A 57671-nucleotide genomic window follows, 5' to 3' on the forward strand; every position below is an offset into this window, starting at 1 on the left:
CAAGCTTTACTCAAAGAGTCTAGTAACGATGGCGAAGAGGTCACACCCGTTCCCATACCGAACACGGAAGTTAAGCTCTTCAGCGCCGATGGTAGTTGGGGGTTTCCCCCTGTGAGAGTAGGACGTTGCTAGGCTTTATTTTTATGGCTTCTTTTCAGTGGTCCCGTGGTGTAGCGGTTAACATGCCTGCCTGTCACGCAGGAGATCGCGGGTTCGATTCCCGTCGGGACCGCCATATTTTAACATTCCAAAACGATTTCACCTTAACGGGTGTGATCGTTTTTTTATTGTAAATAAACGAGGCTGTCTTCTTAGCTTTTGTTTTCTAAGGTTTTTCTGTACACTAGTACTATAATAGGAAAAGAAGGGTGAGTTAGCTGTGTGGGAGAAAGAAATCGAATCCGTTGAGGAGATGGAGAAGCTAGCTGCCCAGATTGGTGGGTATCTAAGACCTCCTGACGTGCTGACACTTGAAGGTGATCTCGGAGCTGGTAAGACAACATTCACAAAAGCGCTTGCAAAAGCAATCGGTATCACACGGACAGTCAGCAGTCCTACTTTTACGATTATCAAGCAGTATGAAGGGGATTTCCCTTTCAATCATTTGGATGTATATCGATTAGCCAATAGCGAGGAAGACTTAGGTTGGGACGAACTGTTTTATGGAGATGCGATTTCTGTGGTGGAATGGGCTCAATTTATTCATGAAGAGTTGCCTGAACATCGGTTGGAATTAGTCATCCATCATACGGGGCCTGATTCCCGCAGAGTTGAGTGTACGCCAAAAGGTGAACGATTTACACGTATTTGTGAGGAGATTTTTACATGATATGGTTAGGTATAGATACAGCAAATTCACCTTTATCTGTAGCAATTGTTAAAGATGATGGATTACTGATCGAAGAGTCAAGCATGATGAAGGTCAATCATTCGCTTCGCGCGATGCTAGCAGTAGAAGAAGCGTGTCGTAAAGCAGACATTACTCCTTCGGAAATAGATGCGATTGCTGTTTCAGAGGGACCAGGTTCCTATACTGGTGTCCGCATTGGCGTGACAATTGCAAAGACACTAGCCTGGACGCTTGATAAACCACTTTATGGTGTATCGAGTCTGAAGGCTTTAGCGGTGAATGGACAACTGTTTAACGGTCTAATCTGTTCCGTTATTGACGCGAGAAGATCTAACGTCTACGCAGGTGTCTATCGTGCGAAGGGGACTGAACTGATCAATGTTCTAGAAGATCAGCACTGTGCGCTTGCAGAGTTGCTGGAGAAGTTACAAGAGTATAACGAAGCAATCTTATTTGTTGGAGAAGATGTAAAATTGCATGAATCAACTATTCGTGAACATCTTGGAGAGCTAGCACATGTAGCTCCGTTCGCATTGAATGTGCCACGTGCATCTTCTGCTATATTACTGGCTCAAAGTGCAGATCAACCGGAAACAGTGCATACGTTTACGCCACAGTATAAGCGTATTACTGAGGCAGAAGCCAATTTGGTGAAGAAGGGGTCTTCCCATGAGTAATGAAGTGCTATTTAGAAAGATGACGCATGATGATATACCCGCAGTTGCAGGTATAGAACTCGAATCATTTGCGACGCCTTGGACAGAAGAGATTTTTGATCATGAATTAACAGGAAATGCGTATGCTCATTATATTGTAGCGGAACTTGACGGTGAAGTAATTGGGCATTGCGGTATGTGGATTGTTCTCGATGAATGTCATATTACCAATGTGGCCGTACTTTCGGCTCACCGAGGTAAAGGATACGGAGAAGATTTGATGCGTCAGGCGATGGAGCTGTGCCGCTTGAATGAAGTGAAAACCATGACACTTGAAGTACGTGTGAGCAATGAACCAGCACGGACATTGTATCGTAAGCTAGGTTTTCAAGAAGGCAGCATAAGGAAAAACTATTATACAGACGACCATGAAGATGGGCTTGTCATGTGGGTGGAATTCTAATGGATAAAAATCATTATATTTTAGGTATTGAAACGAGCTGTGATGAAACCGCAGCTTCTATAGTCAAAAATGGAACGGAGATTATCTCTTCTATAGTATCGTCACAAATCCAGCAGCAAAAGCAATTCGGCGGTGTGGTTCCCGAAATAGCTTCGCGTCTGCATGTGGAACAAATCACACTGGTGATTCAGGAAGCTTTGAATGAAGCGAAGCTTGTACCAAGTGATTTGGAAGCCGTCACTGTGACAGAAGGACCTGGGTTAGTGGGGGCACTGTTGATCGGTATCAATGCAGCGAAGGCTTTCGCCTTTGCAAATCAGTTACCGTTGATAGGTGTCCATCATATTGCAGGACATGTTTATGCCAATCAATTGATCCATGAAATGGAGTTCCCTTTGCTGGCGCTCATCGTCTCAGGTGGTCATACGGAGCTTGTCGTTATGAAGTCGCATGGGTCATTCGAATTGATTGGTGAAACGCGTGATGACGCAGCAGGCGAAGCCTATGACAAAGTAGCTCGTGTACTTGGTTTGCCTTATCCAGGAGGACCGCAAGTAGATCAGCTAGCACTGGCGAGTGATGAAAGTATTGATTTTCCGCGCGCTTGGCTCGAAAAAGATTCGTATGACTTCAGTTTTAGCGGATTGAAATCTTCGGTTATTAATTATAAGCATAATATCGAGCAAAAAGGCGGAAAGATCAATCATAATCATGTTGCGGCCGGCTTTCAGCAAAGTGTTATCGATGTACTGACTGTCAAGACAGTGAAAGCTGCAAAAGAATATGATGTGAAGCAAGTGATTGCAGCAGGCGGTGTAGCTGCCAATCAAGGACTAAGAAAATCGTTAACTACTGCGCTTGAAAAAGAGGGAGTTCCTTTTTATGTTCCACCTATTTCATTGTGTACAGATAATGCGGCTATGATTGCTGCGGCTGGCTATGAGATGTGGAAAAGCGGCGTTCGAAGTGATTTAAGTATGAATGGTCGTCCTGGTATGCCATTAAAATCATGGAATTATTGAAGATACACACAGTTTGCTAACTTTCAGCAAATTGTGTGTTTTTTTTGTTAGACGAAAATTAGATTGTCAAGAGGGAACATTCGTACTTATGCACAATTTGTGGATAGAATGTGGGTAACATTCGTAACCTGTGAATGGTAAACGGATACATTTTGGATAACTATGTGGACTAATAAACAGGTAATTGTGGATAAGGTGGATAACTATGTTCATATGTGTTCAAATGGGGATTTCCTCTGTGGAGAAGATTGTGGAGAAATAAAGTGTGTTTTAGCTTACAATTTTAAGTAAAAGTATGAAAATGACGAATGATAGGAGGAAAGGAATGATTCTTGTCGTAATTTGTCGTGAGATTGTTCGGATAATATAGTTGAAGCATCATATTTTTACACAAGCGCTCTATAGAATGTGACGACTGCTCTATGCGATGTCGTAACCGCTCATACTTTCTGCGCTACCGCTCTATGCGAAGTCGTCACCGCTCATACTTTCTGCGCTACCGCTCTATGCGAAGTCGTCACCGCTCATACTTTCTGCGCTACCGCTCTATGTGAAGTCGTAAACGCTCATACTTTCTGCGGGACCGCTCTATGCGAAGTTGTCACCGCTCATACTTCTCCCGTGACCGCTCTATGTAATGCCGTAACCGCTCATACTACCCCCGCCACCGCTCTATCCATCACCACCATCGCTCATAACCAATGCAAAATAAACAAAAAAGCATCAAGAACCAATCAGTTCTCAATGCTCATTTTGTATTACATTAATTCAAAGATCCAGACGTCTTTATAAGTTTTCTAACTCATCTTGAAGTAACAGCCACTCTTCTGATTGTTCGTCATGGACGGCTTGGATTTCATCGATTTGGCGTTGGATATTCATTAGCTCAATATGGTCGTTCGCCAGTTCGGGTTCTAGTAATTTTGCTTGCAACGTTTCAATTTCTTCGTCGAAAGCTTCGAGTTTTTTCTCTAAGTCAGCAATGGATCTCGTTAGCCGGCGTTCATGGCGTTGGTTTTCTTTATTCGCTATTTCTTTCTTGACGATGGGCTTTTTTAATTGTTGTTCAAGTCGTGTAGCAGCTAGTATTTCCTCCATCTCAGTTTTTTTCTCGATGAAGTAATCGTAGTCGCCCAGATACTCAACTGCGCCATCGTCACTCATTTCAATAACTTTGGTTGCGATTCGGTTAATAAAGTATCGGTCATGTGACACGAACAGAATCGTTCCAGGGAAATCGTCAAGTGCATTTTCTAATATTTCTTTGCTGTCGAGATCTAAATGATTCGTAGGCTCGTCCAAGATCAGTGTATTGGATTTCTCGAGCATTAGTTGTGCCAATGAAAGACGTGCTTTTTCTCCGCCTGACAAGGAAGAGACGAGTTTTCCTATGTCGTCGCCAGTGAACAAGAAGCGTCCAAGTAATGAGCGTACGTCTTTTTCATTCATTTGTGGCCAGTCATCCCATATTTCTTGCAAGACGGTACCGGAACCGATGAGTGTTGCCTGGTTTTGGTCGTAGTAACCAAATTGAACATTCGTCCCATAACGAATTTCGCCGCCCATTAGTTCATTGCGTTTAACAATGGTTTTAAGTAACGTTGATTTGCCGACACCGTTCGGACCGATAAATGCTACGCGATCACCTTTATAAATACGCAGATGAATATTCTTCGATACAGGCTCTTCGCCATAGCCAATTTTGACATCGTCTAGCGACAGTACATCGTTACCGCTCGGTCGATCAATCGAAAAGGAGAAGTTCGCGGATTTCTCGTCGCCATCAGGGGAGTCCATCCAGTCTCTACGCTCTAGTTGTTTACGTCGGCTTTTCGCCATTTTGGAAGTGGATGCACGCGCAATATTCTTCTGAATAAACTCTTCCAGTTTAGCACGTTCATCCTTTTCTTGACTGAACAACTTCTGATCACGTTCGTAGTTTTTCGCTTTCTCGTCTAAGTACGAACTGTAATTACCACTGTACCTTGAGACTTTCCGTCGAGACACTTCATAAACGGTTGTAACTACCTTATCGAGGAAGTACCGGTCATGCGAAACGATTAGAATTGCACCTTCGTAACCCGACAAATATCGTTCAAGCCAATTCAGTGTTTCGATATCCAAGTGATTTGTCGGTTCATCAAGTATCAATAAATCTGGCTTGCTCAGAAGCATCCTTGCAAGCGCTAGACGAGTTTTTTGACCGCCAGACAGTAAATGCACAGGCTTCTCGAAGTCATCTGGGTAAAACCGCATGCCATGAAGCACAGAACGGGCATCGGCTTCAAACTGATAGCCACCCGCTTCCTTAAATTCAATTTGCAGTTCATCGTATTCCGTCATGACGCGAGCATAGCGATCTGCATCTTCATATACCGCAGGATTCGACATTTCATGCTCTAGCGCGCGCAGGCGATTTTCCTTTTCACGAAGGGGTGCGAATACCGTCATCACTTCATCCCAAATCGTCAATTCCGAATCCAGTCCGCTGTGCTGCTCGAGATAGCCCATGCGTACATCTTTCGGAATGATAATATCTCCTTCGTCAGCGGATAGTTCACCTGCAATTATTTTCAATAATGTCGATTTTCCAGCACCGTTCCGTCCAACTAGTGCGACGCGATCTCGATGCTGTACTTCGAGACGGACGTTCTCTAGTAGATCCGTGCCTGAAAAAGACTTGGTCAGTCCATTCACTTGTAAAATAATCAAGCCCCACACCTCTATTCTTTATCAGTTTAATGGAATGAGGCGTCCCATGCAATAATCGGCTTTACAATGAACTCGTTGTGCTGTACGATAAAAGCGGCTATACCCTTGTTTAGGGGTTGGTCATTGAAGTGACAATGGAGGTAGGGCACAGCTGTGAGTAAACCTAGAATTCCACAGGCAACATCAAAACGGTTGCCATTATATTATAGATTTTTACGAAATTATGCAGATAAAGGCGTACAACGTATTTCATCAGGCGAATTAAGTGAAGCGATGAAAATTGATGCGGCGACCATCCGAAGAGATTTCTCACATTTCGGAGCGCTTGGACGTAAAGGATACGGCTATGACGTCGATTCCTTGTTGCAATTCTTCCGCGAAACACTCGATCAAGATGAAGAAACCAATGTGGCATTGATTGGCGTAGGTAGTCTCGGCAACGCCTTTTTAAAATACAATTTCCAAAAGATTCATAACACGAAAATTGTCGTGGCATTCGATCCAAAAGCACCGTATGAGGGTGAATTGAAGAACGATATTCTTATCTATCCACCTGATCGTATTGAAGAGAAAATTAATGAATTAGGTATTGAAATGGTCATTTTGACCGTTCCATCACGTGTGGCACAGGAATTGACCGATCGTCTCGCTACAACGTCTGTGAAAGGGATTTTGAACTTTACTCCTGAACGCTTAGCTGTACCAGATACAATCCGCATTCAGACAATCGACTTGTCTGTTGAGCTGCAAACATTGATTTATCTCATTAAAACGGACGTAAAAGATTCACAAATTACATGACACTGTAATAGTAAAATCATAGGTTTTCATGTAGAATAGACATATTATGAGGAGGTGGCCAACATGGCTCCAGGTATCGGAAGTTTACTGATTATCGCTGTGATTGCATTGCTTATATTTGGTCCTAAGAAATTACCTGAAATCGGTAAAGCGTTCGGTTCTTCATTGCGCGAGTTCAAAAACGCAACTAAAGGCCTTACAGACGACGAAGATGACGTGAAAAAGGTTGAAGACAAGAAAGAAGAAGTGCGCTGAGTTAGGGTGTTATTCTGATGGCAGATAAAGACTTAACAATCATTGAACATATAGATGAAGTTCGAAAACGGCTGATGGTAATCGTCGTTTTCTTTATTGTTGGGGCAATCGGTAGTTTCTTTTTGGCGAAGCCGCTGATTAATTTTATACAGTTCGATACACCGGCTGAACAAGTCACATTGAATGCATTTAACGTGGTAGATCCAGTCGTGATCTATTTAAAGGTCATTGTATTTCTTGCGATTGTTATTATTTCACCGGTCATCATGTATCAATTTTGGGCCTTTATTTCACCGGGACTTCGTGACTTGGAACGGCGTGTCACGCTGTCATATATCCCGTTTGCTTTTCTCCTGTTTTTAGCAGGAATCAGTTTCTCTTATTTTATATTGCTCCCGTATGTCATGAAATTCATGATTAATCTGTCGGGTCAATTAAACATTGAGCAGACAATCGGTATTAACGAATATTTCTCTTTTTTATTCTCGCTACTATTGCCGTTCGGTTTCGTCTTTCAGTTACCGATCGTCATTTTATTTTTATCACGTCTTGGTGTGTTGCAACCTAAAGTACTCGTCAAAATACGAAAAGTTGCGTATTTCGTTTTATTCGTACTGGCTGCGTTCATTACACCACCGGACATCGTATCGCATTTATTCACCACGGTTCCGCTATTCATTTTGTATGAGGTCAGTATCGTGATCTCGCGTCTAGGTTATCGGAAGTTCGAGAAAGCGGAACGTCTACGCCAGATGGAAGAAGTGAAAGCAGAGCAACAGCGTCAGATTGATGAAGTGATGAATAAAACGGACGATAACTAAACCAATTCAGATCCTCTTGCTAACGCAGGAGGATCTTTTGCGTTTATGGTACCGTGGTCGAATATGGGTTCATTTACCAATACTCCTATGGTAAACTATCTAAGAATAGAATAAGTAGGGGGAAATGAATACAAGTGAATAGTAAAAAGACTCCAACTAGATGGAGCAAGTGGTTACTAGGTGCAATGTTGATTATGGCGAGTGTTACGACTCCAGTTATAGAAGGTCAAGCAGCTGTGGCTCAGCCGTCCTATAAAGGCTTAGAAACAGGGATTAATCAAGTGATTTCAAGCCAGCGTATGCGTGGTACACGAAGCAGTGTCATCGTACGTGAAGCGGATACTCAGCGCATTGTCTATCAATATCGTGGCAATCAAGGTATCACGCCCGCTTCGAACGTAAAAGTATTGACAAGTACAGCAGCTCTTGAAGTATTAGGGAAAGATTATACATTTGATACAGATGTCTTAACGAACGGTACAGTGAAAAACGGTATCCTCGACGGTCATCTATATTTGCGTGGGACAGGCGATCCGACATTACTTGAAGCTGACTTATTGCGCATGGCTCGCCAAATGCGTGAATCAGGTATCAAGTCCGTAACAGGACATATAGTGGCGGACGATACATGGTTTGATACACAGCGTCTATCACCAGGTATTCATAAGTCAGATGAAACTTATTATTACGCAGCGCAAGTTTCGGCACTGACAATCTCGCCGAATAAAGATTACGACGCAGGTACGACAATTGTCCAAGCGAAGCCGACACGAAATGGTAGGGCGGGAGCAGTCACATTGACTCCGCACACAGACATCGTAAAAGTCGTCAATCGCACACGCACTGTACCGAAAAACCAGCGCAACACCGTCACAATGAAACGTCAGCAAGGAACAAACACGATTATCGTTTCGGGAAATATTCCTCTTAACTCAAATGGCAATCGCCAATGGGTGACGGTATCCAATCCGACAGCTTATACAGCAGACGTCTTCAAACGTGCACTAGCTAAAGAAGGGATTAAGCTTCAACCGACTGCTCGTGTAACACGCGGGAAAACTCCCGAGAATACAAAGTTACTTGCAAAGAAAGAATCGATGTCATTGTATTATTTGATGATGCCATTCATGAAGTACAGCAACAACTCTCATGCTGAGATTTTGGCAAAGTCGATGGGACGTGCAGTATACAATGAAGGAAGCTGGAATGCCGGCTTGCGTGTCGTCAGAGAAACGTTAGAAAAAGACGGCATTAGCACGAAAGGTATGTATGTAGAGGATGGTTCAGGTATGTCGCATAAAAACAAAATCCCTTCTGAGAAGATTGCAGAAGTGTTGTATGTCGCTCAATCTAAGGAATGGTATCCAGCGTTTGAGCGTTCGTTGCCAATCGCAGGCGTAAATGACCGCATGTTAGGCGGGACGTTGCGCAACCGTTTGACGAGTCCTGTTGTCAGAGGCAAGGTGCAGGCAAAGACCGGTTCGCTCAACGGCACGGATTCGTTGTCGGGCTATGTGACGACAAAGAGTGGGCAAGAGCTGATCTTTAGTATTTTGACAGAGAACGTGAGAGGAACAGCGAAGCCTGATATTGATAAGATGGTGCAGGTGATAGCAGCTCAGTAAGAAGTAGGGGCACTATAGGGCTTAGGGTTAGGGGGTTGGAGTTCCAGCAGGGGACGCTTTCCTGAGGGCGTGGCCCGAGCCTCCTCGTCACTACGTTCCTGCGGGGTCTCGAACTCACGCTAATCCTCCAGGAGTCGCCCCTGCTTCCACTCCAATCCCTACAAAGTGACTGCAAGCATTTGGTGGCATCATTGAATGTGTACGTGTGATTTTTCTACTTACTAAAATTAGAAATAGCTCAACGGTGCCTTTCCGCTCACCGAAAGCTCTACATATCCACATGAAAAAAATCTCCCCATTAACGGGGAGATTTTTTCTATTGTAGGAATGTTATGATACTCTGTTGCATATCTTGTAATTGTTGCAGTTTATCCGCATTCCATTGCACGACAGTGACGAAACTGTTCATGAGGAAATGGGCAATCATTGGGGTCAGTAGGCGCTTGGTCTTGTAGTAGACGAAGGCGAATGCGAGACCTGGCATCAAGTACATGAGCAAGTGTTGCAACTCATTATGCACTGCTGCGAAGACGATGGCGCTGACAATCGCAGCGACCCAGAAGTTCGTCTTTGTGTACAAGCCACCGAAGATAATCCGGCGGAACACGACTTCTTCGAGGAACGGTGCAAACAACACCATGGCAAAAATGATAATAGGTGCGGTTTTCGAGATGTTTGACAATAACTCCGTATTCTCGGAGCCAGCGGTCACACCGAACACTGACTCAATCGCAGCGCCTACAATTTGTCCAGCCATGGCGAGGAAGAAACCAAGTACTCCCCAAAGAAGAACGCTTCCGAATCCCGATGGCTTTCCTTTAAATACAGGTAAGAACTTTTTATTACGTAACAGGATCACAGCGATTATGAGTGCAGCGATACCTTGCGTGATGAATAATGTCCAAGCGAACCCTTGAGAAACGGCCTCTACTTTGGACAAGTCTTTGCCGGTGAAGTAAACAATTAATTCAGGGGCAAGAAAAATGCTGGTAATCTGGAGCAACACATACGACATGAAGATCATCAGAGCAACAACCCAGTTTTTCACGATGCACAACCTTTCCTCCATACATGTTGATTAGTTTAACGCGAAAAAAGGCGTTTGGCAAAAGAAGAAAATGTCGAACACTTTTACTTGCAATAATGTATGGAATTCTTTATTATTAGATTTATATTAGCACTCGATATAAGTGAGTGCTAAAAATTACACATTATCTCGAGGAGGTTGTTTCATTTGTTGAAACCACTAGGTGACCGTATCATTATCGAATTAATCGAAGCAGAAGAAAAAACATCAAGCGGTATTGTTCTACCGGACTCTGCGAAAGAGAAGCCACAAGAAGGAAAAGTGATCGCTGCTGGTACAGGCCGTGTTCTTGAGAACGGACAGCGCGTTGAACTAGAAGTATCTGAAGGCGACCGCATCATCTTCTCTAAATACGCAGGCACTGAAGTGAAGTATGAAGGTACAGAATACTTAATCCTTCGTGAAAGTGATATTCTTGCAATTATTGGATAATTAATTAAAACGTAAATATAGTAGACAAATAGAAAACTCTGGAGGGAATCATTTACAATGGCTAAAGAACTTAAATTTAACGAAGAAGCACGTTCCGCAATGCTCCGCGGTGTAGATACACTAGCAGATGCTGTAAAAGTAACACTTGGGCCAAAAGGTCGTAACGTCGTACTTGAGCGCAAATTCGGTTCACCACTCATCACGAATGATGGTGTAACCATTGCAAAAGAAATCGAGCTTGAGAATGCATTCGAAAACATGGGCGCAAAGCTTGTAGCAGAAGTTGCATCGAAGACAAATGACATCGCAGGTGACGGTACAACAACAGCAACTGTCCTTGCTCAAGCTATGATCCGTGAAGGCTTGAAGAACGTAACAGCTGGCGCAAACCCAGTCGGTATCCGTAAAGGAATCGAAAAAGCAGTAGTCGCAGCCGTGGAAGGTCTTCAAAGCGTTTCAGATGAAATCGAAAGCAGACAAGAAATTGCACAAGTTGCGGCAATCTCTTCTGGAGACGAAGAAGTCGGAGAGTTAATTTCACAAGCAATGGAGCGCGTAGGCAACGACGGTGTTATCACAATTGAAGAATCTAAAGGCTTTATTACAGAGCTCGATGTAGTAGAAGGTATGCAATTCGACCGTGGTTACGCATCTGCTTATATGGCAACAGATACAGACAAAATGGAAGCAGTGCTTGAAAATCCATATGTCTTAATTACAGATAAGAAAATCAACAATATCCAGGAAATTCTTCCAGTGCTTGAACAAGTTGTTCAGCAAGGTAAACCGTTGTTGATCATCGCAGAAGATGTTGAAGGTGAAGCTCTAGCTACACTAGTGGTCAACAAACTACGCGGTACATTCAACGCAGTGGCTGTTAAAGCACCAGGCTTCGGTGATCGCCGTAAAGCTATGCTTGAAGACATCGCAATCCTAACTGGTGGACAGGTAATCACAGAAGATCTAGGACTTGATCTGAAATCTGCTGACCTGACATCACTAGGACGCGCTGCGAAAATCGTCGTTACAAAAGACAACACAACAATCGTTGAAGGTAACGGTGACGCAGGTTCTATCGAGTCACGTGTAGGCCAAATTCGTTCACAGTTGGAAGAAACAACTTCTGAATTCGACAAAGAGAAATTGCAAGAACGTCTAGCTAAACTAGCTGGCGGTGTAGCAGTCATCAAAGTCGGAGCTGCAACTGAAACAGAGTTGAAAGAGCGAAAACTTCGTATCGAAGACGCATTGAACTCAACACGTGCGGCAGTAGAAGAAGGAATCGTATCGGGTGGGGGTACTGCACTCGTGAACGTCTATAAGCAAGTAGAAACATTACTTGAAGACACGGAAGGCGACGTAGCAACAGGTATTAAGATTGTACTTCGTGCACTCGAAGAACCAGTACGTCAAATCGCAACAAACGCGGGTCTTGAAGGTTCTATCGTAGTAGACCGCTTGAAGCGCGAAGAAGTCGGCGTCGGCTTTAACGCAGCAGAAGGCACATGGGTTAACATGGTGGAAGCTGGAATCGTGGATCCAACGAAAGTAACTCGTTATGCTCTTCAAAACGCAGCATCTGTAGCAGCTATGTTCTTAACTACTGAAGCTGTTGTTGCAGATCTACCAGAACCAGCAGGTGCAGCAGGAATGCCTGATATGGGCGGTATGGGTGGAATGGGCGGCATGATGTAAGTCAAGCTGTTCTAATTTAAAAGCGTCAACTCCTAATTATTTAGGAGTTGACGCTTTTTGTAGTTTATTTACGTAAGAAATAATGACCATCTCGATTAACGAGAATACTTAAATTTTTGGATCCGTTTTATATAATAGCTATCATGAACTAAACACTCATCTACGGATACTGACTGATCAGGTTTAGCCAAGCTCCTCACCGCAATCTTTGCTTCCTCATCCATTGCGTCGCTACAAATTTCTCTCCGATTTCCAACGGTGCACCGCCATGCAACGTCAAGTCGTTCAACAGTGGATCGTTATAGAAATACTCGAAATAGACGGCCATTCCTTTTTGGGGAGTGACAGACAGTTTTAGGTGGGGGAAGAACGTTTCACCGCCTTGTTCGACATCGTTCAAGTACATGACGAGCGTACTAATTCGGTTATTGGTAACGTTGCTCGCTGCTGAGAAGAAGTCATGATGTGCTTTATATTCCTGGCCTGGCAGATAGCGCAAAACTTGAAGTCTTTCACCGTGTTCGATTGGGATATTCATAACCGCTTCAATCCGTTTTTCAATTCTCGTGATAATCAGGTTATCAGGTTCTTCAATGAACATACCGCTGCTAGTTCTAATCTCGTTTTCTACATGTACTGTTCCGATTTTGGATCGTTTCATCTTGTCTGTCGACAGCCGGATCAGTTCGTCACATTCTTCATCGCTTAGCATATTGCCTAAGACAACGACTAATGGTTCATCGACTTTCGCAATAATTTCGATGTCACGGTCTGCTACGATTTTCTTTCCTCTATGATTAAATATGGTTTGTTCTCTATTTTCCGCTATCAACTTTGAGCACCTCTTTACTAGTTTGATTTCTATAAATCAAATACAGTGTTACGTAGTGAGTGTACAGCGAATATAGAACTTCTCTTGAGTTTCACACTTCCTCTAGTAAAATGAATTCAATATATTTTAGCATGCTAGATTACTTGTCGTAAATTCAGAATGTAGTCAAAAAGGTAGTGATATATAACTGTTTTTTACAATCAATTATCTATTGCTGAAATACCTGTACAGGGAATAGGTTTTTGATAGTTGGAAAAGCGTTCTAGCTATAGTAGTCTAAACGGATCAAAGAACTGAACTTGTTGTTATTATACGCAACATCTGGGAAAGATGAGGATTTCCCGAATGATGGGAAGGGTTAATTAAGTCATAGTGTGAAAAACAAACTTGAATGTTTAAACATTCATGAAATTTCGTGCGCAGCGTTTAATATTTGAAAGACTTTGGAGATCATTTTGTTGTGAATTCCGGGCGGCAATTAACGCCAAAGACAAATGAATCGAATAAATAGCAAAAACGTCAGAGACTTTGAAGCGCGCCATCGACCAATGGGGTATTGTTGGGACAGTATAAGAACGAAATGAGCCTCTTGGGATAGTTCATAAGAGGCTCATTTTTATACAGCAGGAATTCTGATCCGTTTCTTCAAGTTATAAACTCTCCACTTCAACACGTCCTGAGAAAAACGTTGCGCCACCTCCCATGTCAGCAATTCGGTCTGGTGTTAAAGCGTTCACAAGGTGTTTTTGACCTGAACTATCTCCCAAAATACCTTGACTGACAACAACTCCGGGAAGGACTTGCTCGCCGACAGAGACAGTGAATATACATTCCCCGCGCTCGTTCCATATTCGAACAGTCGAATTGTCTTCGATTCCTCGCCTTTCCGCATCGTGTCGATTGATGAACAATTTAGGAGCTTTTTCAAGTTGGATATGTTTTTCATTGTTCGAAAAAATCGTGTTCATAAAATTATGGTTAATTGCAGGTACATACAGTAAAGGGTAATCGGAATCTTGAACAATCGGAATATACGTAGGAAGGGCCGGTAATCCTGCTGATTTCATTTGTTCTGAATACAACTCGATTTTTCCGCTCGGCGTCTTTAATTGGTTCAATAAATCGCCTGTCCCACTCGCCTTCATATAGCGTTGCTCCTTTAATGCAGCATACGATACTTCAGATAAATGAGGATTGGACAAATCGCTTAACGCTTGATCGATCATTTCGGCGTCATTTTCTAGGAAGGGTTGCTCGTCAAAACCCATTGCTTGCGCTAACAATCTGAAAACGTCCGGGTTAGATTTACTGTCCCCGTATTTTTCGATGACAGGTTCCTGCAAATGGATGTAGTGATGCCAGAAAGATGTATAAAAGTCCGTATTTTCAAAAGCGGATGTCGCAGGCAGAACAATGTCCGCAAACAAGGCAGTATCCGTCAAAAACAAATCATGGACCACCGTAAACAAATCCTCGCGTGCTAAGCCATCCTGGACCTTATTGGCATCCGGTGCGACAACGGCGGGGTTGCTATTATAGACATACAAAGAGCGAATCGGTTGTTGTTCCTTCAGTAATGCTTGTCCCAATAAATTCATATTGAATTTCCGCGTTGGTTTTTTCTGAAGTTCAGGCCGTTCTAATGCGGCAATATTATGCGTCAAATAGTCGGAATTTGATTTGACTGCTCCTCCGCCCTTTAATTCCCATTGCCCAGTCAAAGCAGGCAAGCAAGTAATGGTCCGAACGATCATGCCGCCATTATCATGATGCTGCAATCCATTGCCAATGCGTATCATGGAAGGAGAGATGTTACCGTACATTCGTGCCAATTTATAAATATCTTCTTCCGGCACGCCCGTAATAGTGGAAACCTTTTGCGGATTGTAGTACTTTACATGTTCGCTGAGCGCTTCATGACCGATTGTGTACTGTTCCAAAAAAGCTTGATGGACTAGCTTTTCTTTATAAAGAACATGCATAATTCCGAGTGCAAGCGCTCCATCAGTTCCAGGTAGAATGGGAATGAACCAATCAGCCATGCGTCCAGTTTGGTTTTTATGGACGTCAATGACAATAGTTTTCGCGCCGTTTTTTTTCGCCTTTTGGGCAATCATGATTTGGTGCATATTGGTACTAACCGCATTGATCCCCCAAAAAATAAATAATTTCGTTTCCGTCATCTCTTCTGGATCCGTTCCATAACGCCCGCCCATTGTGTAATTGTAGCCGGCCTCGCCGGCGACTGAACAAATCGTCCGGTCCAGTTGACTGGAACCAAGGCGATTAAAGAAACGACGATCCATTCCTTTAGAACTGAGTTTTCCCATATTTGCATAAAAGCTGTAAGGAAGAATCGATTCTGGACCTTCTTCAGAAATTATTTTATTCCACTGATTTGTAATAGTTGTAATGGCCTCTTCCCAACTGATTGGAACGAATTGACCATCGCCTTTTTCCCCAATGCGTTTTAAAGGGGTTGTAATTCGATTTTGATCATAAATCCTTTCAGCCATATGCCGAACTTTGTTGCAAATACTTCCTTTTGTGACTGGATGTTCAGGATCACCTTCAATTTTAACAATTTTCCCGGCTTCTTTATGAATAAGCAATCCACATTGATCTGGACAATCAAGAGAACAAACCGAGGGAACGATACCATTTTCTACATCAATATACGATTGCATTACACAAGTCCTTTCTAACGATTTAATTTTGCAATTACAAAATTTACTATGAAATCCTAATATTATTGAAGCTTAATAATCGAATAATTATTAAAAATAGAGTACATCCATTGGGGTAGAGGAAAGCGTATGTTGAAGTGTAAATCAACCTTTTTTCTGATTTTGATGAAAAATACTCTATTAGTAAATTGACTCAAACAAATAGTTTATGTGAGTTAGTATACCATATTAGAGATAGTATATTTAGAAAGTTCCCATAATCAATTGACTTTGAATTAATTATTATGTACAGTAACTTCATTAGTTCAATTTTAATAATTTTCTACCAATTTCATATTATTTTCTATCGAGAGAAGTTGAGGGACTGGCCCAATGAAACTTCGGCAACATCATTGTGCCAAATCCAGCAAGCGTAGCTTGAGAGATAGAAAGAGGATCGCATATTTATATTGCGCTGGCGATAATTGCCAACTACTCTTTCCGTCTTTACGGGAAGGTTTTTTATTTTCTAAAGAAAATGCAAAATACATAAGCAGGAATGGAGAGTATTGATATGTTGGAGAAAATAGGGATTACAAAAAACTTAGGATGGGGCTTTTTCGGTGTTATGTTGTTCATGATGGGAGATGGAATTGAAGCGGGTTGGTTAAGTCCATTCTTAATTGAAAGTGGATTAACCATTCAACAATCAGCAGCTATATTCACAGTATACGGAGTCTCGATTGCGCTGTCTTCCTGGTTTTCAGGCGTCTGCGTAGATGTTTTTGGGCCGAAACGTACAATGGCAATTGGGTTAGCCGTCTATATTATCGGTACAGCAGGGTTTATTACATATGGTTTTTCAACGATGAATTATCCGGTTATGCTTCTGACTTATTTTATTAAAGGTTTTGGTTATCCGCTATTTGCTTATTCCTTCTTAACATGGGTCATTTATAAAACACCACAAAGTAAATTGAGTTCTGCTGTTGGTTGGTTCTGGTTTGTTTTTTGTGCGGGAATGATGGTACTTGGCGCGTGGTATTCAAGTGTTGCAATCCAACATTTCGGTTACATCAATACTATGTGGACATCTATATTCTGGGTATGTCTTGGTGCAGTTTTAGCTATAGTGGTCAATAAAGACAAGTTTGAAAAGAAAAAACTCGCAAACAAAAAAGAAGCAGTCAAAGAATTATTGAAAGGTATCACCATTTTGAAATCGAATCCGAGGGTTGCTGCAGGTGGGATTGTCCGCGTTATTAATAGCTTAAGCGTTTATGGATTCCCAGTATTCTTACCAATGCATATGGCACAGCACGGTATTGAAACAACTGCTTGGCTACAATTATGGGGTACATTTTTCTTAGGAAACATTATCTTTAATTTAGTGTTCGGCTTCATTGGAGATAAATTCGGCTGGAAAAACACAATTATTTGGTTTGGTGGTATCGGTTGTGCGATATTCACGCCACTATTATTTTATATACCAGTAATTACAAATGGCAGCATTGTTATGACGAGCATTGTCGGATTCATTTGGGGCGGTTTAGTAGCAGGCTACGTTCCGATTGGTGCACTAGTACCATCCGTGGCGGGTGAAGATAAAGGTGCGGCAATGTCCGTGTTGAATTTTTCTGCGGGTCTATCGACATTCGTAGCTCCTGCGATTGCCTTGACATTTATCGGGCTTGTTGGAGCAGAAGGGGTCGTGTGGATTTTCAGTGCTCTCTACTTAGTGAGTGCGATTATCGTTAAATTCATTCGTATACCGGAAGAAGAAGGTGGAAAGATAAAGGAGAAAACTTTGCTAGTTACCTCGTAAAATCACCTTGGGCTAGCCGGTGATTGACAAAGTCGTCGATAGATGAAATACTCACATTCAATTTGAAAAATAACATGCTATTGATCTAGATTGTAGGATATGTGGATAATTCTTTCTATCTTTTTGTTATAGATTAGAGGGACTTTTATTAATAGATGGAAAGAGATAAAAGATGATAGTATGGCGTAACAGGTGCCCAATCAAAAAGAGGTTAAAAACTATTTGGATTGTTTTCAACTTCCTTTAAAAAAGCAGATGTGTCGTTGGTTTTAGGGAAGTTGGGCACGCGCATTCATAATAAAGGAGATGTTCGCAATGGTTGAAAAGAATTTTGAAAAAGCAGCATTTGCAGGCGGATGCTTCTGGTGCATGGTGAAACCGTTTAAAGAATGGCCAGGCGTCCAAGATATCGTGTCAGGGTATATGGGCGGACATCTCGATAATCCAACGTATGAAGATGTAAAAAAAGGCACATCCGGTCATGTAGAAGTTGTTGAAATTACGTTTGATCCTGTCTTATTCCCATATGAGAAATTGCTCGAAGTATTCTGGCAACAAATCGATCCGACAGACGCAGAAGGTCAATTTCACGACCGCGGATCATCCTATACAACCGCCATTTTCCATTACACAGATGCACAACGGGAAATTGCCAAGAGGTCGAAAGCAAACCTAGCTGCAAGTGGCATTTTTACTAAGCCTATCGTCACGACAATCCGCCCCGCAGAAACTTTCTACCGAGCAGAAGAATACCATCAAGACTATTACATAAAAGAAGAGGAACATTACACAGATAACCGTGCACGTTCAGGGCGCAATGAATTCATAGCCAAGCACTGGGGATAATAATAGGAATGATAAAGTGGGCATGCGTTTTCATAAAGCGCTGCCTTTTTTGTTTGAAATGGGGGAATTAATAAAAAGTACCCGTACAACATTGAACTCTGAATTCAAAAAACAAGCAACCCTTTTTAGTAGTAAGTACTATGGAAACACTTATAAATGTTTCAAGCAGACACTTTTAAGTAATTATTTCTTATCCTTTATAAGATTGGACAGTGTAGAAAAAGAGGTTTGGCTTTCAGATTGAATGACAGAAATACTGCCATCAGTTTCTAGTATGACGGCCGACACATCATCAAGAGAGCCTAAGCCACTGGAACGTGCGGCTTGGAATATTTCCTCTTCCAAAATTCGTTCTGATTTCATTGTCTCCTTCAAAAAACTACCTTCATAAAACAATAGTTTTGGCTCTGATTTAATCAGTTTGCTAATAATTCGAAATCGAACAGATGACCAGGCAACTATATATTGCATACCTATCAGAACAATGAAAGCGGTCAAACCTTCCGAAAGAGCTACGTCTTTACTTAATAAAATGGTGGCTAAGATTGACCCGAGTGCGACTGTCACAACCAAGTCGAATGCATTCATCTTGGAAAGCGTACGTTTACCTGATATACGCAAAATGAAAATTAATCCTATATAGCTTAAAACACCGACTACAACAGTTCGTAGAAGAGTTTCCCATCCATTAAAGAACATAATACACCTCGAATATTTGACTTAGTTAATTTATCATTCCCCTACAACATTGTGATGAAACTTTCTTTCGTGGGTACTTTGCACCTGTTTGGGAGTAGGAGGTGTAATATACTTGCTCAGAAACTAAAAATCTAAACTTTTATCCTTTTGGTAACCACTTTACTGCTGAGGGAGTATTTTATGAATGCTACTTTATGCTTATACAAAATATTCCTGTTCGTTATATATTTAATATAGATGGTTCACATCTATTGAAAGGCTATTTGAATATCTTTTCGAATAATAGAGTAAGATGTTATTTCTCGATTCAGATGAGGGTATCTACTACACTATAAATAAAGAATACTTGAGCAGAGGAGGTACGAATAGTGAAGGATCAAACAAGATATCTTCGTCTAGCGAATATAACAAAGTTAATCAATTCAAAGTTAGAGTTAAGAGAAGTACTGAATCACGTAGTTACTGCTATATCAGAAGAGATTGTCCGATGTGACTCGGTTGGAATTTATTTGCCACAACAAGACGGATCATTTAGGGGGTTCGTAGGAAAGCCCGAAGTGATCAACGGCATGACACTCGATATGCATATAATTGATACCGACTTCGATTTATTGGCGAAAGAAGTAATTGAAACGAAAAGAACGATATATATACCGGATACATCCAAAGATCATCGACCCGATCCAAGAGCAGTTGAAGGATTTAAGATAAAATCTCTATTAGTTTTACCCATTACTGTAGAGACAGAATTATTTGGATTAGTGTTCTTGTTCGACTATGGAATACCAATGAATCTAACGGAGCTTGAGATTCAAACAGTTCAGTCCTATGTCAATATGGCTGCTGTTGCTATTCAGAATGCCAAGCTGCTAACGAATAAAGAAGAACTTATTCAGGAAAAGCAATTATTGTTAGATATAACTCGCGATTTATCACTCTGTTCTACCATGCAGGAAGCACTGGATATATGTTTTCTATATATAGAAAGAGTGCTTGGAAACAATAATATAGGTGTACATTTAATCGATCCATCGGTGCATATGAAGATTAAGCCTGCAACCATTAATCGTAATAGTAATTGGTCTGCAGAAGCGTGGGTAAAATCCCATGACGAGATAAAGTTTGACGATGAAAATGATAAGGTGTTCCAAGAAGTCATTGCATCTAAAAAAGCAGAACACATTCCCGATGTCTATGCAGATGATCGAGTGAACCATAAAGTATGTCGATACTTCGGTATTCAATCGATGTTTATTCTTCCTATCGTTTCCATGGGGAAAGTATTGGGTTTAATAGTTATTGCAGACCTTCAACAAAGGAGTCCGAATTACTCCCAGGCCAGTCAGCAACTGACGCAATCTATTGTAGATACAACGGCTTCCACTTTATTGAACTTATTGAATATGGAAAAGCAAGAGTTGATCATAGAACAGCGGACCGCAGAGATAACGGAAAAGAATAACGAACTTGAAACGGCCATGAAAGAATTACAGCGGATTAGCCGAGAGAAAGAACTGATTCTTCATTCGGCAGGTGAAGGGATATTCGGGCTGGATCTACATGGCGTTATTACTTTTTGTAATCCAGCCGCAGCCATGATGCTAGGGTATAAGATTAAGAACGAGCTAATAGGTAAACCTGTCAATATTATTTACAATGAAAACAATACGAACAATGATGAAGTTATATTCTTTAGGCAAGATCAATCCAGCTTCCCTGTAGAATATGTTAGATCATCCATCAAAGAAGGAGAGAGGATCGTTGGGGATGTCGTTACATTTAAAGATATCTCTGAAAGAAAGAAGATGGAGAAAGAAATTAGATACCATGCGTATTATGATAGCTTAACCAATTTACCCAACCGGGTGCTTTTAAAAGATCGCATGGAACAGGGGTTGAGTTTTGCTCATACTCTTAAAGAAAAAGCAGCTGTACTGTTCATGGACTTGGATCGTTTCAAATCAGTTAATGATTTATTAGGGCATAGCTATGGTGATATTTTATTGACACATGTAGCAAGACGTATATGTGTATGCCTCCCCGAGGGCGCTACAGCTTCTCGTCAAGGCGGGGACGAATTTATTATTTACTTGCCTTGTATTGAATCCGAAGCAGAAGTGATAGAGGTGGCGGAAAAGATTGTTGATCAATTCAACAAGCCTTTCAATCTAAAAGGCCATGAAATGCATATCCATAGCAGTATAGGGATCAGTTTATATCCGCAAGATGGGCAGACGGCGGAATTATTAATAAAAAATGCCGATATCGCGATGTATCAGTCTAAAACCGTATCTGGCAGCAGCTATCAATTTTATCATTTGGCGATGGATATTAGGACATTTGAAAATGTAAAGTTTGAAAATGCTTTATATAAAGCGCTTGATCATGGGGAGTTGGAACTTTATTTTCAACCTCAAATTGATTATAGTACACGTTCTATCATTGGAACAGAAGCGTTATTAAGATGGAATCATTCAACAGAAGGATTGATCTCGCCGGATAGGTTTATTGCGCTGGCGGAGGAGACGGGACTAATCGTTCCTATCGGAGAGTGGGTGATCAGAAGTGCGTGTAACCAAATCAAGAACTGGCAAGAAAAAGGATATCCACCAATTGTAGTATCCGTAAATTTATCGGCCCGTCAGTTTGAACAAAATAATTTATTCCAAACAGTTAAAGGAATATTAGATGAAGTAGGGGTATCACCGGAACTTTTATGTCTTGAAATTACGGAGAACCAAATCATTAAAAATACAGAACTGACTATCCAGACAATGAAAGAATTACAGGCAATCGGCATCAACATGTCCATTGACGACTTTGGTACAGGCTATTCTTCTTTAGGTTATTTGAAAAACTTACCAATAAATGCATTGAAAATAGATAAATCCTTTATTCAAGAATTGAAAAGTAATGACGACAACTCAGCCATCGCGAATACAATTATTACATTGGCAAAAAACCTGGGCCTGGATTTAGTTGCTGAAGGTGTCGAAACGCTGGAACAAGCCGAATTTTTAGCTTCGAGAGAATGTTACATTATGCAAGGTTATTTCTTTAATGTGCCGCTGAAGGTTAATGAATTCGAGAGCACATATCTGGCTACTAAAGGAGAGTTTTTATGAAAGCAATTCGAGCAGTATTGGATTATTTAAGAGCTAGTGGGGTAAAACACGTTTTTGGCATTCCGGCAGGATCAGTCAATGCATTTTTTGATGAGTTGTATGAAATACCAGAACTAACGCCAATTGTGACAAAGCATGAAGGCGCGGCTTCCTATATGGCAGTTGCATATGCCAAATATACGGCTACTATGAGCGTTTGTATAGGATGCAGTGGACCTGGTGGTACTAATCTGCTAACGGGCGCCGCAAATGCCATGCGTGAACATATCCCTGTTTTGTTTTTGACAGGCGCAGTTCCAGTTAATACTGTTGGTTTAAATGCCTCTCAAGAATTGGATGCTGAACCGCTTTTCAAATCAGTGACGAAATATAGTGTAACTGTAACGGATTCGAAGGATTTACTTGGAGAAGTGGCAAAGGCATGTGAAATAGCAATTTCTGGTGTACCAGGTCCTGTCCATATCGCCATGCCGATAGATATCCAAATCAATCAAATTGAACCTCCCGAAATACCGGCTCCGCCAAAAAGAGCGCCGATTGTTCCAGATCAAAACACCATACAGTCTGTTGCAAGAGAGCTTGCCAATAAAAAGGATGGATATATCTTTGTAGGACAAGGTATTAGGCACTCCGTGGCTCAGTTACTTGATTTAGCGGAGGTGCTTGGTTGGCCGATCATTACAACACCGCAGGCAAAAGGTTATATTACAGATGATCATCCACTCCTCGCCGGCGTATTCGGTTTTGCCGGTCATGACGCGGCTTCTTCATTGATTAATGGGAAAGATGGTGAAGCTTTGCTGGTGGTAGGCTCCAGTTTAGGCGAGACGGCTACGAATAATTGGAACGTCAATCTCACTAAAAATCGGTACACTATTCAATTGGACTACGATTCATCCGTTTTTAATCGTAAATATGAAGTGAATGCTGCTGTTTTGGGAGACATAGATTTAAGCTTGACTGCGTTACTAAATGAATTACAAAGTTTAAACTTGCCGACCAAAGATCAAGCTTTTAGTAAACAGGAAATAGGAATGGTAGATAGTGAAGAGTACAACACGAAAAATGTATTGATGCGTCTGCAAGAATGCGCTCCCCGCAATACTAGATATACCGTTGATATAGGTGAGTTCATGGCGTATATCATTCATGATATGAACGTAGTGGAGACCGATTCATTTGATATTAATGTGCATTTTGGGGCGATGGGGAGCGGTATAGGTTCTGCAATTGGCTCGAAGCTTGCTGAACCTGAACGTCCAGTAGTTTGCGTTACCGGTGATGGATGTTTCTTCATGCACGGTATGGAAATTCTGACCGCCAAAGAACATAAGTTGCCTATATTATTTGTCGTAATGAATAATGCGCGCTTAGGAATGGTCTATCATGGACATTCATTGCAATATAAACGCTCCCATCCATCATTCGAACAAGAACCGGTGAATATTGCAGCTATGGTTGCGGCCATGAACATACCGAGTAAACGAATTGAAGCGATGGAGGATCTGACTAAAGAAGTGGTAGACGAGCTCATGCACGTCGGGGGTCCATCAATCCTCGAAGTTTCCTTAATAGATAATACAATACCTCCAATGGGAGATCGTGTGAAGTTTCTATCTTCTTTTGGGAAGTGAATAACCCGGATAAGGGGGCTTGTTTGCCTCCTCTCCGGGTTATTTATCATAGTCAGATAGATCAGTAAAAGGCATTTGTTACTTCAATGATTGCATCTATTGTTTTACCTTTAAATGCATTGGACACGGAAAGTCCAGAAGGGTTTGAAAAGTAATACGCATCCAATTGTGGGTTATAACTATATCCCATGTCAGTTAAAGATCGCTGTAATTCAGTCGGTAAGTTTTTTGATCCAGTACGCTTCATAAAGTAGTTTGTGCCGTAGATTTTCACATCTACATCCTTGGTTCCGGTATGGATTACAAATAAGTCTTTTTCATCCTTCACCAACCACTGGCCTTTTGAATACAAAGAGATCTTAGTCTTTCCCAATCCGTCAATTCCAGCTAAATTCATGCCGAAATAGTGGTTAATCATTGTACGCACATTGTCACCTGTCACATGATAATGATGATGTACCAAATATAAATCTAGAATAATTTGTGAAGGAAAACTGTCGTGATTTTCCAAATTCGTTGATGGTGGTATCTCAAAAGTACCGATTTTCTCTTTAGTCAACACGGGAACTTGTTCTAAGTGGAACTTGAAAGCTTGTGCAATTGCTTCGTAAATAACTGGACTAGTTACTTTGTTTTTATATTGATCAATATACATATCCATTATATCAATCTTCGCCAACTTGCTGATGTAATGAATTACTTCCGCTTCCGAAAAGCATGTATCCAATTGATGCGAACGTTTAATCATGTCCTGAATTTCATAGGAATACGTTATCGGGGCAATTTTCATGCGAAGCCTCCTCATTGTAGAACACGCTTATATTTATAAGATAATTATACAGCAAAATATGTGTAAAGTATTAAATTATTAGAAAAAAATGACATCCGATAGTTGCTAGCCGGATTCTGACAACACGGTTGTTCCCTACTATTCTATATAACCACTATTCCGTTTCAACGAAAGCATGATAGTAACCCGTACCTGTGTGGGAATTGTATCTATTAATGTGAATAGTGGTTTTCCGCATAAGGCAACTCCAAGTTCTCCCGTAAAGTAGTCCCTTCGTAATCCGTCCGGAAAATCCCGCGCTTTTGAAGGATGGGGACAACTTGATCAACAAATAATTCTAATTCGCTTGGCAGATTAGCGATGAGCATGAAGCCGTCTGCTCCATTCTGTTCGTACCAGGCTTCGATAAGATTGGCGACTTGCTCCGGTGTACCCATAAAAGGCGTTCTCGGTGTGGCTTCTCTTAAAGCAACTTGACGCAAGGTTAAGTTTTTCTTGCGTGCTTCAGACTTAATGCGATCCGTATCGCTTCTGAAACTATTTTGACCGATGCCTCCTATATCGGGAAAAGGTTCATCCAATGGATATTGGGAAAAATCATGATGTTCAAAAAGACGACCTAAAAAAGCAAGTGCTTGCTCAATCGTCACCAAACCGGAAAGTTCTTCGTATTTCCTCTCCGCTTCCTCTATCGTATCTCCAATAATCGGACTGATACCTTGTAGAACCAAAACATCATCGGGGTTACGTTCAAGAGCGGCTGTTTGCTCTTTCACATCGATGTAATAGCGCCGCGCTTCTTCTAAAGTAGGCATAATGGCAAAAACTGCATCTGCTTCTTGTGCAGAAAATGCAATGCCTGCTTTTGATGAACCAGCTTGAAATATTACCGGCTGACCTTGTAGCGAACGACCGATATTCAGTGGTCCCTGTACAGAAAAGAATTCGCCTTCATAATTCAACGTATGTAATTTATTTGGCTCGAAAAATTGCCCCGTCTTTTTATTGCGTATAAAAGCATCATCTTCCCATGAATTCCATAAGCCTTTCATAACTTTTACGAACTCGGCAGCCATCCGGTAACGTGCGGCATGATTTGGATGATCTTTAACTTCCTTACTAAAATTTAGTGCCGCTTTTTCCAATCCGGATGTCACCGCATTCCATCCTGCCCGTCCGCCGCTTAACATATCAAGTGAAGCAAATTGCCGTGCTGCAGAAAAAGGTTCACTATAGGTAGTCGATAATGTGCCGACTAATCCGATATTCGACGTCACTACTGCCAGTGCAGAAAGTATCGTGAGTGGTTCGAATCGATTCAGGTAATGCGGATTCGATTTTTCATTGATGTACAATGCATCTGCGATGAAAACAAAATCAAATTTACCGCGTTCTGACGTTTGGGCTTGTTGTTTATAAAATTCAAAGCTTACACTTGCGTCCGATGGCATAGCAGGATGCCGCCAGTCCGAAATTTTTTCACCGACACCGTGAATCATCGTTCCTAGTTTCAACTTCTTTCTCACATGCATCGTCCTCTCTTTAGTCATGTGGATTGTTGTGTATGTATCATCCAGTGTCTTAAATTATTACGTGTGTTATGACTTGTGTCAAGACAGTTATTTATATACCTGTACGTGTTGCATGATGGCCAGGCGTTTAACTACTGAAGTCCAATAGGGGGCTTGTTGCTGATGGATAGTATGATAATTGGATGATTCCTAGAGCCACCTTAATTGTGAAATTTAGATTATTAGAGCATTGTGATTTCGTGTGTGTTTACAGAAAGGTACTTCTCGATGATGTTGAAGGGTGAGCCTTTGACGTTAACGGCAGTTTTCATACCGTTTCTTTATACTGTGCGTAAACATTCACTTCATACGAAATACTAACCAATCCAAATACATTGTCACGTTATATTTTTCAAGTTTTATGAGAATACTATAATTATTAAAGAACATAATAATAAATGATTGACTTACTTGTTCGAAAGTAACATAATAATGTTTATATAGAACATATTATTGATTCTGATGAACGTAGCATGTAGGAGGTCATTGGATTGTCTCCAAAAGAACGAAGATCGAAAATAATGGAATCGCTTGCAACTGAAGGACGAGTGGACATCATCCAACTGTCGGAAGTATTGAATGTAACGCCTATGACGATACGAAGGGATTTCGATGTTCTAGAGAAGCAGAACAAGCTGATTCGCACACATGGCGGAGCAGTTCCATCACAAGCACTGATTCACGAAAAGACGTTTGAATTAAAGTCTAATATTTCTGTCCAGGAAAAGAAGATGATTGCAAAACATGCTGTCTCTTTTGTATCGGACGGTATGACAGTGCTCATCGATTCAGGAACTACGACGCTAGAAATTGCACGGTTATTAAAAACACATGAACAGATCACAGTGATTACGAATGATATAAAAATAGCAGCTGAGCTTATGGGCAGCAAATTAGAAGTAATCATTCTTGGCGGTCGGTTACAGACAGAAACGGGAACTCTGTATGGTTCTTTGACAGAAAATATCTTGAAATCAATCCATGTCGACCTGTTCTTTTTGGGTGCAAATGCGATTCACAGTTCGTTTGGTATTACTACACCCACAATCGATAAGTCATCCTTGAAACGCGAGATGATCAGAACAGCCACAGAAACAATACTTGTAGCAGATTCAACAAAGTTTAATCAGAAAGCCTTCTCAAAGGTCTGTGATCTGGAAGACGTTTCTACGATTATTACAGATCAGCAATTATCGGAAGAACTGATGGAGAAATATAGCGAATTGGCAGAAATCATTATTGCAGAGTAGGTGAGTATATGAAGATCGGAATAATCGCAGATGATTTGACAGGTGCGAACGCAACGGGCGTACGTCTTGCGAAAGTCGGATTTAAAAGCGCCACGATAATTTTTGGTGCACAGGTACCGAAATCGGACAAGTTCACATCGATTTGTGTAGATACGGACAGTAGGTATGTAGATGCTACTGTTGCAAAAGAGAGGGTTCAAGACACATTCAAGCAGCTTCGATTGTGGGGAGCTGATGTTATCGCAAAGCGGATTGACAGTACGATTCGGGGCAATATTGGTTCCGAGATTGATGCATTGCTTACCAGTACAGGGGAAGAAAGCATCGCTATTGTCGTTGCTTCTTATCCTGACTCAGGACGGGTTACATCTGGCGGCTATCTGTTAGTGGAAGGCGTGCCAGTTCAGGAAACAGATGTGGCAAAAGATCCGATGAACCCAATATCCAAATCATTTGTGCCCGCAGTGATTGCGGAGCAAAGCCAACATGAAATCGGACATATTGGACTAGGGGATGTCTTACAAGGAAAAACTAAAATTACCGCTTCTTTGTTGGAGCAAATCAATGCAGGTAAGAGAATCATTGTGATCGATGCAGTTACGAATGAAGAAATAAGCAATATCGCGGAGTCAATGGCGATGATGGAAGAACATACGTTATTTCCGGTGGATCCAGGTCCGCTAACAGCAGCTTTTGCGCGTGTATTGACTAGGCGAAGACTGTACAGGAATAGATATATTGTCACAGTAGGTAGTGTTACCAGTCTTACCGGCCGACAATTGCGCTATTTAATGGATAAAACTAATTCCTCCCCGGTCTATGTGGATGCTTCGCAATTGGCGACGACAACAGATAGATGGGACGTTGAAGTGAAGCGTGCAACTGACGAAGGAATGAGGAAGTTGAAAGAGCAGGAAGTTTTAATTGTAACGACACTGTCTCCGACTTCAAAAATTCTGTCTCTGACAAGTATTGCAAAAGAAGAAGGTACCACCGAAGAATTGCTCGCGAAGAGGATTACTTCGGGTCTTGCGAAAGTAACGCATTCAATCATACAAAATTGTAATATGAAAATCGACGGTACATTTTCCAGTGGCGGCGATGTTACGGCAGCATTGTTTACAATCAGTGGTGCTGAAGCAATTCAACTTGATGAGGAAGTAATACCGCTTTCTGCGTATGGTAAATTCATCGGGGGGACATTTGATGGCATACCGGTTGTGACAAAAGGCGGCATGGTCGGTGAAAAGCAATCAATCTATAAATGCCTTATTTATCTTCAAACAAAAAATGATGAAGGACGTGTTTAATATGACAAACGAACGTAAAATTATAGCAATCCCAATGGGTGATGCAGCAGGAATCGGACCGGAAATTACCGTTAAGTCATTAGCGAAGCAAGAGATTTATGAAATGTGTAATCCACTCGTTGTCGGTGATGCAGACGTTATGAAAAAAGCAATCGGCGTAACAGGAACGAATTTAGAGGTGAACATTGTTTCTGATCCAAAGGAAGGAAAGTATGAATTCGGAACAGTGGACGTGTTAGATATGAACAATATTGACATCGATGCATTGCAACCTGGAAAAGTACAGGCGCAATGCGGACAAGCTGCTTTTGAATTTATCAAAAAATCAGTGGAACTCGCAATGGCAGATGAAGTAGCGGCAATAGCTACAACACCTATCAATAAAGAATCATTAAAAGCTGCAAACGTTCCGTATATTGGTCACACTGAGATGCTTGAAGATTTGGGTGGAGCACCTGATCCCTTAACCATGTTCCAAGTAAACGGAATGAGAATCTTCTTCTTGACGCGTCACGTTTCTTTAAAAGAAGCAATTTCCCAAATGACGAAAGAACGTGTTCGTGATTACTTGAGCCGTTGTGACCAAGCGTTGCAACGTCTAGGTGTAGAAGATCGTAAGTTGGCGGTCGCCGGTCTGAATCCGCATAGTGGAGAAGGCGGTCTGTTCGGCATGGAAGAAGTAAATGAAATCGCACCGGGTGTCGAAGCAGCTAAAGCGGACGGCATTGATGCATACGGTCCTGTTCCAGCAGATTCTGTATTCTTCCAGGCGTTGAATGGTAAATATGATGCGGTCCTTTCCCTTTATCATGATCAAGGGCATATTGCTGCAAAAATGACAGATTTTCACCGCACGATTTCTATCACGAATGGACTTCCGTTCTTACGTACATCAGTTGACCATGGTACAGCATTTGATATTGCTTGGAAGAACATTGCAGCAAGTGTGAGCATGGAAGAATGTATTAAGTTAGCAGCTGAGTATGCACCTAAGTTTACTAGAGAATCACTATAATATAATCCGTTGAAAGAGGGGAGACCCTCTTTCAATAACTTAATTTAATCAGAAATTGGGGGATACAGATGACACCAGAGATGCAAATGATTGTAGGCCTCGTAATAGGTGTGGCTGCACTAATTTTACTTGTATTAAAAACAAAGATTCATGCATTTCTAGCTTTGATTATTGCAGCTTCATTAACGGGTTTAATCGGTGGAATGAATCCGATTGAGGTTTCTACTACAATATCTAAAGGTTTCGGGAACACTCTTGGCTCTATCGGTATTGTTGTCGGATTTGGGGTAATGATTGGTAGAATTCTAGAAGTGTCAGGGGCAGCAGAGCGTCTGGCTTATAGTCTTATACGTTTTGTTGGCAAACGCAAAGAAGAATGGGCTATGGCGATTGCGGGATATATTGTCTCGATTCCTATATTTGTTGACTCGGCATTTGTGATTTTAAACCCATTAGTGAAAGCGCTATCAAGAAAGACAGGGAAATCTGTCATCACCCTCGGCATTGCGCTTGCTGTTGGCTTAGTTGCAACGCATCATGCAGTCCCGCCAACACCAGGCCCACTAGGCGTAGCAGGTATATTCGGCGTTGATATTGGTCTGATGATAGCATGGGGACTGTTGTTTTCAATTCCAATTATCATTTCTGGTGTGTTATACGCAAAATGGGTCGGTAAACGAATTTATCAGATTCCGACAGAAGACGGTCTTGACTTTGAAAGGCCTGATGAGCCTATGGCATATCAGGAACTTGTGAGATTGACTGATGAACGAAATAAGGAACTACCTTCTTTGTTCCGCTCAATGATTCCGATTTTATTACCTATTATTCTTATATTCTTGAATACAACACTCGTTGCTATGGAATTGACAGGTGGATGGATCGATTATCTATTATTCCTAGGTCAGCCGATTATTGCTGTTGGTTTATCTTTAATTGCTGCGATATATTTGTTGGCAGGTCACTTAAAGAGAGAGGAAGCACTTGATCGTATGGAGGAAGGAATGGTTACAGCGGGTATTATCCTACTCGTAACAGGAGCTGGTGGTGCGCTAGGACAAGTCCTTCGTGACAGTGGAGCAGGAGACTACATTGCACAGCAAGTAGCATTACTTCCTTTACCAGCAGTACTTGTACCATTCTTCATCGCTACACTTGTCCGCTTAATCCAAGGAAGTGGAACAGTAGCAATGATTACAGCAGCATCCATTTCTGCACCGATTGTCGTTAATCTGGATGTTAATATGGCCCTTGCTGCGCAAGCCGCTGCATTAGGTGCAATGATTTTCTCTTACTTCAATGACAGCATGTTTTGGGTTGTCAACCGTATGCTTGGTGTGAAGGAAGTGAAGGAGCAAGTCATGGTTTGGTCGGTTCCAACGACCATTGCATGGGCCGTGTCGTTAGTGTGTATTTTGATTGCTAATTTGTTTGTAGGATGAGTAAAGTTCTAAACAGCCAACTTTTTGTCGGCTAGACGTTTTCGATTTTATAATAGTACCTGTGTGAAAAGCAAACGTAGATCTTTAAACTATGATAAAAGTTCTTTCATAGATACTACTTAGATTTAAAGCGTTAACCTAAAGTTTTTAGGTTGACGCTTTTTTGACTAAAGATAATTAGCTTATTGTGAATATAAGCTTGTTAATACATTAGTATAAAAGTGATTTTATGAAACGCTAAAAGAATTTCATATACTAGACGGCAGTGCATTATTGCTGCAACTGACTTGCGATTGGACGTATATGCTGCTGTGTTTGAATGGTAGCGAACTTTTTCATAGAACAAAATAATTACCGTAAGAACTCCATATACTTTACCACTCAGACCTTAGTCTGATGTAAACTTCAGTCATCTGATGGACTCAACTTTATTGAGTTTCGCTTATGATAGAGTAAAGGGGTGTGAATATGCGGAAAATACTGATAGTTTTTGCGGGCGCAGTACTGTTAGGTATAGTGAGCTTTTGGGCATATGACTGGATGAAATCGGACCGGGTCTCTGGTGCATTATCAATTGAAAAGGACGACGCGAAATCACTGGATGTCGCAATCCGTTTTGGTGCAGGTAATCTTCTGGTTGAGGGCGGTGCAACACAATGGGTGGATGGAGACATTGATACGAATGTGAAAAAATGGTATCCATCCGTTACGTATAAGAATAAAAGAGATATCGGATATGTAGAGATTCAGCAGAAAATGAAAGGACTTTCAGCTTTGCGGAAGCATCGAAACGATTGGAATCTTCAACTGACAAATGAAATACCTGTGAATCTCGATGTCGAAATGGGTGTATCCGATTCAGAACTACTATTGGCAGGAATCCATCTCAATCATGTATCCATTGATGCTGGTGTTGGTGATACGACGATCAATCTTGGCGGGGAATGGAAGGAAAGCTTCGACGGGGACATCAACCTTGGAGTAGGCGATGCGAAAATTCATTTACCTAAAGAGACTGGAGTTAAATTATCTGTTTCAAAGGGGATAGGTAGCGTGGGAACGAAACGTTTCATATCTAAGGGCAAAGGCATCTATGTAAATGAAGCATACAATCATTCGGATACTAACATTCATTTGAAAGTTGATGTTGGTGTAGGTAGTGTGGATTTTTTGATTGTTGAGTAGCGGATATATTACAAATATCCGATGTGAGTGCAACAGAATGTATTTGCGAAGTAATAAGTTCTAATAAGGAATTCTAGCTATGAAACAATATTATATTATTCCATAGCTATATACCTCACATACACTTATTCATGTTTATTCTCTAATGAGGTAGCAAAAGAAGACAGTTTCTAGATAAGAGGGATAGATAAATTCGAGTAATGCAATTTTACTATAGGTCAGGACGATTGCTTATGAGGATATCTGTACCAATTGAGTAGAAGTCTATTAAACACTAAACATTTTTGAGATAAAGGGTTGCGGAGATATAGAGCGCAGTGGAATAACGAAGAGTAATGTAATAAACCGTTAATCATTGGATTAGCGGTCTTTGCTTGCTTTAAGAAATTTTCTAAACATCATGAAAAGGCCACGATGATCATCAGCTCAAACAAATTGCAGATAGTGTGAGGAAAATACCCAATAATGATTTATTGGGGCGGCTATATAAAAGTGCTCTTTACATATTTAGTAACCCAAGAAATCATAGGAGATGCATATCGTATGAGAGAGAAGAAGGACGAGACATTACCTATTTCTTCAGTAATAAAATCACTAGAATGAGGAACTGAAGTCTTGATTTTGGGGGGATATTATTAACCAAGCATTGACAAAGCTGATGGAAAGTGTGAATAATAGCAAGTAAGTCCGTATAGGTGCTCAAATGTAGTTAGAAAAATGCAAGTTTTGGTGATGAATCAGTAGACAAAGAATATAGAAAATCACTAAACTTCATTATGCTTTACTAAAGTTAATAATTTGAAACAGAATAAATGTAACATTTAGTACAACTTTTTGTGTTTTTGTAAGCGTATTCATTATGTTTTTTATTATTCTGTTTCATGGAAAAATGCAAATTGTTGCGAATGATATTGGTGTGTAAAAATATTTCGGATAAAGAATGTTATAAGAAGAAGTCAATAATTAAGGAAAACTTCTCGAAAAAAATATTAAGTTGCAATTACAGGGAGGAGCTGGCTAGGATGCTTTTATCGGTCAAAGAAATTTTAGATTCTCGCTTACTTCAGTCCGCCATACTAAAAACGGGTAAAGAGTTGATAGCTGACAGATCGGTTGAATGGGTCTCGGTTATTGAAAGTCCTGTTGAAAATTTCGTTAGGAAGAATGAATTTGTACTTAGTACAGGAATTGGTTGTCATGAAAAGACAGAGGAGTTTATGTCATTTGTTAAGGATGTATATGACTCGGGAGCGTCGGCTTTCGTAATTGCTACAGGTAGATATGTTTTTGAAATACCAGATGAAGTTATTCGATTTGCTGAAGATAGAGAGTTTGTTATTATTGAACTCCCTTGGGAAATCCGTTTTTCGGATGTTGTCCACGAAGTCATGTCCAGGTTGAATGAACTGCAACGTCAGGAAAGAAGGCGTTCCAAAGATATACAGCAATATTTGATTCAAAAGATTCTTGTAGGGAAAACGTTAGAACATATTACGAAATATATTGAACAAGAATTGGGTCATCCTATACTGATTTGTAATGAGAAAAAAGAAGTGATTGCAGGCGGCGCAAATGCAAATGTTGTGTTCGCATTGTGGAAGCAAATGAAGAACAAGACATCTTTTCATGAATCACATCATCCTGTGTTCTCAGAGATTAAAAGATTCGAACAGAGTGGTAGGCAGCTCATTCATCTTGATATCCATTGTGATGCTGACCATAAAGGCGACTTTTTCGTATTGTCTGAAGTAGGTGAAAGATTGAATGATGATCAAGAGTCAATTGCTGAGAAAGCTGTAGTTGCGGCTGCCTTGTGGTTCTCGCGTAGCAGTGCGGTGATTAAAGCGGAAAGCCGCATGCAGAATGAATTTTTATTGAACTTGGCTAGGGGAGAAAAGATGTCAGAAGAACATATTTCTTCTCATGCTGAATTTTTTAGATATAATCTTCATCTTCCTTATATATGTATTGTCGGATATCCAGCACATCAAAATGAATTGATTAATCGAGATGAAGTGCTCTCCCAGTCTAGAAAAGTTAACTTGGAACGGATGAGTATTTATATTAGAGAAGGAATGCTATATGCCGCCGAGAATATTCAGCGTCAATTACTTTTTGCATCTGAAAATGATGAAGTAATTGTATTTTTAGAGACCTCGAACAGTGTAACATCTGATACGGTTCATCAGTTCCTGGACTTAGTGGAAAGAAGATTTCATCACTTATTGCCGGGTGTTACGTTTACTTGGGGTATAGGAAAAGAAAAAGATGGGGTTTGGAGCTTTTCGGATAGTTTTCAAAAAGCACAAGCCGCACTGGAAATGGGAAGAAATCAAAGAGGTACAGGGAAAAGACTCGACTTTGATGAAACACAGATTAGTCGCTTGCTTTTGAGTTTAGCAATCAATGAAGAGGTCCAAGACATTACTATATCTACCATATCATCTTTAGTTAATTATGATGAAAAAAGAGATATGGATCTAATCAATACGTTTATTTCATATAACTATAACAACGGTAACGTGAGCCAAACAGCCCGGGAGATGAATCTTCATCGTCAATCTCTATTATACCGGTTACGAAAAATAGAGTTGTTGACGAACTTATCTCTGGAAGATCCTGACGATTTATTCTTACTCACCTTCAGTATTAGAGTATGGTCGACAGGTGTTATCAAAATTGAAGGCACTCCTCTATAACCAAATAAAATATGACGGAATTGAAAATAATTAATTTTCAATTCCTCTTTTTTTTAGTTTATTAAAAGTGTATGAAGATATATCTGAAAGTTCATACAAAAGTGAAGATGTATTTCAAGTATTAAGAATCTATAATAAAAGTCAACAACAGATACTAACAATAAATGAATATTTCATGTTGAAACTTAAAAGTGATTCATAGTACACAAGAATACATTACTGAAGTTGAATAGGAGGAAATCAAATGTTGCCATTTAGTTTGAAAGAGTATAAGGAGCGATTGGAGCGGACGAAAACCAGAATGCAGGAACAAGGTATTGAAGTACTATTGATTACGAATCCTGCAAATATGAATTATATTTCTGGCTATGATGGCTGGTCTTTCTATGTCGATCAAATGTTAATCGTCATCATTGATGAAGAACAACCGATTTGGATTGGAAGAAAAATGGATGCGAAAGCTGCTGAAGCTACAACGTGGCTATACAAGGATAATATTATTTCTTATCCTGAAGATCATGTGCACTCCGATTCTAAACATCCTATGGATTTCATAGCAAAGATCTTAAGACAAATTGGTCAATCAAATAGAAGAATGGGAGTAGAAATGGGTTCGTTTTATTTTTCAGCGCTAGCTTATGAAAAACTTAAGAAAAATTTACCCAACGTACAATTCTTAGACGTAACCCTTCTTGTGAATCATGTCCGTATAATAAAATCAGAAAAAGAAATTGAATATATGAAAAGGGCTGCTAACATTGCTGGTCTCGGTATGAATGCAGCAGTTCAATCCATTCAGGAAGGTGTCAGAGAATGTGACGTAGCAGCAAACATATATAAAGATTTGATTAGTGGGACAACAGAATACGGGGGAGATTATCCCTCAATTGTCCCTCTGTTACCGGCAGGAAAGAATACGGCGGCTCCTCATCTAACATGGACAGATAGAAAATATGCCCACAACGAGATGGTAATCATTGAATTAGCAGGCTGTCATCAACGTTATCATTCTCCACTAGCGAGAACAGTTTGTATTGGAGAGCCGACTGAGCAGGCATTGGATACATCTAAAATTATGGTGGAAGGTATGAACGCTGCGCTCGACGCAGTTAAACCTGGCGCAACTTGTGAAGAAATTGAACGCGCTTGGAATTCTGTCATCTCAAAGTATAACATTAGTAAGGATTCTAGGATCGGCTACTCAGTAGGATTGAACTATCCTCCAGATTGGGGCGAGCATACGGCAAGTATCCGTAAAGGTGATTTGACGATATTACAGCCTAATATGACCTTCCATCTAATTCCTGGACTGTGGTTTGAAGATTATGGAGTGGAGATTAGCGAATCAATCAGAGTAACTGAAACAGGCTGCGAAGTGTTAACGGATTTTAATCGGAACTTAATCATAAAAGAACATTTGCAAATAGTTATCTAAAATTAAGAATATAGTGACCTTCTGATTTAGACCAAATAAGTTAGTTGTTGTCTGTATGATTTTATCAAAACTATTAATTGAAAGCGCTAACAAATAGAAGGTAAAGATCAATTTGTGTTAAATAAAATGATTGTATGTATGTTTCCTAATAATAGATCATTCGGTTTAGGGGGATTTAATATGCCAGTAGAAATAGAAAATCTAGTAGCTACTACAAGCTTTGAACAACAGCTGATCAAATGGCGAAGGCATATTCACAAGTATCCAGAACTTAGTTTCAACGAATATAAAACAGCGCACTTTGTCGCAGAGACGTTAAGAGCAATCGAAGGGATTACTGTTCAGACTTCCGTTGGGAAGACGGGAGTCGTGGCGACGATTTCAACTGGTGAAGGACGGACAGTTGCGATTCGTGCAGATATGGATGCGTTGCCAATAGAAGAGAAAACAAGTCATGACTTTCAATCTGCACATTATGGTGTAATGCATGCTTGTGGTCACGATGCTCACACTGCGATTTTGCTTGGCGTAGCGCAAGTTCTGGCAGCGAAACGTTCAAAAGGTTTATTTCAAGGCACGGTAAAATTGATTTTTCAGCCTGCGGAAGAAGCCACTGATGAAGAAGGTTTATCAGGTGCACCAAGAATGATTGAAGAAGGCGTTTTAGAAGGTGTTGAATCTATCATTGCGCTTCATGTCTGTCCATGGCATTCTACAGGCACAATCCAAGTGAATGATGGTTACAGTATGGCCAATGTAGATGTTTTCCGCGCAAAGATCAAAGGTACTGGTGGTCACGGCGGGTACCCGCATATGGGAACGGATCCTGTTTGGATGCTCGGTGCTATTTTGCCAGCCTTTTATAGCATAAGTTCCCGAACGATTTCTCCTTTAGAAACGGTCGTCGCTAGCATCGGTGAAGTACACACCGGGACGGCCAGTAATGTAATCCCGCAGGAGATCGCTGTAACTGGAACTATGCGGACATATTCAAAAGAGTCCAGATATAAATTGAGTGCAGAAATTGAAAAAACTTTTAAACTAGCTGAAGCATTTGGCGGTTCATATTCATTCGAAGTGGATCGCGGTGAGCCAGCATTAAATAATAATCGCACTGTCAATACTCTTATTAAGCAAACCGCCAAAGATTTATATCCGACTATTCAAATAGAAGAAGAAAGATTTGGGCTTGGTGGTGAAGACTTTGGCTATATGACTCAGGAAGTCCCTGGCTCGATGTTTTTCCTCGGATGCGCATTGCCAGATGGGATCAGCCGAGATTTGCACACGAATATATTCGATATCGATGAACGTTGTATGCTAGTAGGCGTGAATATCCTAGTGGAGTCCGCCATCAAAATGCTAATGACGGAAGACTGTGAAATATAAACTTTTTGGAGGTATAACATAATGACAATGAAAACAACTATGCCTGGAAAGCCAATGTTCATAGCTGGAAAATGGGTTAAGAAAGAAGAAGTAATTGAAGTACTGAATCCACAAGATAACTCATTTGTTAGTACTGTTCCCTCGGCTTCAAAAGAAGACTTACTTTTTGCTATTGGGGAAACGAAAGAAGGCGCTAAAACTGCTGCCGCGATGCCTGTTCATCAAAGAATCAGCGTGTTATACAAAGCAGCAATGTATATCGAAAAAAATAAAGAGGAATACGCGGCTGTCATTGCATTGGAAGGAAGCAAAACAATTCGTGAGGCAACAGCGGAAGTTAAGCGTTGTATCCAAACGCTTAGATTAAGTGCTGAAGAAGCGAGGCGTATTAATGGCGAGACCATCTCCTTTGACCAATCAGAAGGAAGTGAAGATCGCGTTGGTTACTACTATCGTTTTCCAATCGGCATAATTGCAGCAATCACACCTTTTAACGATCCATTAAATCTAGTTGCTCATAAAGTGGGGCCGGCCATCGCTTCAGGAAATGCCATCATTGTGAAACCAGCGACGGTTACACCAATCAGCGCATTATTGCTAGCTGAAGCATTTGAACATGCAGGCCTGCCTTCTAAGATACTTTCAGTCATTACAGGAAAAGGTAGCGTAATCGGTGATCTATTAGTAACACATCCCGATATTCGAATGGTGTCATTTACTGGAGGCCTGGAAACAGGAGAGAGGATTGCCAGAAAGGCCGGTTTAAAAAAGCTCAGTATGGAACTCGGCTCCAATTCACCTGTCATCGTGTTACGTGATGCAGACATCCCGACAGCCGTTGAGTCTTCAGTGTCAGGTGCGTTTTATGCGGTGGGACAAAATTGTTTGGGCGTACAGCGCATTTATATTGAGGAAGCGGTCTATGAAACTTTTAGTTCTCTTTTCGTTAAACGGACACATCAATATAAGGTTGGAGATAAGATGCTAGATACAACAGATATGGGTCCTATGATTAATGAGTCCGAAGCAATTAGGGTAGAGAGCTGGGTAGATGAAGCAATCGACATGGGAGCGAAATTGTTAGTTGGCGGGAAGCGCAATGGTGCATTCTATTCTCCAACAGTTCTAACGGACGTTCCACCGAATTGTACGATTGCCAAACAAGAAGTATTTGGTCCTGTCGTATTACTGTTTCCGGTTCTAGATCTAGAAATGGCAATCGAGAAATCAAATGATGTGAATTTCGGATTGCAGGCAGGGATTTTCACGAAAGATATCGATCAAGCGTTTCAAGCAATCGGGAAGATGGATGTGGGCGGAATCATGATAAATGACAGCAGTGACTATCGTATAGACGGAATGCCATTCGGAGGAGTGAAAGGTTCTGGACTAGGAAGAGAAGGAGTGAAATTTACAATACAAGAAATGACGGAACCCAGAGTGGTAAGTTTTAAGTTATCGCATAAGCGGTCGACTTAATAGTTGAGTGAGTATGTTGCCTTTATACCAGTATAGAAACTAAAAAAGGAGCAACTATATGAAACCTAAAAGCAATGCGATATACATGAACAGTGTCTTTTGGATATCAGCGGTAGTGATTGCATTACTGGTCATTTGGGGAACAGTAGATTCTGCAGGGATGTCGAAATGGGCAGATCTAGCGTACAACTTTACATCGGATGCATTTGGATGGTTTTACTTACTTTCTGTTTTGGCGATTGTATTATTCTGTGCCGGGCTGGCTGTGAGTAAGTACGGTCGGATCAGATTGGGCGGGGATCATGAAAAACCGAAATATTCCTACTTTACCTGGATTGGTATGTTATTCAGTACGGGATTTGGAGCAGGCTTAGTGTTTTGGGGGATTGCAGAGCCGATGAGTCATTTTACAAATACGCCAAGTGGTATGGAAGGATTATCTCCGGAAGCCGGAAGGCAGGCCATGCAATATTCTTTCTTTAACTGGGGCATTCACCAATGGTCGGTATTCACGATTGTAGGCTTGACGTTGGCGTATTTCCAGTACCGGAAAAATAGTGGCGGTATGATCAGTGACACGTTGAATCCTGTCATTGGCAAGCGTGGCAAGAAGCCATTAAGAAGTGGTATCAATATTTTAGCCGTCATTGCCACTGTGCTCGGTGTTGCAACATCAGTAGGCATGGGAATATTACAAATAAACGGTGGCTTAAATTATGTATTTGATATACCGCAAAATACTACGTTCTTATTACTCATTACGGGAGGCTTGTTGCTATTATATTTAACTTCCGCATTGACTGGACTGGATAAGGGAATTAAGTTCCTGAGTATATTAAATTTAGTTCTGGCACTAGGTTTGATAGCAGTTATCTTGTTTTTAGGTCCTACCAAATTCATATTGGAAGTCTTTGCGTTGGGTATTGGAGATTATATTCAGAATTTCTTTGGCATGAGCCTTGGTCTTTCACCTTATGACGGCAATACCTGGTCGAAAGGATGGACAGTTAACTATTGGGCATGGGTGATTGCTTGGTCGCCATTCGTAGGTGCGTTCATTGCGCGGATTTCAAGAGGTCGGACTATTCGTGAGTTTGTTTTCGGTGTATTAATCGTACCTCCTTTCATTGCTACAGTGTGGATCGCTGTATTTGGAGGAACGGCAATTTATATGGATTTGTTCCAAAATACGAATATCGCAGGAGCTGTACAAAATGATGTAACAAGCGCACTGTTCGCTACTTTTGAAAACTTCCCAATGAGTACTTTGCTGTCAGTTGTCTTTATTTTACTAATTGTCACATTCCTGGTGACATCAGCTGACTCAGCTACCTTTGTGCTAGGAATGATGACGACGAATGGAAATCAAAACCCTAACAATACGGTAAAAGCAATTTGGGGAGTGCTAATGTCAGCCATCGTTGCGGTTCTGATTATCAGCAGCGGTCTGCAAGGTCTTCAAACGGCCTCATTGGTTGCAGCGCTTCCACTAACATTTATCTTATTCCTAATGGGCTACTCTTTAATGAAGTCTTTAAAAAAAGGTGAGTTAGTTGAAGTTGAATCAGAAGAGCATGTGGAAGTCTATGAAGAAGTGGCATCGGATCGATTGGTGAAACATCAATCTGCTCCACAGAATAGTAATTCAGTATTTCGGGACACTGTGAAAGAAAATATATAATTGTTGGCATAAGCATGCTGGATTTACTGCAATATGTATTGATCAAATAAAAAAATATAATTATATGGAGGAAAACGATATGACGATGAAAGCAAAGGAAAACGCACAAGTAAGATATGAGGAACTAGCAGCGATTGATAAGCAACATTTTATGCATCCTACTAGCTCTTTCAAGCAACAACAAGAAAAAGGTCCAGGTTTTATTTTTACAGAAGGTAAAGGGATTTATTTAAAAGATATTAGAGGAAAGCAAGTGATTGATGGTCTATCCTCTTTATGGAATGTCAATATCGGTCATGGTAGGGAAGAACTTGGTCAAGCGGCAATGGATCAAATGAAGAAATTGGCGTTTAGTTCAACCTTCTCCACAAACAGCCATGAACCAGCAATTATGTTGGCAGAAAAGGTGGCGCAAATGACTCCCGGAGATTTAACGATGACTTTCTTTACATCCGGAGGTTCTGATGCGAACGATACAGCATTTAAAACTTCTAGACAGTATTGGAGACTCAAAGGGAAGACAGATAAGAAAAAGATTATTTCCCGTAATAAATCGTATCATGGTGTATCTGTAGGGGCTTCGAGTGCAACAGGCTTGCCTGGTTTCAGAAACTTCCCTTCATTAGCACCCGATTTCTATTATGTGGATTCATCAATTCAAGCGCTGAAGGAAATGATTGCAAGAGAAGGAGCTGAAACCATTGCGGCCTTTATCTCAGAGCCAATTCAAGGTTCTGGGGGAGTCAATTTACCACCGGATAATTACTTTAATCAAGTTCGAGAAATTTGTGATCAAAATGAAATTCTATTCATTGCTGATGAGGTAATAACAGGATTCGGGAGAACGGGCACTAATTTTGGAATAGAGAACTTCGAAGCTGTTCCCGATATGATGGTGATCGCGAAAGGTATTTCAAGCGGCTACGCTCCGATAGGCGGGATGGTCATCTCAGAAAAAATCAAAAAAGAATTAATTGAATTAACAGAAGGTGTATATATGCATGGATACACATATAGCGGTCATCCAATGTGCTGCGCTGTCGCATTGAAGAACCTGGAAATTATTGAGGAAGAAAACATGATAGAAAATGTACGAAATATGGGTGCGGAATTACAAAATGGGTTTAAATGGTTGGCGCAGCGTCATGAGGAAATTGGCAATATTAGAGGAATTGGATTACTGGGAGCAGTTGAAATATTGAAAGATAAAGAAACTAATACACGCTTCGCTGATCCGGTGTCTGTAAAAGTAGTGGAGGAAGCATTGAACCACGGTCTGTTAGCAAGAAGCATTATTTATGAAGGACAGGATACGTTGGCATTTGCTCCGCCGTTCTGTATCAATAAAGATGAAGTGGAAACAATCATTTCTATTATTGATAAATCACTCACAGAAGTGAAAAAGAAAGATCTCAAGTAAACTATACAAGTTTGCGTATAGTATCTACGGTAGGCCAGACAAAATGCTTCTGGCCCAGCCGCTTAGTTACCGCACATAAAATCATTCAGAAACAGCAGAACAGATACTATATTTTCGAAGGGGGAAATAACATGCTAGTTGGTGTGCCAAAAGAAATTAAAAATAATGAAAACCGCGTCGCTATGACACCTGCAGGAGTGTTTAACTTATGTTCATCTGGCCATGAAGTAGTTATCGAAACTGGAGCTGGTGCAGGCTCAAGTTTTACAGATGAAGAGTATATCAATGTAGGTGCCAAGGTCGTTGCAACTGCAGAAGAAGCCTGGAAAGTGGATATGGTTTTAAAGGTGAAAGAGCCGATACCAGCTGAGTATGGTTATTTCCGTGAAGGACTTATTTTATTCACCTATTTGCATCTTGCTTCAGATTCAGAACTGACTAAAGAACTGCTAAATAAAAAGGTAATTGCAATTGCTTACGAAACAGTTCAACTTCCAAATAACACACTACCTCTTTTAGCGCCAATGAGTGAGGTTGCAGGACGCATGGCGACATTGATCGGTGCCCAGTATCTACAACAAACCAATGGAGGTAAAGGGATGTTATTGAGCGGTGTGCCTGGCGTATCACGTGGAAGTGTAACCATCATAGGCGGTGGGCAAGCTGGAACTAATGCTGCCCGAATTGCAATGGGAATGGGTGCGAGGGTAACAGTTCTTGATCTGTCAGTAGAACGACTACGTCAACTAGATGATATATTCGGAAATGATGTTCAGACACTGGTTTCCAACCCTTTAAACATTGCAGAGTCTGTAAAAAATGCAGATTTAGTCGTGGGTGCCGTGTTAATTCCAGGGACTAGAGCACCGAAGCTTGTATCAGAAGACGTAGTTAAATCTATGAAGCCAGGGTCAGTTTTAGTCGATATCGCAATCGACCAAGGCGGAATTTTTGCAACCTCTGATCGGGTCACAACACATGATGATCCGATTTATGTCAAACATGAAATAGTCCACTATGCGGTAGCAAACATGCCAGGTGCAGTTCCGCAAACATCAACGACGGCATTAACGAATGTAACAGTCCCATATGCACTCCAAATTGCAAACAAAGGATTTAGATGTGCATGCTTAGAGAATCTTTCTCTCCAAAAAGGAATCAACATATTAGATGGGCATATCACGTATAAAGCTGTAGCAGATGCTTTTGATATGGAGTATGTGTCTGCAGAAATGCTATTGAATCTCGTACCGGTAAAATGAGGATATACTTATAAAGATAATTAAATATGTATATTCACATAAAAAGACGTAATTGATTAATCAATTGCGTCTTTTTTACGTGCAGATAGCTTTTGAATTAGAGTATGCACGCCTGCTTAATAGTATATATAATGGTAAATAGATTAAATAGAGTAAAATAGTAGTTTATTCAGGGGAATGGAGAGTGAATGGAGAGTGAATGGAAATGCAATCAAACACCCAAGTTTATGTAATCACAATTGCAGGAGCAGTCTGTTGGGGATTGATCGGTTTATTCATAGCGCCACTGTATGCAAGGGGATTCACAGCTTGGGATGTAGTAGCAATTCGAGGGATCTTCAGCTTTGTGTTTTTATTTGCCATCATGATGCTATTCTATCGTGATCAGTTACGGACACAAATAAAAGATCATATGTTCTTTGCGAGTGCAGGTATTTTTAGTCTAGCACTGTTTAACTACTTTTATTTCGAAGTGTTTTCACGTTCTAGCTTGTCTCTTGCAGTGACGTTACTATATACGGGACCGTTATTCGTGATGATTCTATCGAGGATCTTCTTTAAGGAATTACTAACTGCACGCAAAGGTTTAGCACTAGTATTTGCTATTGTTGGTTGTGCATTTGTTGTCGGACTATTGCCGCTCGGATCGGAGAGTATCCCTAGTAAGACGCTGTTCATGGGGATTCTTTCGGGATTTTGTTATGCGCTATACAGTGTTTTCACTAAGCCGATAACGAAACGCTATTCGGCTCTGACAATTACTACGTACACATTCTTTTACATGGCCTTGTTCATGTCGATGACAAGTGATGTATGGCGCAAGGTTGACACATTCCAGTATGTGGACGTTTGGATTGCTGCCTTACTACTGGCGCTGATATCCACCGTGGCGGCATATGTGTTATATACATCGGGTCTAAAGTATTTGGAAGCGGGGAAGGCATCGATTCTTGCAACCATTGAACCAATTGTTGCAGTTTTAGTTGGTGTATTGTTTCTTGGTGATCAACTGCTTCCGTTACAGATACTTGGCATCGCAATTGTGTTGTATTCAGCTGTACTCATAGTAGGAAAGCAAGTGAAAAGTAAGAATTTTTATAAAAGAGATCATACTTTTGAAAAGTAGTATCTGTGTAAGAACTGCTCGCGTTTGATAGCATAAACAAACGGAATAGTTCCCCCGCAGATACACATCATGATGTGAATTTCGCTATTTCATCAGCTACTACAAATGCCAAATCATCATTTCCAAACAGTTGAAGCACATCCAACATAGTTTCATTATCTATATGAAGTTCCTCGAATCCATCATCGTTTTCCATGATTTCCTTTAGTGCGGAATTTGGCTGTTGTTCAGGGTATGCTTGCTGATAAAGAGCTTGTGGATTAAGTTGATGATTCACACACCACTGGACAAACAGACGGATCATCAAGTTTTCATCATCTTTATACTTTTGAATGATTTGTTCTTCAATACTTTTAAATTCCATTGTGCAAACCTCCTGGGTCGATTGTTTCTTTTAAGTATAAACGATAGGAAGACTTTCTAGTAATGAATAACGACACCACTTTTTAAATGACTAAATAGAAAAGCTAGTTAGTGGGCTATTGGACTTATATATCGAACTAATCGCCTATAGAACCATAAATAGACGAAAAATTTTGGTTTCTTATAAAATTTGCTACAATAGTAGTATGACCGCTAGATAATAATACACAAGAAAGTTTACGTACAGTTTTGATGGAATGGCGGCTACTATAATCAAGGAGGTTTTTGGAATGGCGGAAGATCGCTATCAACGTGGTTTGGAAAAATTAATGGAACTTACGTTATCGGGTGAGGATAACCCAGCAGGTGAGATGGAAATTGGCGAGAGCTTCAAAGATGTAGCACCCGATTTGACTAAGTATGTAGTGGAATTTGCATTTGGTGATATTTATTCACGGCCTGGATTGGATAATAAACAGAAGGTCCTTACGACAATTACGGCTCTTGTAGCACAAGGCAAACCACAGATTCAGATGCACATCAAAACAGGTCTTGATGTAGGTTTGACACCGGACGAGATTATCGGCTGCATTATGCATCTGATTCCATACACTGGATTCCCGAGCGTGCTAAATGCTTTATCCGTTGCGCAAACAGTATTTGCGGAACGCGGAGTATCGATTACGAAAACAGACGAGAAGTAAGCTAGCTTATTACGAATAGTACATTTTAAAGTGGTTTCAACCGGTGATGTTCAAAACGGTTGAAACCACTTTTCTACTACTTGAAAATGGACCAGCTATTTTACTGATCGAAAAAGGCTGGAACTGCATGTTTAGCAAATGGAGTATATGTAAGTGCTACTCTAACAAACCTGTCTTTCTTTACGTAACTTCACTATAATAAAGTCACGATGATCTATAACGAATAGCAAACTAAATGACGTACAAGTCTAGAGGAGAGATGTTACATGTTTTCGAAAGAAGAAAAAGATGCGGTCTACAAAGTGATTTACAATAGAAGAGATGTGCGAAGTTTTTTGCCGACTCCCATTTCTGAGGATAAGATACATAACATATTGAAAGCGGCTCATCACGCACCTTCAGTTGGCTTCATGCAACCATGGAATTTCGTCATCGTTTCATCTGATGAAACGAAAGAAAAGTTGGCTTGGGCAGCTGACAAAGAAAGGCGTGCGCTAGCGATTCATTATGAAGACGAGGGAGAAAAAGAGACAAAGTTTCTTGGCTTAAAAATACAAGGATTGAAAGAAGCACCCATCACTATTTGCGTAACATGTGATCCTACGCGTGGCGGCTCACATGTGTTAGGACGTAACTCCATCCCTGAAACGGACATGTTATCGACTGCTTGTGCAATACAAAATATGTGGTTAGCAGCATGTGCGGAAGGCCTGGCTATGGGCTGGGTGAGTTTTTATAAAAAGAATGATGTGCGCGATATTTTGAACATACCACCCCATGTTGAACCGATTGCTCTTTTATCTATTGGATACACGGAGAATTATCCTACTGCGCCTATATTGGAAACAGCGAATTGGGAGAAACGACGAAGTTTGAATGATTTGATTTTTACCGATCAGTGGAATAACAAATAACGGTTTACAGATGCACTAAGCTCATCAACATTGTATATCATCAGCTGTGAAGTAGCTGATGATATACAATGTTTTTTGTTAGACATACAAGAGTAGTAATTTCACAAAATGACACACATTACTAGGGGAAGAAAAATGTTGCCAAATCTACTTTTTTCTAGGTATAAAGTCATTATTAATTCATTCAGTGTAATCAATCCGAGATAAATAATTTCATAAAAAAACTCTTTTTTGTTATATCCCGTCTACGTTTATCGTGCTTTATGAATAAATAAAGTAACTCATTTAATATTCGTCTCTTTTTTTTACCTTTTGCCTTCTTCGGAAAGTATATGTATAGTATATAATCGTTCATTAGACGAACAAGTAACCTTATTTCGAAAGGAGAAACATGAGAAAAATATCAAATGTCTTTTACATTACGATCGCATTGATCGTCGTTACGGTTGGGTACGGCGTATTTGCATCGGAAAGCTTCGAAACCATTACAATGAATGCAAAGAATTTCGTTGCATCCTCATTTGGATGGTACTATTTGCTGTTGCTTTCATTACTACTATTATTAAGTATATTCCTCATTTTTAGTCCGTACGGTAAGATTCGACTCGGTAAAGATACCGACCGACCTGAATTTTCTACGGTCACGTGGATTGCTATGCTGTTTTCAGCAGGAATGGGTATCGGATTAGTGTTCTATGGAGCAGCTGAACCTTTGTCACATTTCGTCAATCCTGCTACAGAAGATCCAAACACCGATGAAGCGTTTAAGGAAGGATTACGTGAATCATTCCATCACTGGGGACTTCATGTATGGGCGATGTATGGAATAGTCGCTTTATCTCTCGCTTATTTTCAGTTCCGTAAAGATGCACCTGGTTTAATTTCAGCAACATTGAAACCGATTTTTGGCAAGAAGATGGATGGTCCGTGGGGAATATTCGTTGATGTTCTTGCAGTCTTTGCTACCGCATTCGGTGTTGCGACAACTCTCGGTTTCGGTGCTGTTCAAATTAACGCAGGGCTGAATTATCTATTTGGGATTGAAATTGGGACGTTCTCTCAGTTTATTATTATCGCCATAGTCACAGTACTGTTCATCATATCCGCTTCGTCGGGGCTTAGTAAAGGGATCAAGTATCTATCCAATACAAACTTGGTACTTGCTGTGTTACTTCTTGCATTCGTCGTTGTTTTGGGACCGACATTGTTAATATTGAATATGTTTACTGAATCACTTGGAGGTTACGTAGGAAATCTGGTTCAAATGAGTCTTCGTACGGCGCCGCTTAATGCAGGTAACCAGCAATGGTTGTTTGACTGGACGATCTTCTACTGGGCTTGGTGGATTTCATGGGCACCGTTCGTCAGTATGTTTATCGCACGTGTCTCAAAGGGCCGTACGATCCGAGAATTCATGGTGGGCGTCCTTCTTGCACCTACATTGCTTTGTGCATTTTGGTTCTCTACGTTCGGTACGACAGCTGTTGATATGCAGCGCAGTGGACTAGCGGATATCGCAAGCTCTTCGTCCGAGCTAGTAGTCTTTGAAATGTTTAACGAAATGCCGTGGTCATTTATTATTTCGATTATAGCCATTCTGTTGATTGCGTCGTTCTTCGTGACTAGCGCTGACTCTGCAACGTTTGTGCTCGGTATGCAATCGACATATGGATCGTTGACACCGCCTACTAGTGTGAAAATGATTTGGGGTATTATCCAATCGTCCATTGCATTAATCTTGTTGTCAGTTGGTGGATTGGCCGCCTTACAAAACACGATTATTATTGCCGCCTTACCGTTCTCGTTCGTCATGTTATTGATGGTCATCTCTCTGATGAAAGAGCTACGTAGAGAGAAAACTAAGCGTAGGTAGTATCTTAATTTATTAAATAGTATATGAAGCCGTTGCTGTAGTAAAAGCAGCGGTTTTTTAGTTTACCGTACGGTATAAATCGACTACAGTTAATGGGTAAAACAATATCAAATATAAGTAGTTCGATATTAAATTTTGAGGGTAGCTCAAAGAAGTGGAATTCATCTGTGCATTTTTTGTATAATGGTAGGACTGGCATCTGTTAAGGGTAAGTATATGTAAAAAACTATTTTTGTACGCAGGTGCAAGTTATGAAGAGAGGATTTGAACGTAACGATGACTACTAATTTTTGGCTTGATCTACCACGGCCATTTTTCATACTAGCACCGATGGAGGATGTTACGGACGTGGTTTTTCGCCACGTAGTAAGCGAAGCTGCACGTCCGGATGTATTCTTTACGGAATTTACCAATACGGAAAGCTTTTGTCATCCAGAGGGAATCTTTAGCGTGCGCGGACGTTTGGCGTTTACAGAAGACGAACAGCCAATCGTCGCTCACATTTGGGGAGACAAGCCAGAACATTTCCGCGAGATGAGTATTGGGATGGCGGAACTTGGTTTTAAAGGATTGGATATTAATATGGGATGTCCTGTGCCAAACGTTGCAACAAAAGGTAAAGGTAGTGGTTTGATTAACCATCCTGAAACCGCTGCGGCAATTATTCAAGCCGCAAAAGCTGGCGGATTACCTGTCAGTGTCAAGACGCGTCTTGGCTATACAGATATAGAAGAATGGCATACATGGCTCAGACATGTACTGGAGCAAGATATCGCGAACTTGTCAATCCATCTCCGTACCCGCAAGGAAATGAGCAATGGCAATGCACATTGGGAATTGATTCCGGAAATCAAGAAGCTTCGTGATGAAATAGCGCCTGATACGTTGTTGACGATCAATGGTGATATTCTGGATCGTCAAATGGGCCTGGAGCTTGTGGAGAAGTATGGTGTGGATGGGGTTATGATTGGACGCGGAATTTTTAATAATCCATTTGCCTTTGAAAAAGAGAAGAAAGAACATGATTATAAAGAGTTGCTAGATCTTTTGCGTCTTCATCTGGATCTTTTCGATAAATATTCGACAGAGCTGGAACCGCGACTATTTAAACCGCTGCGTAGATTCTTTAAGATTTACATTAAAGGGTTCCGTGGAGCAGCTGAACTTCGAAATGAATTGATGAGTACGAATACGACAGACGAAGTACGAGCGTTACTGGATTCTGTAGAACTCGATTAATAGATTCTAAAAAAGCCTCCTTGCCATACCAGAAATACTGGTATGAGCAAGGAGGCTTTTTGTGTAATGGATGTAGCGTAGAATTATTTTTCTTACTTAAATAAACCAAGCTTTTCAATACGGCGAATCGCTTCTTGCAAGCGTTCTTCACTTTCCAACAACCCGACACGAATATATCCTTCTCCGTGAACACCAAATCCGTTCCCCGGTGATACTGCGACGTCTGCTTTATCCAGTAATAAATCAGCGAAGGTTTCGCTTGTAAATCCTTCTGGGACAGGTAGCCAAGCAAAGAATGAGCCAGTAGGAGCCGTGACGTCCCAACCGATGCGTTCGCATTCCGTTAGCAATACTGTCAGGCGACTTTCATAGAGCGCAACTAATTCTTCAACGCATTGTTGAGGACCTGTCAATGCTTCAATTGCGGCACGTTGAACTGCCGGGAAAATGCTAGTGAATAAGTGGTCTTGCAATACATTTAATGCTTCTATTATTTCAGAGTTACCGACTGCAAAACCTACTCGCCAGCCTGCCATATTATACATTTTGGAAAGGGACAGCATTTCAATGCCGACTTCCTTTGCCCCCTCAGTTTGTAAAAAGCTAATCGGTTTCTGGCCTTCAAAACCAATTCCACCATACGCAAAATCTTGTAAGACGGCAATCTGATTTTCTTTGGCAAACGCCACAGTTTTTTCATAAAACTCGGGAGTTGCTGTGACGCCTGTTGGATTACTTGGATAATTTAAGTACATTAGTTTGGCATCTTTTTTCTGATCATCCGTCAGTTTATCGTAATCAGGAAGAAATTCATTCTCCTTACGTAGTGGCATCGTATCATATCGAATACCCGCTAAGCTCACACCTGATAAGTAGTCAGGATAGCCAGGGTCTGGCAGTAATAATAAGTCTCCTTCATTCATAATAGCTAAAGGAAGTTCTACGACACCTATTTTCGTGCCACCGAGTACCGCGACTTCTGTTTCAGGGTCAATCGTGACATCATATTCACGCTGATAGTATTCAGCCACAGCTTGTTTTAAAGCAAGTGTTCCTCTGAATGGAGAGTAGCCGTGTGTCGCTGGATCTTCAACAGCTTCTTGCAATGCTTTAATAATATGGGGAGGTGTTGGCTGATCAGGGTTTCCGCGTCCGAGATTAATTACATCTCTGCCTTCATCCATAGCCTTTTCTATTTTATTTAATAATAACGTAAAGAAATGTGGAGGGAGATTTTGTAAACGGTTAGATAAAGCCATAGTCTATTCCTTCTTTCTTTGGTAGGGTATTTGCGTTAAGTATACATAGATCATACTAGACTTTTCAATAAAAGGTTGGGCATTCGATTCCAGATGATTGCGAAGATTAGGCAAAAGGAAAGTAATGTTGATAGAATGAGTCGGATATTCTACTGACTTGTTGTTATTCGCCTTGACAGTTTTGTAAATTCAGATTAGTATATGTTTTACGCATATAATTTAATAGTAATCTCTTATCAAGAGCGACTGAGGGAAGAGGCCCGATGAAGTCCAGCAACCCCTTGAATGAAACAAGGAAGGTGCCAAATCCTACAGCATGGTTTTCCATCTGAGAGATAAGCTGAGTGTATTTCAGTACTTCTTTCATTTAGAAAAATGAAAGATTTTTTTATTTAGAAAAATTTTTAAAAACTTACTATTTTTGATGATTATTTACTTGAATGTAGAAAGAAGTGAGAAGATGATCCAAATTCAACATTTGTCTAAAGTCTATCAGACAAAAGAAAAAGTGGTAAAAGGTGTAGATGATGTATCACTAGACATCGAGACTGGAGAAATATTTGGTATTGTCGGTTATTCAGGTGCGGGAAAAAGTTCTCTCATACGCTGTTTGAATTTGTTGGAGACACCAACGAGCGGCACGATCTTAATTGATGATGTAAATTTAACGAAACTATCAGGGGTACAACTTCGGCAGGCGCGCTTGAAGATTGGAATGATTTTTCAGCACTTTTATTTAATTAGCCAAAAGACGATTTTCGAAAATATCGCATTTGCTTTACAAGCAGCAAAAATGCCGTCAAACAAAATAGAGGCACGTGTAATGGAACTTCTTGAAATGGTAGGTCTGTCTGAAAAACGCGATGTATATCCTGCTCAGTTGAGCGGAGGACAGAAGCAACGCGTTGGAATTGCGAGAGCCCTAGCTAATAATCCATCCGTTTTGCTTTGTGATGAAGCGACATCTGCACTGGATCCTAACACGACGATGTCCATTTTACGATTGTTGAAAAAGATCAATAAAGAATTGAATATCACCATTGTGTTAATTACGCATGAGATGAATGTCGTAAAAGAAATTTGTGATCGCATGGCGATTATGCAAGACGGAAAAGTCATTGAAGAAGGGCAAGTGTATGACATCTTTTCTAATCCAGTTCAACCTTTGACGAAAGAGTTTATTAGTAGTGTAGTGTCTTATGAAATCCCGGATACCGTCATGTCCACCTTGGCTGGTACACTGATAAAAATCACTTTTAAAGGTGAAGTAGCCATGGAGGGTGTGATTTCCGATACTATGCAGAAGTATAGAGTGAAAGGAAACTTCCTGCATGGGTCGATTGAATATATTCAAGAACGAGCACTTGGGATTTTCTTAATGGAATTGCAAGGTGAGCGTGACGAAGTAGAGCAGGCGATTGCATACATACTCGAACAAAATGCACAAGTGGAGGTGATCCGACAACATGTTTGATCTATCTCACATTATGGAACTCATGCCGGATATTACAAAAGCATTTGGTGAAACACTTTATATGATCGGCATCTCGCTTACAATTGCACTGATTATTGGATTGCCGCTCGGGGTTCTGTTATTTACAACAGATAAAGGGTTATTTTTAGAGAACCGTGCAATAAATTCAGTAGTTGGTTTTTTCGTTAATATTATTCGATCCATCCCATTCATCATACTACTTGTAGCCCTAATACCTCTGACGAAACTGATTGTTGGAAATACGATTGGACCGGCAGCTGCAAGTGTGTCGCTTTCCGTGGCAGCCATTCCTTTCTTTGCTAGGATTGTTGAAACATCCATGCGTGAAATAGACAAAGGAGTTATAGAGGCTGCCATATCAACGGGTGCGTCGCCGTGGATGATTATTTGGAATGTGTTATTACCTGAATCTAAGTCGAGTATTATCCAAGGACTTACACTGACACTAATTAACTTAGTTGCCTATTCAGCCATGGCTGGGTTTGTTGGCGGAGGCGGGATTGGGGACTTGGCGATTCGTTTCGGCTATTACCGATATGACGACAGTATTATGCTAGTCACCGTTGCGATTTTAATAGTGCTAGTGCAGTTGATTCAATTTGGCGGAGATCGAATTTCAAAAATGATAGATAAAAGATAGTAGGGGAGAGATGGATTATGAAGAAACTGGTACTTACAATCATTCTTACTGCGTTGGTTGCGGCCTTGGCTGCTTGTGGAGGAGAAAAGTCCACTGAAAAATCGGATGATGATAAAAATCTTCATTTTGGTGCAACAGCAGGTCCTTATAGTGACATGCTGAAAAAGGCGATACAACCTGGTCTTGAAGAAAAAGGTTATACCGTTAAAATCACGGAGTTCAGTGATTATATTCAGCCAAACATTTCACTGGACAGTGGTGATATAGATGCGAACTTGTTCCAAAACATTACGTACTTAGAAAACTTCGAGAAAGAAAACAATATGGAACTCTCAGAGTTGATTATAGTACCGACAGCGCCATTAGGTATCTATTCAAACAAATATACTTCTCTTGAGGAAATTGAAGATGGATCAACAATTACTATTCCGAATGATCCCGTGAACGCAGCGAGAACATTATATGTATTGGAAGATGCAGGGTTAGTGAAAATGGATGAAGGTATTGATCAATTGACAGCATCTGAAAAAGATATTACAGAGAACCCGAAAAACTTAGTCATTCAGCCGGTTGAAGCGGGACAATTACCTCGTTCGGTTGAGGGGTCTGATTTAGCTGCAGTACCTGGTAACTTTGCCATTGCAGCAAATATGGATTTGTTAGAAGCACTGGCTTTAGAAGATATGCCCGATCGGTTCCGTAATGTGGTAGCTGTGAAAACAGAAAATGTGGATAAGCAATTTGCAAAAGATATTATGGAAGTAGTAGAATCTGAGAAATTCTTAGAAGTGATTGAATCCGAATTTAAAGGGTTCGGTAAACCAGCATGGATGGATAAATAATACTTACATGTATAGTAGCAAGGTAAAAATATACCAGACGTGAAGACGATAGAAAATGTCTTCACGTCTGGTATTTTACTGCACATTTATTCTGTTTCTACCAAGACAATATCATCAATAATTGGCACGTCGCGCTTTAACTCGGCAAGCATTTCTTCGTCTACAGAGCCGTCGATTTCACAAATCGTAATAGCGGGACCGTCTATTGCAAACCGTTCATTCGCCATACGCGCGATATTGATTCCTTTTCTTGAGAGAATACCTAAAAGATCTGCAATAACACCTTTTTGATCGGTGTGGCGAATTAATAGTGCCGGACGTTCGCCTGAGAATTTTAACGGATAATCATCAAGCTCCTGCACTTCAATTTTACCTCCGCCAAGTGAACTGGCGAGGACTTTTATTGTGTTGGTTGGGCCTGTTAACTCGACCAGTACAGTATTGGGATGATAGCTGCCGAGCACACGTTTCGTAAATTCATATTCCAATCCTATTTTGTTCGCAAGTTCTTTCGCGTTCGGAATTCTTTCATCTGTCGTATTGTACCCCATGACACCAGCCAGAAGCGCCAAGTCGGTACCGTGTCCTTGGTAAGTAGTGGCGAAAGAACCCATTAAGGAAAACTTCGCACGAATAGGTTGTTCGTTCAATAGCTGATGTGCAACGTTTCCAATTCGAACAGCTCCAGCAGTGTGTGAGCTTGATGGACCGATCATGACAGGGCCGATGATTTCATAGGCACTTTGGTATTTAGCAGGAGCACCGCTGCTCTTTTCTTTTTTCACTTTTTCTTTCCCAAATACTTGGTTTTTCAGTTTTTGACCCGTAGGCGTACCAGCAAGTCCGCCGATTCCAGTTTCGCGCAGTGACTCGGGCATGTTCTGTCCCACTTCGTGCATAACATGGATCACTTCGTCTGGAGGAATGATGCTAACAACCCCTGCCATCGCCATATCTGCGGCAGCTTCAGCTGTGATAGCATGCAGTCCATTTCGGATAATACAAGGGATTTCTACTAGACCCGCCACAGGATCACAAACCAGTCCCAATGAGTTTTTCAGTGCGATACCTATTGCGTGACCGACTTGGTCAGGTGTACCGCCAGCAAGTTCCACTAATGTCCCTGCTGCCATTGCAGTAGCAGAGCCGACTTCCGCTTGGCATCCTCCTGCAGCTCCTGAAATGGAAGCACGATTTGCAATGACTAACCCTAGTGCAGATGCCGTGAACATCGATAAGACAATTTGTTCGCGGGTATACTTACCACTATCGAACGCATGAACGAGAACTGCAGGCAAAATTCCTGCTGATCCCGCAGTGGGGGTTGCCACGATTCTTCCCATATTCGCGTTGACCTCTGATACAGCCAGTGCATTCGCAGCGGTGTGTAGGGTAGATGGATGAACAAAAGAATTTCCTTTTTTCGCATAATCATATAATCGTTGTCCGTCGCCGCCTGTTAGTCCTGTACGTGACATGACAGATGAAGTCGTCCCTTTACGAACTGCTTCTTCCATCACCGTAAACTGCTCTGACATTTTCTTGATGATAGTTTCTCTCTGCATGCTTTTTTGCTTAATTTCAGACTGGATCATTAACTCGAAAATCGGAGTATGATCCTGTTCCGCATGCTCGATCAGTTGGTTTAAACTAGTGAATGCCATTTGTGTTTGCTCCCTAAAGAGAACCGTTCCGTACGAAAAATACTGGAACCGCTCTCGCTGTATTTGATAGTAATTACTGCTATATTGAAAGCGCTTACCTTATATTATTTGTTATTATAAGTGAAATGTCAATCAATCGAAAAGATACTGAAGCATCAAATGCCCAGTATCTTGTATACATTTTAATAACTTTGAAGATCTGATAGCAAATGATGATAGATCAATTGTAAAGTGTTTTTTTAATGAATCTTCATGTGTACATTCAAACGCATGGGAAAAGTCAATTCCCGGTCCAATTAAGCCGTGGATGATGTCGTGTCCTGCCTTGATAGCTACAGATGCATCAGAACCGTAACGTGGATACAAATCTAGTTGATAAGCCAGCTAAACAATGTTCTTTTATTGGACGTTTACTAGTTTAGTCTATCGCGTTAAATGTATAATTTCAACGATTTACAATGAACTGAATAAGTCTAATCAGATGAACTTATGATATAATTAATCAATGAAAAAACTAAATAAATTTACAATATGACACGCAAGATAGGGGACATTTACATGAATGAAGAAACAAATACAGTACAAGAAATTACAGAACTTAGAGAACTTAGAGAACAAATTATAACGTATGAGAAGATCATAGAGGATTTATCAGCTCCCATTATACCTTCCATTGTACCGGAAACGATTTTAGTTCCGCTAACCGGTGCTCTTTCAGTAGGGCGCTTTATGCATATCCAAAATAAAATTGTAAAAAGAATATCTGCTAATAATATACTGACAGTAGTTTTTGATTTTACCGATATCAGCACCTTGGCAGTAGAGGAAAATATGGGGTACGAGCTACTGAGTGAAAAAATCAATGAATTGGTCAGTGTGTTGCAATTAATGGGTACAGAAACGATTTTTGTAGGATTCTCACCTGAATTTGCTCAAAACTTGATTCTATCCAATGTATCAAGCTTTACTCAAATTCGTGCATTTACGAATTTCCGTGAAGGTCTTCGCTATTTATTGGATCAAAAGGGAATGGAAATTGTGTATAAAAAATAAATTAATGCCTGTGCAACAGCGGATTTTTAGTCTACTGTTACACAGGCATTAATTTATTATCACTAACTACGTCGAACGATTAATACATCACATGATGCAGTCAAAACGATTGCTTCAGATGCAGAACCTAGAAAATAATGCTCTGCATTTTTCAAACCTTGAGCGCCACAGACGATTATGTCGGCTTCTAGTTCATGACCAAGTTCTTTGGAAATATTCACTTTAGGATCACCATGTGTGTTTCCACGTGGTCAATTCCTTCTTCTTTGGCAAAGGCTTTATCGCTATTCGGCAACTCCTCTATGTGCTCCTGTTCGCGTTCTAGATAAGATGCGTCATCTTCATCAATTGAAAAGGTATCGATGATGAAAACGCGCATTTTCTTCTAGCATTATCATCTCTGTTGATTTATACAAAGCCAATTTTGCCACGCTTGAACCATCTACCGCGACTAGAATATCCATGTATTCATTCATTCGCCAAATCTCCTCAGAAAATCAGGATCAACTTTCTTAAGTCCGATGT

The 57671-nt window shown here is 40.7% G+C and carries 47 protein-coding genes, 1 tRNA gene, 1 rRNA gene, 2 pseudogenes and 2 riboswitches; of the genes and pseudogenes, 37 read left to right on the forward strand and 14 right to left on the reverse strand.

The window, feature by feature from the left end; translation table 11 throughout:
* Positions 1-18: 18 nt before the first annotated feature.
* The 6 genes from rrf (at position 19) to tsaD (ending at position 2991) form a co-directional block, all read left to right on the forward strand.
* Positions 19-134: ribosomal RNA gene (rrf, locus tag CSV74_RS09020) — 5S ribosomal RNA — on the forward strand.
* 25 nt (positions 135-159) lie between these two features.
* Positions 160-235: transfer RNA gene (locus tag CSV74_RS09025), tRNA-Asp, on the forward strand.
* A gap of 144 nt (positions 236-379) precedes the next feature.
* Positions 380-829 (forward strand): tRNA (adenosine(37)-N6)-threonylcarbamoyltransferase complex ATPase subunit type 1 TsaE, encoded by a 450-nt coding sequence (tsaE, locus tag CSV74_RS09030; RefSeq protein ID WP_199170338.1) that lies wholly within the window; start codon positions 380-382, stop codon positions 827-829.
* Positions 826-1527: a tRNA (adenosine(37)-N6)-threonylcarbamoyltransferase complex dimerization subunit type 1 TsaB gene (gene tsaB / locus CSV74_RS09035; protein WP_099691388.1), complete on the forward strand. Its 702-nt coding sequence runs from the start codon at positions 826-828 to the stop codon at positions 1525-1527. The genes tsaE and tsaB overlap by 4 nt, the downstream gene beginning before the upstream one ends.
* Positions 1520-1969 carry a ribosomal protein S18-alanine N-acetyltransferase gene (gene rimI / locus CSV74_RS09040; protein WP_099691389.1) on the forward strand — a complete coding sequence of 150 codons (450 nt, stop codon included), beginning with the start codon at positions 1520-1522 and terminating at the stop codon, positions 1967-1969. The genes tsaB and rimI overlap by 8 nt, the downstream gene beginning before the upstream one ends.
* Positions 1969-2991: a tRNA (adenosine(37)-N6)-threonylcarbamoyltransferase complex transferase subunit TsaD gene (gene tsaD, locus CSV74_RS09045; RefSeq protein WP_099691390.1), complete on the forward strand. Its 1023-nt coding sequence runs from the start codon at positions 1969-1971 to the stop codon at positions 2989-2991. Before rimI ends, tsaD begins: the two co-directional genes overlap by 1 nt.
* A gap of 786 nt (positions 2992-3777) precedes the next feature.
* Here tsaD and CSV74_RS09050 read toward each other — a convergent pair.
* On the reverse strand, positions 3778-5703 hold the full coding sequence (locus CSV74_RS09050) for an ABC-F family ATP-binding cassette domain-containing protein (protein WP_099691391.1): 1926 nt from the start codon (positions 5701-5703) through the stop codon (positions 3778-3780).
* 153 nt (positions 5704-5856) lie between these two features.
* Here CSV74_RS09050 and CSV74_RS09055 point away from each other — a divergent pair, with 153 nt between their 5' ends.
* The 4 genes from CSV74_RS09055 (at position 5857) to dacB (ending at position 9205) form a co-directional block, all read left to right on the forward strand.
* Positions 5857-6504, forward strand: a complete 648-nt coding sequence (locus CSV74_RS09055) for a redox-sensing transcriptional repressor Rex (protein WP_099671689.1) — start codon at positions 5857-5859, stop codon at positions 6502-6504.
* A 63-nt stretch (positions 6505-6567) separates the two neighbouring features.
* Positions 6568-6759 (forward strand): twin-arginine translocase TatA/TatE family subunit, encoded by a 192-nt coding sequence (locus tag CSV74_RS09060; protein WP_029055052.1) that lies wholly within the window; start codon positions 6568-6570, stop codon positions 6757-6759.
* 17 nt (positions 6760-6776) lie between these two features.
* Complete coding sequence (gene tatC / locus CSV74_RS09065) at positions 6777-7580, forward strand: twin-arginine translocase subunit TatC (protein ID WP_029055051.1); 804 nt, start codon at positions 6777-6779, stop codon at positions 7578-7580.
* Between the two features lie 134 nt (positions 7581-7714).
* Positions 7715-9205: a D-alanyl-D-alanine carboxypeptidase/D-alanyl-D-alanine endopeptidase gene (dacB, locus tag CSV74_RS09070; protein ID WP_099691392.1), complete on the forward strand. Its 1491-nt coding sequence runs from the start codon at positions 7715-7717 to the stop codon at positions 9203-9205.
* 114 nt (positions 9206-9319) lie between these two features.
* On the opposite strand, the gene CSV74_RS16630 is transcribed toward dacB, so the two are convergent.
* The gene (locus tag CSV74_RS16630; RefSeq protein WP_158231778.1) at positions 9320-9487 is read right to left on the reverse strand and encodes a hypothetical protein; all 168 of its coding nucleotides are present in this window, start codon (positions 9485-9487) and stop codon (positions 9320-9322) included.
* 34 nt (positions 9488-9521) lie between these two features.
* Positions 9522-10253: a CPBP family intramembrane glutamic endopeptidase gene (locus CSV74_RS09075; RefSeq protein WP_029055049.1), complete on the reverse strand. Its 732-nt coding sequence runs from the start codon at positions 10251-10253 to the stop codon at positions 9522-9524.
* A 186-nt stretch (positions 10254-10439) separates the two neighbouring features.
* Between CSV74_RS09075 and groES the strand changes: the two genes are divergently transcribed.
* A complete protein-coding gene (gene groES, locus CSV74_RS09080; RefSeq protein ID WP_029055048.1) occupies positions 10440-10724 on the forward strand; it encodes a co-chaperone GroES in 285 nt (94 codons plus the stop codon).
* A gap of 57 nt (positions 10725-10781) precedes the next feature.
* Positions 10782-12419, forward strand: coding sequence for a chaperonin GroEL (groL, locus tag CSV74_RS09085; RefSeq protein ID WP_029055047.1), 1638 nt, complete (start codon positions 10782-10784; stop codon positions 12417-12419).
* A gap of 196 nt (positions 12420-12615) precedes the next feature.
* On the opposite strand, the gene CSV74_RS09090 is transcribed toward groL, so the two are convergent.
* Both CSV74_RS09090 and CSV74_RS09095 read right to left on the reverse strand, forming a co-directional pair.
* On the reverse strand, positions 12616-13251 hold the full coding sequence (locus CSV74_RS09090; protein ID WP_099691393.1) for a 2OG-Fe(II) oxygenase: 636 nt from the start codon (positions 13249-13251) through the stop codon (positions 12616-12618).
* 650 nt (positions 13252-13901) lie between these two features.
* Positions 13902-15938 (reverse strand): molybdopterin oxidoreductase family protein, encoded by a 2037-nt coding sequence (locus tag CSV74_RS09095; RefSeq protein ID WP_099691394.1) that lies wholly within the window; start codon positions 15936-15938, stop codon positions 13902-13904.
* Positions 15939-16278: 340 nt separating this feature from the next.
* A riboswitch (SAM riboswitch) is annotated at positions 16279-16369 on the forward strand.
* Positions 16370-16491: 122 nt separating this feature from the next.
* Here CSV74_RS09095 and CSV74_RS09100 point away from each other — a divergent pair.
* On the forward strand, positions 16492-17742 hold the full coding sequence (locus CSV74_RS09100) for an MFS transporter (RefSeq protein WP_099691395.1): 1251 nt from the start codon (positions 16492-16494) through the stop codon (positions 17740-17742).
* Between the two features lie 315 nt (positions 17743-18057).
* A complete protein-coding gene (gene msrA, locus CSV74_RS09105) occupies positions 18058-18588 on the forward strand; it encodes a peptide-methionine (S)-S-oxide reductase MsrA (RefSeq protein ID WP_099691396.1) in 531 nt (176 codons plus the stop codon).
* A gap of 183 nt (positions 18589-18771) precedes the next feature.
* On the opposite strand, the gene CSV74_RS09110 is transcribed toward msrA, so the two are convergent.
* On the reverse strand, positions 18772-19287 hold the full coding sequence (locus tag CSV74_RS09110; RefSeq protein WP_099691397.1) for a DUF421 domain-containing protein: 516 nt from the start codon (positions 19285-19287) through the stop codon (positions 18772-18774).
* A gap of 365 nt (positions 19288-19652) precedes the next feature.
* Between CSV74_RS09110 and CSV74_RS09115 the strand changes: the two genes are divergently transcribed.
* Complete coding sequence (locus CSV74_RS09115; protein ID WP_099691398.1) at positions 19653-22412, forward strand: bifunctional diguanylate cyclase/phosphodiesterase; 2760 nt, start codon at positions 19653-19655, stop codon at positions 22410-22412.
* Positions 22409-24046: a thiamine pyrophosphate-binding protein gene (locus CSV74_RS09120; RefSeq protein ID WP_099691399.1), complete on the forward strand. Its 1638-nt coding sequence runs from the start codon at positions 22409-22411 to the stop codon at positions 24044-24046. The genes CSV74_RS09115 and CSV74_RS09120 overlap by 4 nt, the downstream gene beginning before the upstream one ends.
* A gap of 61 nt (positions 24047-24107) precedes the next feature.
* Here CSV74_RS09120 and CSV74_RS09125 read toward each other — a convergent pair whose 3' ends face one another.
* Both CSV74_RS09125 and CSV74_RS09130 read right to left on the reverse strand, forming a co-directional pair.
* Complete coding sequence (locus CSV74_RS09125) at positions 24108-24836, reverse strand: hypothetical protein (protein WP_099691400.1); 729 nt, start codon at positions 24834-24836, stop codon at positions 24108-24110.
* Positions 24837-25048: 212 nt separating this feature from the next.
* Positions 25049-26368, reverse strand: coding sequence for an LLM class flavin-dependent oxidoreductase (locus CSV74_RS09130; protein WP_199170339.1), 1320 nt, complete (start codon positions 26366-26368; stop codon positions 25049-25051).
* A gap of 530 nt (positions 26369-26898) precedes the next feature.
* On the opposite strand from CSV74_RS09130, the gene CSV74_RS09135 reads away from it, so the two are divergent.
* The 13 genes from CSV74_RS09135 to CSV74_RS09195 all read left to right on the forward strand — a co-directional run bounded on the left by CSV74_RS09135 (position 26899) and on the right by CSV74_RS09195 (position 45100).
* Positions 26899-27657, forward strand: coding sequence for a DeoR/GlpR family DNA-binding transcription regulator (locus tag CSV74_RS09135; protein ID WP_099671676.1), 759 nt, complete (start codon positions 26899-26901; stop codon positions 27655-27657).
* A gap of 8 nt (positions 27658-27665) precedes the next feature.
* Positions 27666-28967: a four-carbon acid sugar kinase family protein gene (locus CSV74_RS09140; RefSeq protein WP_029055036.1), complete on the forward strand. Its 1302-nt coding sequence runs from the start codon at positions 27666-27668 to the stop codon at positions 28965-28967.
* Between the two features lies 1 nt (position 28968).
* Positions 28969-29982, forward strand: coding sequence for a 4-hydroxythreonine-4-phosphate dehydrogenase PdxA (gene pdxA / locus CSV74_RS09145; RefSeq protein ID WP_099691401.1), 1014 nt, complete (start codon positions 28969-28971; stop codon positions 29980-29982).
* Between the two features lie 68 nt (positions 29983-30050).
* A complete protein-coding gene (locus CSV74_RS09150) occupies positions 30051-31424 on the forward strand; it encodes a GntP family permease (RefSeq protein WP_099691402.1) in 1374 nt (457 codons plus the stop codon).
* Between the two features lie 468 nt (positions 31425-31892).
* Positions 31893-32609, forward strand: coding sequence for a toast rack family protein (locus CSV74_RS09155; protein WP_099691403.1), 717 nt, complete (start codon positions 31893-31895; stop codon positions 32607-32609).
* Between the two features lie 1022 nt (positions 32610-33631).
* Positions 33632-35308 carry a PucR family transcriptional regulator gene (locus tag CSV74_RS09160; RefSeq protein WP_099691404.1) on the forward strand — a complete coding sequence of 559 codons (1677 nt, stop codon included), beginning with the start codon at positions 33632-33634 and terminating at the stop codon, positions 35306-35308.
* Positions 35309-35552: 244 nt separating this feature from the next.
* On the forward strand, positions 35553-36743 hold the full coding sequence (locus CSV74_RS09165; protein ID WP_099691405.1) for a M24 family metallopeptidase: 1191 nt from the start codon (positions 35553-35555) through the stop codon (positions 36741-36743).
* 180 nt (positions 36744-36923) lie between these two features.
* Positions 36924-38132 carry a M20 metallopeptidase family protein gene (locus tag CSV74_RS09170; protein ID WP_099691406.1) on the forward strand — a complete coding sequence of 403 codons (1209 nt, stop codon included), beginning with the start codon at positions 36924-36926 and terminating at the stop codon, positions 38130-38132.
* Between the two features lie 27 nt (positions 38133-38159).
* Positions 38160-39611, forward strand: a complete 1452-nt coding sequence (locus CSV74_RS09175; RefSeq protein WP_099691494.1) for an aldehyde dehydrogenase family protein — start codon at positions 38160-38162, stop codon at positions 39609-39611.
* 58 nt (positions 39612-39669) lie between these two features.
* Positions 39670-41292: a BCCT family transporter gene (locus CSV74_RS09180; RefSeq protein ID WP_099691407.1), complete on the forward strand. Its 1623-nt coding sequence runs from the start codon at positions 39670-39672 to the stop codon at positions 41290-41292.
* A 79-nt stretch (positions 41293-41371) separates the two neighbouring features.
* The gene (locus CSV74_RS09185) at positions 41372-42712 is read left to right on the forward strand and encodes an aminotransferase family protein (RefSeq protein WP_099691408.1); all 1341 of its coding nucleotides are present in this window, start codon (positions 41372-41374) and stop codon (positions 42710-42712) included.
* A 131-nt stretch (positions 42713-42843) separates the two neighbouring features.
* Positions 42844-43974 (forward strand): alanine dehydrogenase, encoded by a 1131-nt coding sequence (gene ald, locus CSV74_RS09190; protein ID WP_099691409.1) that lies wholly within the window; start codon positions 42844-42846, stop codon positions 43972-43974.
* Positions 43975-44179: 205 nt separating this feature from the next.
* A complete protein-coding gene (locus CSV74_RS09195; protein WP_233190857.1) occupies positions 44180-45100 on the forward strand; it encodes a DMT family transporter in 921 nt (306 codons plus the stop codon).
* Between the two features lie 67 nt (positions 45101-45167).
* Here the strand turns inward: CSV74_RS09195 and CSV74_RS09200 are convergent, their stop codons facing one another.
* Positions 45168-45464 carry a hypothetical protein gene (locus CSV74_RS09200; RefSeq protein WP_099691411.1) on the reverse strand — a complete coding sequence of 99 codons (297 nt, stop codon included), beginning with the start codon at positions 45462-45464 and terminating at the stop codon, positions 45168-45170.
* Between the two features lie 289 nt (positions 45465-45753).
* Between CSV74_RS09200 and CSV74_RS09205 the strand changes: the two genes are divergently transcribed.
* The 4 genes from CSV74_RS09205 to CSV74_RS09220 all read left to right on the forward strand — a co-directional run bounded on the left by CSV74_RS09205 (position 45754) and on the right by CSV74_RS09220 (position 50193).
* Positions 45754-46167, forward strand: a complete 414-nt coding sequence (locus CSV74_RS09205; RefSeq protein ID WP_029054270.1) for a carboxymuconolactone decarboxylase family protein — start codon at positions 45754-45756, stop codon at positions 46165-46167.
* Positions 46168-46433: 266 nt separating this feature from the next.
* Positions 46434-47081 (forward strand): 5,6-dimethylbenzimidazole synthase, encoded by a 648-nt coding sequence (gene bluB / locus CSV74_RS09210; protein ID WP_099691412.1) that lies wholly within the window; start codon positions 46434-46436, stop codon positions 47079-47081.
* Positions 47082-47472: 391 nt separating this feature from the next.
* On the forward strand, positions 47473-48954 hold the full coding sequence (locus tag CSV74_RS09215; RefSeq protein ID WP_099691413.1) for a glycine betaine uptake BCCT transporter: 1482 nt from the start codon (positions 47473-47475) through the stop codon (positions 48952-48954).
* A gap of 276 nt (positions 48955-49230) precedes the next feature.
* Complete coding sequence (locus CSV74_RS09220; protein ID WP_099691414.1) at positions 49231-50193, forward strand: tRNA dihydrouridine synthase; 963 nt, start codon at positions 49231-49233, stop codon at positions 50191-50193.
* A gap of 92 nt (positions 50194-50285) precedes the next feature.
* Here CSV74_RS09220 and CSV74_RS09225 read toward each other — a convergent pair whose 3' ends face one another.
* A complete protein-coding gene (locus CSV74_RS09225; RefSeq protein ID WP_099691415.1) occupies positions 50286-51452 on the reverse strand; it encodes a pyridoxal phosphate-dependent aminotransferase in 1167 nt (388 codons plus the stop codon).
* A gap of 230 nt (positions 51453-51682) precedes the next feature.
* Positions 51683-51794, forward strand: a riboswitch (SAM riboswitch).
* 118 nt (positions 51795-51912) lie between these two features.
* Here CSV74_RS09225 and CSV74_RS09230 point away from each other — a divergent pair.
* Genes CSV74_RS09230 through CSV74_RS09240 form a run of 3 tightly spaced genes read left to right on the forward strand, consistent with a single transcriptional unit; the run spans position 51913 to position 54429 of the window.
* The gene (locus CSV74_RS09230) at positions 51913-52926 is read left to right on the forward strand and encodes a methionine ABC transporter ATP-binding protein (RefSeq protein ID WP_099691416.1); all 1014 of its coding nucleotides are present in this window, start codon (positions 51913-51915) and stop codon (positions 52924-52926) included.
* Positions 52919-53587 carry a methionine ABC transporter permease gene (locus tag CSV74_RS09235; protein ID WP_037561938.1) on the forward strand — a complete coding sequence of 223 codons (669 nt, stop codon included), beginning with the start codon at positions 52919-52921 and terminating at the stop codon, positions 53585-53587. Before CSV74_RS09230 ends, CSV74_RS09235 begins: the two co-directional genes overlap by 8 nt.
* A gap of 17 nt (positions 53588-53604) precedes the next feature.
* Positions 53605-54429: a MetQ/NlpA family ABC transporter substrate-binding protein gene (locus CSV74_RS09240; RefSeq protein WP_099691417.1), complete on the forward strand. Its 825-nt coding sequence runs from the start codon at positions 53605-53607 to the stop codon at positions 54427-54429.
* Positions 54430-54515: 86 nt separating this feature from the next.
* Here CSV74_RS09240 and sdaAA read toward each other — a convergent pair whose 3' ends face one another.
* Positions 54516-56093 carry an L-serine ammonia-lyase, iron-sulfur-dependent, subunit alpha gene (gene sdaAA, locus CSV74_RS17005; RefSeq protein ID WP_099691418.1) on the reverse strand — a complete coding sequence of 526 codons (1578 nt, stop codon included), beginning with the start codon at positions 56091-56093 and terminating at the stop codon, positions 54516-54518.
* Positions 56094-56275: 182 nt separating this feature from the next.
* Positions 56276-56471, reverse strand: a pseudogene (locus CSV74_RS09250) (peptidase M42); the annotation flags it as partial.
* A gap of 180 nt (positions 56472-56651) precedes the next feature.
* On the opposite strand from CSV74_RS09250, the gene CSV74_RS09255 reads away from it, so the two are divergent.
* Positions 56652-57146 carry an STAS domain-containing protein gene (locus CSV74_RS09255; protein WP_099691419.1) on the forward strand — a complete coding sequence of 165 codons (495 nt, stop codon included), beginning with the start codon at positions 56652-56654 and terminating at the stop codon, positions 57144-57146.
* A 62-nt stretch (positions 57147-57208) separates the two neighbouring features.
* Here CSV74_RS09255 and CSV74_RS09260 read toward each other — a convergent pair.
* A pseudogene (locus CSV74_RS09260) lies at positions 57209-57370 on the reverse strand (universal stress protein); the annotation flags it as partial.
* Positions 57371-57490: 120 nt separating this feature from the next.
* Positions 57491-57622, reverse strand: coding sequence for a hypothetical protein (locus CSV74_RS17010; RefSeq protein WP_255408336.1), 132 nt, complete (start codon positions 57620-57622; stop codon positions 57491-57493).
* Between the last annotated feature and the right edge of the window lie 49 nt (positions 57623-57671).

The sequence above is a fragment of the Sporosarcina sp. P19 genome, assembly GCF_002743165.1.
GTDB classification, from domain to species: Bacteria; Bacillota; Bacilli; order Bacillales_A; family Planococcaceae; genus Sporosarcina; species Sporosarcina ureae.

Excerpts from the sequence above, each read along its gene's own strand:
- CSV74_RS09110 (WP_099691397.1), bottom strand. The coding sequence starts at position 19,287 with ATGTTCTTTAATGGATGGGAAACTCTTCTACGAACTGTTGTAGTCGGT.
- CSV74_RS09095 (WP_099691394.1), bottom strand. The coding sequence starts at position 15,938 with ATGCAATCGTATATTGATGTAGAAAATGGTATCGTTCCCTCGGTTTGT.
- CSV74_RS09200 (WP_099691411.1), bottom strand. The coding sequence starts at position 45,464 with ATGGAATTTAAAAGTATTGAAGAACAAATCATTCAAAAGTATAAAGAT.
- CSV74_RS09215 (WP_099691413.1), top strand. The coding sequence starts at position 47,473 with ATGAGAAAAATATCAAATGTCTTTTACATTACGATCGCATTGATCGTC.
- CSV74_RS09230 (WP_099691416.1), top strand. The coding sequence starts at position 51,913 with ATGATCCAAATTCAACATTTGTCTAAAGTCTATCAGACAAAAGAAAAA.
- CSV74_RS09155 (WP_099691403.1), top strand. The coding sequence starts at position 31,893 with ATGCGGAAAATACTGATAGTTTTTGCGGGCGCAGTACTGTTAGGTATA.
- CSV74_RS17010 (WP_255408336.1), bottom strand. The coding sequence starts at position 57,622 with ATGAATGAATACATGGATATTCTAGTCGCGGTAGATGGTTCAAGCGTG.
- CSV74_RS09255 (WP_099691419.1), top strand. The coding sequence starts at position 56,652 with ATGAATGAAGAAACAAATACAGTACAAGAAATTACAGAACTTAGAGAA.
- rimI (WP_099691389.1), top strand. The coding sequence starts at position 1,520 with ATGAGTAATGAAGTGCTATTTAGAAAGATGACGCATGATGATATACCC.
- tsaB (WP_099691388.1), top strand. The coding sequence starts at position 826 with ATGATATGGTTAGGTATAGATACAGCAAATTCACCTTTATCTGTAGCA.
- bluB (WP_099691412.1), top strand. The coding sequence starts at position 46,434 with ATGTTTTCGAAAGAAGAAAAAGATGCGGTCTACAAAGTGATTTACAAT.
- CSV74_RS09060 (WP_029055052.1), top strand. The coding sequence starts at position 6,568 with ATGGCTCCAGGTATCGGAAGTTTACTGATTATCGCTGTGATTGCATTG.
- CSV74_RS09225 (WP_099691415.1), bottom strand. The coding sequence starts at position 51,452 with ATGGCTTTATCTAACCGTTTACAAAATCTCCCTCCACATTTCTTTACG.
- CSV74_RS09150 (WP_099691402.1), top strand. The coding sequence starts at position 30,051 with ATGACACCAGAGATGCAAATGATTGTAGGCCTCGTAATAGGTGTGGCT.
- CSV74_RS09160 (WP_099691404.1), top strand. The coding sequence starts at position 33,632 with ATGCTTTTATCGGTCAAAGAAATTTTAGATTCTCGCTTACTTCAGTCC.
- CSV74_RS09240 (WP_099691417.1), top strand. The coding sequence starts at position 53,605 with ATGAAGAAACTGGTACTTACAATCATTCTTACTGCGTTGGTTGCGGCC.
- CSV74_RS09130 (WP_199170339.1), bottom strand. The coding sequence starts at position 26,368 with ATGCATGTGAGAAAGAAGTTGAAACTAGGAACGATGATTCACGGTGTC.
- CSV74_RS16630 (WP_158231778.1), bottom strand. The coding sequence starts at position 9,487 with ATGTGGATATGTAGAGCTTTCGGTGAGCGGAAAGGCACCGTTGAGCTA.
- CSV74_RS09165 (WP_099691405.1), top strand. The coding sequence starts at position 35,553 with ATGTTGCCATTTAGTTTGAAAGAGTATAAGGAGCGATTGGAGCGGACG.
- groL (WP_029055047.1), top strand. The coding sequence starts at position 10,782 with ATGGCTAAAGAACTTAAATTTAACGAAGAAGCACGTTCCGCAATGCTC.
- msrA (WP_099691396.1), top strand. The coding sequence starts at position 18,058 with ATGGTTGAAAAGAATTTTGAAAAAGCAGCATTTGCAGGCGGATGCTTC.
- CSV74_RS09175 (WP_099691494.1), top strand. The coding sequence starts at position 38,160 with ATGAAAACAACTATGCCTGGAAAGCCAATGTTCATAGCTGGAAAATGG.
- ald (WP_099691409.1), top strand. The coding sequence starts at position 42,844 with ATGCTAGTTGGTGTGCCAAAAGAAATTAAAAATAATGAAAACCGCGTC.
- CSV74_RS09170 (WP_099691406.1), top strand. The coding sequence starts at position 36,924 with ATGCCAGTAGAAATAGAAAATCTAGTAGCTACTACAAGCTTTGAACAA.
- CSV74_RS09235 (WP_037561938.1), top strand. The coding sequence starts at position 52,919 with ATGTTTGATCTATCTCACATTATGGAACTCATGCCGGATATTACAAAA.
- CSV74_RS09220 (WP_099691414.1), top strand. The coding sequence starts at position 49,231 with ATGACTACTAATTTTTGGCTTGATCTACCACGGCCATTTTTCATACTA.
- tatC (WP_029055051.1), top strand. The coding sequence starts at position 6,777 with ATGGCAGATAAAGACTTAACAATCATTGAACATATAGATGAAGTTCGA.
- CSV74_RS09185 (WP_099691408.1), top strand. The coding sequence starts at position 41,372 with ATGACGATGAAAGCAAAGGAAAACGCACAAGTAAGATATGAGGAACTA.
- tsaD (WP_099691390.1), top strand. The coding sequence starts at position 1,969 with ATGGATAAAAATCATTATATTTTAGGTATTGAAACGAGCTGTGATGAA.
- CSV74_RS09120 (WP_099691399.1), top strand. The coding sequence starts at position 22,409 with ATGAAAGCAATTCGAGCAGTATTGGATTATTTAAGAGCTAGTGGGGTA.
- CSV74_RS09195 (WP_233190857.1), top strand. The coding sequence starts at position 44,180 with ATGCAATCAAACACCCAAGTTTATGTAATCACAATTGCAGGAGCAGTC.
- CSV74_RS09140 (WP_029055036.1), top strand. The coding sequence starts at position 27,666 with ATGAAGATCGGAATAATCGCAGATGATTTGACAGGTGCGAACGCAACG.
- pdxA (WP_099691401.1), top strand. The coding sequence starts at position 28,969 with ATGACAAACGAACGTAAAATTATAGCAATCCCAATGGGTGATGCAGCA.
- CSV74_RS09125 (WP_099691400.1), bottom strand. The coding sequence starts at position 24,836 with ATGAAAATTGCCCCGATAACGTATTCCTATGAAATTCAGGACATGATT.
- CSV74_RS09100 (WP_099691395.1), top strand. The coding sequence starts at position 16,492 with ATGTTGGAGAAAATAGGGATTACAAAAAACTTAGGATGGGGCTTTTTC.
- sdaAA (WP_099691418.1), bottom strand. The coding sequence starts at position 56,093 with ATGGCATTCACTAGTTTAAACCAACTGATCGAGCATGCGGAACAGGAT.
- CSV74_RS09205 (WP_029054270.1), top strand. The coding sequence starts at position 45,754 with ATGGCGGAAGATCGCTATCAACGTGGTTTGGAAAAATTAATGGAACTT.
- CSV74_RS09180 (WP_099691407.1), top strand. The coding sequence starts at position 39,670 with ATGAAACCTAAAAGCAATGCGATATACATGAACAGTGTCTTTTGGATA.